Annotated in this window: 40 protein-coding genes and 1 other RNA gene (1 of these 41 cut by a window edge); 14 read left to right on the top strand and 27 right to left on the bottom strand. The window is 43.8% G+C overall.

The annotated features are described in order from the left end of the window. The 3 genes in view from GVO62_RS01410 to GVO62_RS01420 are tightly spaced (each overlapping or abutting the next) and all read right to left on the bottom strand, a layout consistent with a single transcriptional unit that may run on beyond the window. Positions 1-770, bottom strand: the 5' portion of a protein-coding gene (locus GVO62_RS01410) for a DUF3526 domain-containing protein (RefSeq protein WP_159117425.1). 547 nt of this gene lie to the left of the window's left edge; 770 of the gene's 1,317 nt are visible here — the first part of the coding sequence; the start codon lies at positions 768-770; its stop codon lies beyond the left edge, outside the window. Further along, positions 767-2,209 carry an ABC transporter permease gene (locus GVO62_RS01415; RefSeq protein WP_159117426.1) on the bottom strand — a complete coding sequence of 481 codons (1,443 nt, stop codon included), beginning with the start codon at positions 2,207-2,209 and terminating at the stop codon, positions 767-769. Before GVO62_RS01415 ends, GVO62_RS01410 begins: the two co-directional genes overlap by 4 nt. After that, positions 2,206-2,928 carry an ABC transporter ATP-binding protein gene (locus tag GVO62_RS01420; protein WP_159117427.1) on the bottom strand — a complete coding sequence of 241 codons (723 nt, stop codon included), beginning with the start codon at positions 2,926-2,928 and terminating at the stop codon, positions 2,206-2,208. Before GVO62_RS01420 ends, GVO62_RS01415 begins: the two co-directional genes overlap by 4 nt. A gap of 316 nt (positions 2,929-3,244) precedes the next feature. On the opposite strand from GVO62_RS01420, the gene GVO62_RS01425 reads away from it, so the two are divergent. Further along, complete coding sequence (locus GVO62_RS01425; RefSeq protein WP_159117428.1) at positions 3,245-3,847, top strand: thiamine biosynthesis protein ThiC; 603 nt, start codon at positions 3,245-3,247, stop codon at positions 3,845-3,847. Positions 3,848-4,114: 267 nt separating this feature from the next. Here the strand turns inward: GVO62_RS01425 and ssrA are convergent. Beyond that, positions 4,115-4,473, bottom strand: a transfer-messenger RNA (tmRNA) gene (gene ssrA, locus GVO62_RS01430). 381 nt (positions 4,474-4,854) lie between these two features. Here ssrA and GVO62_RS01435 point away from each other — a divergent pair. Further along, positions 4,855-6,078 (top strand): NADH:flavin oxidoreductase/NADH oxidase family protein, encoded by a 1,224-nt coding sequence (locus tag GVO62_RS01435; protein WP_159117429.1) that lies wholly within the window; start codon positions 4,855-4,857, stop codon positions 6,076-6,078. A 109-nt stretch (positions 6,079-6,187) separates the two neighbouring features. Here the strand turns inward: GVO62_RS01435 and smpB are convergent, their stop codons facing one another. Continuing rightward, positions 6,188-6,667, bottom strand: coding sequence for an SsrA-binding protein SmpB (smpB, locus tag GVO62_RS01440; protein ID WP_131092847.1), 480 nt, complete (start codon positions 6,665-6,667; stop codon positions 6,188-6,190). 145 nt (positions 6,668-6,812) lie between these two features. Between smpB and GVO62_RS01445 the strand changes: the two genes are divergently transcribed. Further along, on the top strand, positions 6,813-7,244 hold the full coding sequence (locus tag GVO62_RS01445; RefSeq protein ID WP_120959542.1) for a type II toxin-antitoxin system RatA family toxin: 432 nt from the start codon (positions 6,813-6,815) through the stop codon (positions 7,242-7,244). Then, positions 7,241-7,588 (top strand): RnfH family protein, encoded by a 348-nt coding sequence (locus GVO62_RS01450; protein WP_159117430.1) that lies wholly within the window; start codon positions 7,241-7,243, stop codon positions 7,586-7,588. Before GVO62_RS01445 ends, GVO62_RS01450 begins: the two co-directional genes overlap by 4 nt. A gap of 77 nt (positions 7,589-7,665) precedes the next feature. On the opposite strand, the gene GVO62_RS01455 is transcribed toward GVO62_RS01450, so the two are convergent. Both GVO62_RS01455 and GVO62_RS01460 read right to left on the bottom strand, forming a co-directional pair. Next, on the bottom strand, positions 7,666-8,142 hold the full coding sequence (locus GVO62_RS01455) for a MarR family winged helix-turn-helix transcriptional regulator (protein WP_105931133.1): 477 nt from the start codon (positions 8,140-8,142) through the stop codon (positions 7,666-7,668). A gap of 30 nt (positions 8,143-8,172) precedes the next feature. Next, the gene (locus GVO62_RS01460; protein WP_159117431.1) at positions 8,173-10,143 is read right to left on the bottom strand and encodes a BCCT family transporter; all 1,971 of its coding nucleotides are present in this window, start codon (positions 10,141-10,143) and stop codon (positions 8,173-8,175) included. Positions 10,144-10,462: 319 nt separating this feature from the next. On the opposite strand from GVO62_RS01460, the gene GVO62_RS01465 reads away from it, so the two are divergent. Then, positions 10,463-13,165 (top strand): TonB-dependent receptor, encoded by a 2,703-nt coding sequence (locus GVO62_RS01465; RefSeq protein ID WP_159117432.1) that lies wholly within the window; start codon positions 10,463-10,465, stop codon positions 13,163-13,165. A gap of 172 nt (positions 13,166-13,337) precedes the next feature. Then, on the top strand, positions 13,338-15,335 hold the full coding sequence (locus tag GVO62_RS01470; RefSeq protein ID WP_159117433.1) for a tetratricopeptide repeat-containing sulfotransferase family protein: 1,998 nt from the start codon (positions 13,338-13,340) through the stop codon (positions 15,333-15,335). 274 nt (positions 15,336-15,609) lie between these two features. Here GVO62_RS01470 and ppsR read toward each other — a convergent pair whose 3' ends face one another. After that, complete coding sequence (gene ppsR, locus GVO62_RS01475; RefSeq protein WP_105931135.1) at positions 15,610-16,422, bottom strand: posphoenolpyruvate synthetase regulatory kinase/phosphorylase PpsR; 813 nt, start codon at positions 16,420-16,422, stop codon at positions 15,610-15,612. A 272-nt stretch (positions 16,423-16,694) separates the two neighbouring features. On the opposite strand from ppsR, the gene ppsA reads away from it, so the two are divergent. Continuing rightward, positions 16,695-19,067 carry a phosphoenolpyruvate synthase gene (gene ppsA, locus GVO62_RS01480; protein ID WP_105931136.1) on the top strand — a complete coding sequence of 791 codons (2,373 nt, stop codon included), beginning with the start codon at positions 16,695-16,697 and terminating at the stop codon, positions 19,065-19,067. A 1,116-nt stretch (positions 19,068-20,183) separates the two neighbouring features. On the opposite strand, the gene GVO62_RS01485 is transcribed toward ppsA, so the two are convergent. The 3 genes from GVO62_RS01485 to GVO62_RS01495 form a co-directional block, all read right to left on the bottom strand. Then, positions 20,184-22,445, bottom strand: coding sequence for a molybdopterin cofactor-binding domain-containing protein (locus tag GVO62_RS01485; RefSeq protein ID WP_159117434.1), 2,262 nt, complete (start codon positions 22,443-22,445; stop codon positions 20,184-20,186). Next, positions 22,442-22,948, bottom strand: coding sequence for a (2Fe-2S)-binding protein (locus GVO62_RS01490; protein ID WP_159117435.1), 507 nt, complete (start codon positions 22,946-22,948; stop codon positions 22,442-22,444). Before GVO62_RS01490 ends, GVO62_RS01485 begins: the two co-directional genes overlap by 4 nt. Before the next feature lie 378 nt (positions 22,949-23,326). Beyond that, the gene (locus GVO62_RS01495) at positions 23,327-23,542 is read right to left on the bottom strand and encodes a PGPGW domain-containing protein (RefSeq protein WP_159117436.1); all 216 of its coding nucleotides are present in this window, start codon (positions 23,540-23,542) and stop codon (positions 23,327-23,329) included. Positions 23,543-23,873: 331 nt separating this feature from the next. Between GVO62_RS01495 and GVO62_RS01500 the strand changes: the two genes are divergently transcribed. Continuing rightward, positions 23,874-24,290, top strand: coding sequence for a DUF4826 family protein (locus GVO62_RS01500; RefSeq protein WP_159117437.1), 417 nt, complete (start codon positions 23,874-23,876; stop codon positions 24,288-24,290). A gap of 48 nt (positions 24,291-24,338) precedes the next feature. Here the strand turns inward: GVO62_RS01500 and GVO62_RS01505 are convergent, their stop codons facing one another. The 7 genes from GVO62_RS01505 to GVO62_RS01535 all read right to left on the bottom strand — a co-directional run bounded on the left by GVO62_RS01505 (position 24,339) and on the right by GVO62_RS01535 (position 31,244). Then, entirely contained in the window at positions 24,339-24,797 is a 459-nt protein-coding gene (locus GVO62_RS01505) for a GNAT family N-acetyltransferase (protein ID WP_159117438.1), read from the bottom strand. A 9-nt stretch (positions 24,798-24,806) separates the two neighbouring features. Next, entirely contained in the window at positions 24,807-25,973 is a 1,167-nt protein-coding gene (locus GVO62_RS01510; protein ID WP_159117439.1) for a cupin domain-containing protein, read from the bottom strand. Positions 25,974-26,253: 280 nt separating this feature from the next. Next, positions 26,254-27,057 carry an adenylate/guanylate cyclase domain-containing protein gene (locus GVO62_RS01515; RefSeq protein WP_159117440.1) on the bottom strand — a complete coding sequence of 268 codons (804 nt, stop codon included), beginning with the start codon at positions 27,055-27,057 and terminating at the stop codon, positions 26,254-26,256. A 103-nt stretch (positions 27,058-27,160) separates the two neighbouring features. Beyond that, the gene (gene purB / locus GVO62_RS01520) at positions 27,161-28,528 is read right to left on the bottom strand and encodes an adenylosuccinate lyase (protein ID WP_105931143.1); all 1,368 of its coding nucleotides are present in this window, start codon (positions 28,526-28,528) and stop codon (positions 27,161-27,163) included. Between the two features lie 13 nt (positions 28,529-28,541). Beyond that, a complete protein-coding gene (gene hflD / locus GVO62_RS01525) occupies positions 28,542-29,168 on the bottom strand; it encodes a high frequency lysogenization protein HflD (RefSeq protein ID WP_159117441.1) in 627 nt (208 codons plus the stop codon). Continuing rightward, a complete protein-coding gene (gene mnmA, locus GVO62_RS01530) occupies positions 29,168-30,277 on the bottom strand; it encodes a tRNA 2-thiouridine(34) synthase MnmA (protein WP_308469226.1) in 1,110 nt (369 codons plus the stop codon). The genes hflD and mnmA overlap by 1 nt, the downstream gene beginning before the upstream one ends. A gap of 424 nt (positions 30,278-30,701) precedes the next feature. Continuing rightward, entirely contained in the window at positions 30,702-31,244 is a 543-nt protein-coding gene (locus GVO62_RS01535; RefSeq protein ID WP_159117443.1) for an rRNA large subunit pseudouridine synthase E, read from the bottom strand. Between the two features lie 515 nt (positions 31,245-31,759). On the opposite strand from GVO62_RS01535, the gene GVO62_RS01540 reads away from it, so the two are divergent. Continuing rightward, positions 31,760-33,979: an NADP-dependent isocitrate dehydrogenase gene (locus tag GVO62_RS01540; RefSeq protein ID WP_105931147.1), complete on the top strand. Its 2,220-nt coding sequence runs from the start codon at positions 31,760-31,762 to the stop codon at positions 33,977-33,979. 570 nt (positions 33,980-34,549) lie between these two features. On the opposite strand, the gene cspD is transcribed toward GVO62_RS01540, so the two are convergent. Next, a complete protein-coding gene (cspD, locus tag GVO62_RS01545; RefSeq protein WP_105931148.1) occupies positions 34,550-34,768 on the bottom strand; it encodes a cold shock domain-containing protein CspD in 219 nt (72 codons plus the stop codon). 219 nt (positions 34,769-34,987) lie between these two features. Between cspD and clpS the strand changes: the two genes are divergently transcribed. Beyond that, positions 34,988-35,308 carry an ATP-dependent Clp protease adapter ClpS gene (clpS, locus tag GVO62_RS01550; RefSeq protein WP_014949331.1) on the top strand — a complete coding sequence of 107 codons (321 nt, stop codon included), beginning with the start codon at positions 34,988-34,990 and terminating at the stop codon, positions 35,306-35,308. A 23-nt stretch (positions 35,309-35,331) separates the two neighbouring features. Beyond that, positions 35,332-37,608, top strand: a complete 2,277-nt coding sequence (gene clpA, locus GVO62_RS01555; protein WP_159117444.1) for an ATP-dependent Clp protease ATP-binding subunit ClpA — start codon at positions 35,332-35,334, stop codon at positions 37,606-37,608. Between the two features lie 188 nt (positions 37,609-37,796). Here the strand turns inward: clpA and infA are convergent, their stop codons facing one another. From infA to trxB, 4 genes are all read right to left on the bottom strand, one after another. Further along, a complete protein-coding gene (infA, locus tag GVO62_RS01560; RefSeq protein WP_008844395.1) occupies positions 37,797-38,015 on the bottom strand; it encodes a translation initiation factor IF-1 in 219 nt (72 codons plus the stop codon). Positions 38,016-38,090: 75 nt separating this feature from the next. Further along, positions 38,091-38,813 (bottom strand): arginyltransferase, encoded by a 723-nt coding sequence (locus tag GVO62_RS01565; RefSeq protein WP_236547036.1) that lies wholly within the window; start codon positions 38,811-38,813, stop codon positions 38,091-38,093. Then, positions 38,810-39,556 (bottom strand): leucyl/phenylalanyl-tRNA--protein transferase, encoded by a 747-nt coding sequence (gene aat / locus GVO62_RS01570; RefSeq protein ID WP_159117446.1) that lies wholly within the window; start codon positions 39,554-39,556, stop codon positions 38,810-38,812. Before aat ends, GVO62_RS01565 begins: the two co-directional genes overlap by 4 nt. Positions 39,557-39,599: 43 nt before the next feature. Continuing rightward, complete coding sequence (gene trxB, locus GVO62_RS01575) at positions 39,600-40,565, bottom strand: thioredoxin-disulfide reductase (protein ID WP_159117447.1); 966 nt, start codon at positions 40,563-40,565, stop codon at positions 39,600-39,602. A 672-nt stretch (positions 40,566-41,237) separates the two neighbouring features. Here trxB and yfbV point away from each other — a divergent pair. After that, complete coding sequence (gene yfbV, locus GVO62_RS01580; protein ID WP_105931153.1) at positions 41,238-41,687, top strand: terminus macrodomain insulation protein YfbV; 450 nt, start codon at positions 41,238-41,240, stop codon at positions 41,685-41,687. Positions 41,688-41,746: 59 nt separating this feature from the next. On the opposite strand, the gene GVO62_RS01585 is transcribed toward yfbV, so the two are convergent. Beyond that, complete coding sequence (locus tag GVO62_RS01585) at positions 41,747-42,238, bottom strand: SprT family zinc-dependent metalloprotease (protein WP_308469227.1); 492 nt, start codon at positions 42,236-42,238, stop codon at positions 41,747-41,749. Positions 42,239-42,277: 39 nt separating this feature from the next. Beyond that, on the bottom strand, positions 42,278-44,143 hold the full coding sequence (sppA, locus tag GVO62_RS01590; RefSeq protein ID WP_159117448.1) for a signal peptide peptidase SppA: 1,866 nt from the start codon (positions 44,141-44,143) through the stop codon (positions 42,278-42,280). 435 nt (positions 44,144-44,578) lie between these two features. On the opposite strand from sppA, the gene GVO62_RS01595 reads away from it, so the two are divergent. Together GVO62_RS01595 and GVO62_RS01600 are read left to right on the top strand one after the other, a co-directional pair. After that, positions 44,579-45,190, top strand: coding sequence for an HvfX family Cu-binding RiPP maturation protein (locus GVO62_RS01595; RefSeq protein WP_159117449.1), 612 nt, complete (start codon positions 44,579-44,581; stop codon positions 45,188-45,190). Between the two features lie 177 nt (positions 45,191-45,367). Beyond that, positions 45,368-45,919, top strand: coding sequence for an NAD(P)H nitroreductase (locus GVO62_RS01600; RefSeq protein WP_159117450.1), 552 nt, complete (start codon positions 45,368-45,370; stop codon positions 45,917-45,919). 80 nt (positions 45,920-45,999) lie between these two features. On the opposite strand, the gene GVO62_RS01605 is transcribed toward GVO62_RS01600, so the two are convergent. Together GVO62_RS01605 and ansA are read right to left on the bottom strand one after the other, a co-directional pair. Then, positions 46,000-46,839: a DUF2797 domain-containing protein gene (locus GVO62_RS01605; RefSeq protein ID WP_159117451.1), complete on the bottom strand. Its 840-nt coding sequence runs from the start codon at positions 46,837-46,839 to the stop codon at positions 46,000-46,002. An 80-nt stretch (positions 46,840-46,919) separates the two neighbouring features. Then, positions 46,920-47,927, bottom strand: coding sequence for an asparaginase (ansA, locus tag GVO62_RS01610; protein WP_120959498.1), 1,008 nt, complete (start codon positions 47,925-47,927; stop codon positions 46,920-46,922). Positions 47,928-48,030: the final 103 nt, after the last annotated feature.

Genomic DNA, 48,030 nt, shown 5'->3' on the forward strand with positions numbered 1-48,030 from the left:
ACAACGGTGGTAACAAGCCAAACGCCCAGCATGATAGAGGCAAGGTGCGTTGCACTGAAATTTGCAAAACGTTTTGCAGCCCCAATCACAAGAACAATGGCACTCCAAATTGCAATGTTACCTATTACTATTGCGCAAACGGTTGATATTGATGAAATAGAAGCGCCGTTAAATAAACCGAAAACCACAAAGGGAACAAGCGTAACAAGAGCCAAAGGAACCAAGGTAACGATCACTCGCGCTGTCCATATAGCGTGGGCATTGCGCGCTGTTACATTGAGTAAATCAAAACGGCGAGCTTCACGTTCCTTAGCTTTTAAATCGTAGAGCAGCAGTATGATAAATAACGGCAGCAATACACTGGTTACAAAGGCAAAATCAAAACGTCCTAGAAACGCCAGTTCGGGGTTATCGGTATCGCTTTCGTAAATTTGGCCTTCTAGCGCCAGCATGCGTATACGATGCTTCCAAGGGAATACATCGCGTTCACCTACGGCTGCAAAAGCAAGTGGGGAGGGAGGTGCATAAGTAAGGTGAAATGCGTAATACGCGACCATGCCATAGCTAGACTGGTGCGTGATAACGGCTTCACGCTCTATTTGGTCTTTTTCTAATAAGCGTTCAATAGTGGCTTGTTGTTCCTGAATTTCTGCATAACCAGACCACAAAGACACCGCGCTTAAAAGAAATACGACTAATAACGTAAGTTTTATTTGGCGGTGACCAAAAACAAAATTAGCTTCACGTTTAAGATCGGTAAAACGCATCATGGGTTTAACCTCCTAACAGCCGCTCTTAAAAGTAAGGCGGTAATGCAGACCCAAACAAAGAGTTGTAGAAAATAAACAAGCGCATTTGAAATGCGTGTATTTGCTGCTTCGGGCTTAAAGTTAAATTCTGATAGTAATGCCCAGTTGTCTGCACCCACAACCGCTTTATCAGCCGCTTCTTCGCTTGCGTTACGGTTCATGTCGAGTTTGTAATCCAGTTTTTCAACATGCACTTTATTTAGCCCTTGCACGAACTCAAGGCGCAGAGCTTCTGCTTCTCGTAAAAAACGATGATGGGTTTCAAGGCTGGTACCCGCTAATATTGTAGAGATTGCGCGAACCGCAACGGTAGGCGATAGCCAACCAAACTGACGTGCAATATGTGCTTGTTCTAACTCTTCACCCATTCTGTTTTCGGCAAATTCATTCAGCACTTTTGCCTGTCTGCCTTCTGAATACTGAGCAACAACACCGCGGAAATTAACGGGAAGGTCGTCTACGGAATCTACATTGTATTTTGCTAACAAATCTTCTTTTAGCTTTTTAAATGCAGGGTCGTTAACGTCGTGACCATCGCCCAAACTTCTAAGCTTTTCTTCTACTTTGAAGTCAGCTTCAAGTTTGCCAATAGAAGGGGCAGCATTAGTGGCAACACTGCTTCCCAAGCGAGGAAGTAAAACACATGCGGCCATCCAAATAACAATAAGCATGGTGAAGCTAACACTGCTTTTTTCAAATAACGCTGAACACGCGGTTACAACGGTAGCCCATAGCAAGAAGTAAACGGCGTAACTTAAGCAAAATAGCAGCACCACAAGCGGGCTTTCGCTTGAAAAAGCCACATACAAGCAGGCCAAAAGCAAAGGAAGTAAGAACAAGCCGCTAGCTGTAATTAGCGCTAACAGTTTTCCTAACATTAGCTGCCAGCGCGTAGTACCTTGCGACAATAACAAAGTAAGTGTGCCGGCCTCGCGCTCTCGCGATACGCTGCCGTAACCAATAAGAATAATAAACAGCGGCGCAAGTACTAACGCAAGAAAGCTAGGGGTTAAGCTACTAAAACGCGTAAGACCAGCTGATTGCCTCTGCTCGGCAAACATGGCGCTATTTTGTCGATGCCCTTCTAAGAAAATAGCGTTACCCGTGTAGGTGTCTACACCAGGTTCAATCACGCTTAATGGAGTAGGGGCACGAAAAACGTAATGACCGTAATGCACCATGCGGTGAGGATGCTTATCAGGCTGCGCTTTAAAGCGTTCTTCTGCTTCAGTTTGAAGGTGCTCTCTAGCGTGCGCGGCTTCCTCAATGTGAAATGCATTCACAACCAATGCCGCAAGGGTCAGTATCGCCCCTAGCAAGAGTACCGTAGCAGCGACTTTCGTGCGCAGCCAATAGCGCCACTGATCTGCACAAATGGTTTTTGCTACACTAAATATCATGCTTTGCGCCCTGAAAATGCTGCGTGTACCGCTTCTGTGTCGATAGGCGTATCGCCAACACGCTCGAAGGAGCCGGTTAGCTTACCGTTGCTTAAAAGCACAATACGGTGAGCGACTTGGCAAGCACCATATACGTCGTGGGTTACCATAAAAATGGTAGCGCCATTGGCTGCTAGCTCAGAAACCAACGCATTAAACTCGTCAATAGCAGCAGGGTCTAGGCCTGAGGTGGGCTCATCTAAAAACAGTACCGGGGCATTACGCAACAAAGCAAGCGCAATGGCTGTTTTCTGACGCATACCTTTCGAGTAGTTTGATAACGCCTTATTCCATGAATCTTCTTGAAGCGCTACTTTGCGAAGTGCTGCAAACATGTCTTCGTCTGATTTTTCTACACCAGCTACCGAAAGAAAGTAACGGATATTTTCTAAGCCAGAAAGGTGACCATAAAGCGTTACAGATTCAGGTAAGTAAGCGACTGACTTTTGAACATCGTTAGGGTGAGTAGTGGCGTTGTGCCCCAACACAGTAGCGCTACCACTACTTGCCTTCATCAAACCTAAAAAGGTTTTAAGCGTAGTAGATTTACCGGCACCGTTTCCGCCTAAAAGCGCGAAAACTTCGCCCTTACCAACGTTGAAGTTTAGATTGTCTAGGAGCGTGCGGTTTTCAACGCGCACGGTAAGCGCGTCTGCGCATATTACTGAGTTTGTTTGCATTGTATAACGTGCTGTAACTGAAATTTGTGCGCAATGTTATAATATAACCAATTAAATGGGAATACGTTTTACTATCAAGTGCGAGTGGAATGACCAATCACGTAGTGAAACCTGTGGCTCAATAAAAAACTGATGAAGATATGAACGAGATGACTTGCCGCCTGGTATAAGACTGCCTTTCAGAGTACAAAGCTTCCTTCCTTTATAGATGGTTTTTAATTTTTAACGAATTTAGTGAAATTATTAATTAGCTATACCTGTCTTATAGCCACATCAATAAATGTTACTTACATATCTAAAAGAAAAGAGAGTCATAATGGAATTTACACATAAGCGCACCATTCAAATTACAGCGTTGCTATTATTACTACTAGCGATAACACAGGCTGTTTTTACAGCGCTTTACAGCAGCGGAATTAGCTTTTCAAGGCAGTATGCCTGGGGATTTGAAGCCGTAATCTTTACCGTGCTAGCTGCTTTTGCTAGTACCGCTATGGTGCAGGCAAAAAACACGCAGCTAGGCTGGTCGGCTATTACTTTAAGCGCGGTTCTGAATATAGTGCAGGTAAGCATTGGCCTAACGTTATTTTCAACCTTCGGCCAAGTTGCTGGTGCAGTAGAAGGTGCTAAGCCTTTAATTGGCGGCGTAGTGTCTTTGTCTTTCATGATTTACTACGCAGCAAAATTGTTATTAGGCTTAGCAGCCTTTGTTTTCGGCCTATCTTTTGTGGCAAAAGGTGGTAAAGCGATTGGTGGTCTTACAGCTATAGCAGGCGTAGTCGCTATGTTTGCCAATACCATATTAATAATATTTGGTCGCGATGGCTTTCTACCATCAGGTGTAGCTGGCGCTTCAGGGATGATTGCAACGTTATTATTGGCTTTCTGCTTAATCAGCCTAAATCGAAAAGCAGGCTAGGGCTTAGTATCTTTTAATTAAGGTACTTCATTAAATAAAACGTCGAAGCGTGTTAGTGGTCGGTAGGGGCGTGAGCAGCGATATGCTGTTTAGTGTATTTAACCTGCCGCTAACGACTTTTCTAATTGATTAAGGTTGTGTCGATAGTAGGGTTACAGAGGGCGTGTGAATTCCATAGCATGTTTTCACATCATGGCTATTGTCGAGGTGAAGTTACTGAGTTTGAGACATAAAAAAAGACGTCATGGGACGTCTTTTTTATTGAATTGGTGGAGCTGGCGGGATTTGAACCCGCGTCCAGAAAATGTCTACCTTTGGTACTACATGCTTAGTTTGTCATTTATTTAACTGCTTGGAACTCCGACAAACAGGATTTCCTTGCAGCTGGCCTGATACTATTTCGCGGTTCACCCTCAGACAAGGTTCCCTCGCTATCCTACTTGGATGACCTTCCGAATCCCCGCTAGCAGGAAAAGACTAGGGTGGAAGGGCCTATGCCGGTTATTAAGCGGCTAGTGCGTATGTTTCGTCGTTTGCGACTATTTAAATGCGGCTTTTTAAGAGGCAAACCGCTCCTCTGCATGCACCTCCGGCTTCCTAGATCCTGTCGAATCCTAATCAGCCCCGAGTGTGATTGTCAATAATAGCACATTTGCTGAGTGGTTAAATACATTCTTTTGAAAATTGCTATAAATTTTAAGGGTTTGGCCATAAAACAACCAAAAATAACATTTATCTTTTCAAAAGGTTACACGGCTTTGTTAAAACGAAGACGTTTCAATCAACGCAGTCTATTACTGAGCCTTAAAAGAGATGTGGCCTTTTAGTCATTTTTCAAGTGCTGGTAACGAAAACAAGTGGCAAGAGACGTAATAAGACAGTCATTTTGATTCTTATAGGTCTGATTACTTTAGTTTATTTTTAAGGTAAAAATAGACAAGTAAGGATGCAATTAGCATCAAGAACAATTAAAGTACCGCAGCATAATGAAAAGGCTTGTAGTGTAAATGTCTTCAGATTCTATATTGTATTCTCCGTATACTTTGCCCTGTGGCGTAACGGTAAGAAACCGACTTGTAAAAGCTGCCATGGAAGAAAACATGTCGAGCAAGGGAAATATTCCCGGCGAGTCACTTTATTCTCTCTATCGTTACTGGGCTCATGGCCACCTAGGCATGGTGATCACTGGAAATGTCATGGTGGATAAAAATGCGATGACAGGGCCAGGTGGCGTCGCATTAGAAAAAGACACAGAGCTTACTCCGTTTAAAAAGTGGGCAAAAATTATTAAGTCGAACGGGGCACTGGCAGTGATGCAAATAAACCATCCCGGAAGACAAGTCTTCAAGGCTATGCGCGGAAAAGCCATTGCCCCTTCTGCCGTCCCCCTCGATATGGGTAAACATTCGAAATTGTTTGCCCAGCCTCGTGAGATGACATGCCAAGATATTCACGATGTCTGCAAACGTTTTGTACAAACGGCAAAGCAAGCTGAGAAAGCAGGATTTGATGGTGTGGAGATACACGCTGCTCACGGTTACTTGCTAACGCAATTTTTATCGCCGCTAACCAATCAGCGTCAGGACGAGTGGGGCGGGTCTATTATCAATCGGGCTCGCTTACTAATAAATATAGTGAGTCAGGTGAGAGCGGTGTGCGCGAAAGACTTCATTGTTATGGTAAAGCTTAACTCCGCTGATTTTCAGAAGAACGGATTTTCATTCGATGATGCTTGTGAAGTAGTAAATAGGTTGGAAGCATTGGGCGTTGATGTGGTTGAGCTATCTGGTGGTAGTTATGAAGCTCCGGCCATGCAGGGGCAAACTCGCGACGATACCACGCTTGCCAGAGAAGCATATTTTCTAGAATTTGCTAACGCCTTAGAAAGCAAAACTGATATTCCGCTAATGACAACTGGCGGTATAAAACGCGCGGAAGTCGCGGAGAAGGTTGTGCAACAAGGCTGCGCGCTGGTGGGTTTAGCCAGTGCGCTAGCGGTAACGCCAGACCTTTCGAAAAAATGGCAGCAAGAATGGAGCTATTCGGGCATCATTCCGCATTGCACCTGGAAAGATAAATCCCTCGCCAGCTTAGCCAATATGGCGATGGTACGCCGGCAGTTAAGGCGATTAGGAAATAACCTTACTACGCTTAGAAACCCATCACCGCTGTGGAGCCTAATTCTCGACATGCTTCATCGCAAGAAAATGACGAAACGGGACGTAGGATAAGTGCCACTTAGTACAATTTATTAAAATGTTTATCGTAGATATTCAGTTTGGCACTTAATCACTGGAAAAATAACGAAAGTTTTCTAGTGGCAAAATGAAAAACACAGCGTTAAACGCTGTGTTTCATCATTCTTTCTTTTTGGCGCTGCCAGTCTTTGTCTTTAATGGTGTCACGTTTATCGTGCGCATGCTTACCTTTTGCCAAGTGAATTTCTAGCTTCACCCAACACTTTTTCCAATACATAGACGTAGCAACGATTGAATAACCTTGGCGGTCTCGTGCACCCATCAAACGGTCTATTTCACGTTTGTTTAGCAGCAACTTACGTGCCCGCTCTGGTGCTGCAACAACGTGTGTAGATGCTTGATTTAGCGGGCTAATTCGGCAACCTACCAAATACGCTTCGGCATTTTGGATAATAATGTACGCATCGGTAATGTTTACTTTACCGGCACGAATACTTTTAATTTCCCACCCTTGAAGCTCAAGTCCTGCTTCGAACTTGTCCTCTAGGAAATAATCGTGACGCGCTTTTTTGTTCTGCGCGATATTTCCTGTGGTATTTTTGTTGGCTTTATTCTTTTTCATGCTGGCTATTATACTGATTGTTCAAAGGAATGTCTTTAGTTGTCATTGTTATCTTATATTGGGGCGTTTGGTTCAAAACCGAATACAAGCGATGCAATTTTTCTGTGATACAATGCCGATAAGAGTTTTAATAATAGTGGAATCAATGCCAAGTATTCACAGAAGCGCGCTAGTAGCACACAGCGCAGAAGCCATGTTTAACTTAGTCAACGATGTAGCTTCCTATCCCGAGTTTTTGCCAGGTTGCGCAGACAGTAAAGTTCTCGACACATCTGCCAAAAATATGAAGGCGTCTTTGTTAGTCGCGAAAGCGGGGATTAAGCAGTGGTTTACAACCCATAACGTGTTAGAGCCTGGTAAGAGTATTCAAATGCAGTTGGTCGATGGACCATTCCGCTCACTTACGGGAGGGTGGACTTTCTCTGCGCTCTCAGAAGAAGCCTGTAAAATTGAACTTAATTTAGAGTTTGAATTCAGTAATAAACTAGCGGAAATGGCGTTTGGCAAGGTGTTTAATAGCTTAGCGAGCAGTATGGTGACAGCGTTTACCGAGCGGGCTAGGAGTGTTTACGCATGAGTAATAAACTCATCAACATCGAAGTCGCATACGCGCTACCAACGAAGCAAAGGATTGTTGATGTTGCAATTCACGAAAATGCAACCGTTGAAGAGGCAATTAATGCGTCGAATATTACTGAGCAGTTTCCAGAGATTGATTTAAAAGCGACCAAAGTGGGTATTTGGAGCAGAGTTGTTAAACTGCGAGATACGCTGATAGATGGCGACAGGATTGAAATTTATCGCCCACTCATTGCGGATCCAAAAGAAATCCGAAAACGTCGAGCTGAAAAAGCAAAAGAAGAAGGTCGCGCAGATAAAATTACGGGTGGAAAGGTGAACCCGCTTAAAGCCAAGTCGTGAATCTATGTACGTAATAGTGATCACTTAGTCATAAAAATGGCCTTCAAAAAGAAGGCCATTTTTGAATAAGAAGCATGCTAGTTTTTTTCCGAGATACTTCCCAACTCCAAGAACGGAGATGCATCGATATCTTCTGCGTCCATCATACTTGCTATTCGTTGGACGGTCGCCACCATCTGGCTTTGTTCCCACTCTTTTAGCTGCGAGAAACGCTCAACAAAGTGCTCTTGAAGAGGACGAGGGGCGTCAACAACAGCTACTTTACCCCTCTCTGTAAGATAAACGCCAACTTTACGTTTATCTTGCGTACTTCTGATGCGCGTAGCTAAATCTCGTGATTCCAATCTATCTAAAATATTAGTGATGGTTGCGGGGCTTAAATTAATATTTTCCGCTATTTCACGAACCATGATACCAGGCCGCTCTTCAATATTTTGCATGACTAGAAGCTGTGGGCCGGTAAGACCCACATGTTTGCTTAGCTGCTTGCTGCGTAGATCAACAGCGCGAATAACGCGCCGTAGTGCTACTAATAGTTCTTCTTCTTTTCGCATTATACTTCCAACGATTAAGCAACCTTATGGTTACTTAAGCAAGTGAATAAAATGTTGGTGCTTGTGATAGTGATCGATCACGTCATTGATGACCGAAATCTTAGACCAGCCCATAATATCATAGTTTTGGCCACCCTCAGACAAATGCACCTCGGCGCGATAGTACGTCGCCTTTTTATTTTCGTCTAGTTCAGATGTTTCACTTGGGCCAAATTCAGGTTGTTCTGTTGGCACTAGATAAACAGCATAAACAAACTCAGGGTCGTTCCCCATATCAACCGTTAATATGAGCGCCTCTTCGTTGTCTTCTATGTTTATTTCGAACTGCTGCGTTTTAAACTCGTCACCTACCTCGGTAAGTGCTGGCTTAACTACTTTATTAACATAACGACGCACCGCACTTTCGTCAGGAAAAGACACAATGTTTTCTAACCTATCTTTCCAGTTTTTATCTGAATCACTGTGCTGAGGCGTACCAGCCATTACTTGTAAACTCTCTCGTTTATACGCTTCAATTCTCAAGGCTTTAAGCAAGCCGAATATCGAGATAAGCAAAACAATTGCAAAGGGTAAAGCAGCGGCTATCGTCATTGTTTGCAATGCACCCAGTCCACCGGCGTAAAGCAGCACTGAACTCACTACACCTACTCCTACGGCCCAATAAACTCGCTGCCATAGCGGCGTATTATTCTCACCATGGGAGCAGAGCATATCTACAACCATTGCACCTGAGTCACATGATGTAACAAAGAATACAATAACCATAAGAACTGCGATAAAGCTCAGCAAAGATGAAAACGGGAACTGTTCTAAAAAGACAAACAGCGCTACAGATGTATCTTCGTTAACCATTTGGGCTAGAACGTCTTTACCTTGAACTAGTACTTGATCGATTGCGGCATTACCGAAAACTGTCATCCAAAAGAGCGTGAATGCCGACGGTATCAGAAGTACACCCAACACAAACTCTCGAATAGTTCGACCGTAAGAGATTCGCGCGATAAATAGCCCCACAAATGGTGCCCAGGCTAACCACCATCCCCAATAGAATATGGTCCAACCGCCAATCCAATCTGTTTTTTCGTACGCAAACAAATTGAAGGTATTACGAACTAAATCAGATAGGTAAGCACCTGTGTTTTGCATGAAGGCTTGAAGTAAAAATACCGTGGGGCCCAATACTAAAACAATCAGGAGCAATATTATTGCCAGTATCATATTGGTTTCTGATAGGCGGCGAATGCCTTTCTCTAAGCCCGTGGTAACTGAAATTACGGCAAGACCAACCACGCCCGCCATAATAGCGATTTGAACGCCAGTGTTCGACGGCAATCCAAATAAATAGTTAAAGCCAGCGTTTACCTGAGATGCACCAAAGCCCAATGAGGTCGATACACCAAATACCGTTGATGTTACCGCAAAGATATCAACAACGTGACCAGGCCAGCCGTAAATCCGATCGCCAATGAGAGGATAAAGCGCAGAGCGCAGAGTGAGTGGTAAGTTTTGGCGATAAGCGAAGTAACCCAAGATTAATGCTACTACGGCATATATTGCCCATGCGTGAACACCCCAGTGGAAAAAGGTCGTTTTCATCGCCTCACGCACCGCGTCAATACTTTCAGCTTGCGCAGTAGGAGGTGCTAAAAAGTGCATTAAGGGCTCTGCGACACCGAAAAACATCAAGCCAATACCCATGCCAGCAGCAAACAGCATGCTAAGCCATGTACCGAAACCAAACTCTGGTGTGGCATGGTCTGGGCCTAACTTAATTTCACCATAGCGAGACATGCCCAAAAAGACTACGAAAACCACGATGACTGCAACAGTAAACACGTAAAACCAACTCCCGTTGGTCACTATCACACTTTGCAATTTTTGGAAGAGAGCATCCGCCGTTTCCGGAGTGCCAGCAGCAAAAATCAGTAAACAGAGGATTAATGCTGACGATGTTAAAAACACCGGTTTGTTGAGAGGGGATTTCTTTTCGTTTTCGCTCACGCAGTAATTTCCTTTCACCTTTCATATTAATTATTAGTAATACGGTGAAATATACCGCATGGAGCACTTTTTATAAACATCAAATGAAATAATTAGCTTTGTATGTATTTGTTTTTCAGATGGCGTTTGCTTCATCTTTATCTAGCATGAAAATCTTTAAAAACTATACTTTATGCTAAGTTTTAAAGATTTTAGATTAAAAATTAATCGTTAGAGTAGTAATTATATTTCTATTGTGTATTTTAATATATGACCTTTTTGATAAGTGTTTTAACTAAACGCTGTTAAAAATAAAAACTAATGAAGGAAACACACACAAATGCGAAAAACTCAGCTTAGCTGTGCAATTGTCGCTGCACTGGCTACCACTCCTCTGGCCGCGCAAGAATCAAAAGCGCCTGCTAAACTCGAAACAATAGAAGTCACCGCTACTAAGCGAAGTGAATCTATACAAGACGTTCCGGTCGCAGTTACCGCGCTCAACGGTAAAGCACTAGAAAATCTTGGTATAGATAATTTCCAAGACTATGTTGAATTTTTACCAAATGTGGTATTCCAAGGAACCGGGCCGGGACAGAATGAAATCTACATTCGCGGTGCCGCAACAACCCAATCTAATATCATGTTGTCGTCTGTACAGGCCTTACAACCATCAGTTGCTTTCTACCTTGATGAAATGCCAGTTTCCATGGCAGGGCGTAATTTAGATGTCTACGCTACTGACGTTCAGCGGGTTGAGGTACTTCCTGGGCCACAGGGCACATTGTTTGGTGCAAGCTCTCAGGCGGGTACTATTCGTTTAATTACGAACAAACCCGACCATACGAGCTTTGCTACAGGCTTTGATACAAATATCGGCTTTACCAAAGGCGGTGAAATGAGTAACTCGGTTCAAGCATATTTTAATATGCCGCTTACCGACGACTTGGCTGTTCGAGTTGCTGCGTACAACGATAAGCAAGGTGGCTGGATAGACAATGTAATGAATGTGCCTGGCGAGGGCGGATACATTGGAAGCGCCGTGGTTATTGACCGTATTTCTGGTGGGCCGTTGGCTGATCCAGTGGCCATGGATGCTAACAGAATTACCAACCCCAACATTAGCTCTAATACCGAAGCCGCAGTCGTTTCTCCACAAAATGATGCATTGGTAGAAGAAGACTTTAATGATGCAATGTATACAGGTGCACGTTTTGGTCTGTCTTATCATTTTAATGATAACTGGGACTTGCTTGTACAGCACACCCAGCAAACGTTAGATACAGAGGGTGTATTTGCGTACGACCCCACACTTGAAGGTGAAAGCTCTGCTCTGCGTTTCCAACAAGAAGAGAACAAAGACGAATTCGGTTTAACTACGTGGACGCTTGAAGGACGCTTAGAAAAGCTGAATGTTGTATATACCGGTGGGTACTTAGACCGTGAAATTGATACGCTAGCAGACTACACAGGGTATACAAACGGCGGTTTATTTTCTGCGTATTACGTGTGTAACCACTACGATACGCCTGATAACACAGCTGATGAGCGCTGTTTAGACCCAACCAAATACTATAAAGAAGACACGTCTTCTACTCGTAATACCCATGAGATACGTTTCAACACCACCATGGATACGCCATGGCGAGTAACTGCCGGATTGTTTTATGACGAACAAGAGGTAGCAACAGTAGGTCAGTTCAAGATTGCCAACACTGAAATGAGTACATTTGGCTTTGATAACCTTCAACGTACCCTAGTAGGTAATGAAGGCATTAACAGCGATGGTGGCCCTTTCCCTTCTGAAGTAAGCTTTATCAACGATATTACGCATACCATTGAACAAATTGCTGTATTTGGTCAGCTAGAATACGATATTACCGACACGGTTACTGCAAGTATTGGTGCCCGTTGGTATGAAATTGATGATATCTACGTAGGCTCAACGTCAACTGTTGACGTAACGCGACGTATTCGTGCATTCGGTACGCAAGACCCCGATGAGCTTGCAGCCGTTGGTCTAGACCCTGAAGCTGTTGCCGCCGCTATTCAAAGTGGGCAGTTAGAGGTAGATTTGCTTGACGATAACGGCGTGTTAACCGTTGACGACACAATCTTTAAGTTCTCGCTAGACTGGAAGGTTAACAAAGACATCTTATTGTTTGCTAATTATTCAGAAGGATTCCGACCACCAGTTACTAACCGCGTTGGTGGTGGTCTGTCAAATAATCAGTCTGGCAAATTCGAAAACTTCCGTATTCCTGTATATTCCACAACGGATACGCTGGATAACTATGAATTGGGTCTTAAGGGTGACTTTTTTGATGGCCAATTCCGTGTAAACGCTACGGCCTATTATTCTGAAATTGAAGAGCTGCAAACGTCGCGCTTCGACCCTACAAATATCTCATTCTTGGTATTCACTGATAATGTGGGTGATGCTGAGATTAAAGGTATTGATGCTGACATGACGTGGCTTGCCACTGACGACCTAATCATTAATGCTGCATTTAGTGTATTAGATACTGAACTTACTCGCGTAAACTCGGAGCTTGAGGGTATTGCGGCGGGTGTAGGTTCAAAGCTGCCATACTCTGCGGATTTCTCTGGAAACATCAACGCGCGTTATTTCTTTGAACTAGAAGGTGATAAGCGTGGGTATGTCAATGGATCTGTAAGCTATACCGGCGACCGGTTGGCAGGCATGGTTATGGATGCCTACGTAATGGAGGATGCAACGTCCCTTATTTATGGTACAGGCTCAGGTCTTAAGATTGAACAAGAGGCTGGCGTGTTCGAAGGGGTAACGTATGCCGACTCAAATGGTGAAACGTTCCGCGGCGGCCGTTACGTGCAAGAGTCGTATATTTTAACCAATCTTGCTGTTGGTGTAACAAATGACGTTTGGAAAGCCGAGCTCTACATTGATAATGTATTTGATGAGCGTGCTATTTTAAATATTGATACCCAGCAATTTACGCCGAAGGTAGTAACAAATAGGCCTCGTACTATTGGTCTTCGTTTTTCATACGATTACTATTAAGGCTAAGTTAGTATAGCTAGATTGGTCATGTACGATTAGCGTATAACGTTATGAGGCAATGCGCTTTCCGTGTTTTTATCATTTGAAAGCTGCACGGCCTCAAGTTTAAAACGGCTAACTCTCTGAGTTCGCCGTTTTTTATTTTACGCTGAATTTAAAGCAGGCGTTTTTAATGACACTAGAAGAACAAAAAGAAATACAGCAGTTAAAGCAGTGGCTTATGCAATCACAGCATCAGGCCGTCATTTCTGGATGCAATGACATACTACTACGCGCTAAAGAACAGTTGGGGGTAAGCCAAAACACCCTTAAAGAGGTGCTTTATTTAAAAGCCGTGGCATACCGTCTATTGGCTGATGTAAACAGCGCTATCGAAACGTTGAATGAACTGATTGCTTACGTTCCCAATTATGCTCGCGCTTATCAAGAGCTGGGCTATTGCTATTTAGCCTCTGACAGCAAAAAGGCTGCCCACAGTTTTTATCAGGCTACACGATTTAACCCTGCTTTATTAACTGCCTGGCTCCAGCTTGAAAAAGTGTACAAGGCAGATAATCAACCACAAGCGCTCGCGCTTTGTCAGCAGCAAATTGCATTTCTCACATCGTTACCCAAGCCGTTACTAGGCGCTACAGATTTAATGCACGAAGGGCAATTGCACAAAGCCGAACAAGTGTGTCGACAATTTCTAGCCGGTCATGAGCATCATCCAGAAGCAATGATGTTGCTTGCTGAAATTGGTATTCAATTAAAAGTTTATAGCGACGCTGAATTTTTATTAGAAAGCTGTGTAACGCTATACCCAGAAAATGATAGAGCTGCCGCTGCCTACCAAAGCCTTCTATCTAAGCTTGGAAAGTTCCCTGATGCCGCAGCCGTTGCGAAACAGCGACTGAAATACGCATCTGATAACTTCACCGTGAAAGTAGGCTTGGCTCATGCACTCGTTGGTGTTGGCGAACTAGAGCAGGCAATTGACATCTATCAAGGGCTTCTTAGAGAGAACGAAGATAGGCCGGCAGTTTGGGTGGCACAAGGACATGCCCTAAAAGCTAAAGGTGATATTGGCGATGCGATAAAGGCTTATGAGAAAGCCATTTTATTTCAAAAGGACTTTGGCGATGCGTATTGGAGCCTAGCCAATACGAAGACCTATCGTTTTAGTGATGAATTACTAAGGCAAATGGTCTCGTTGGTAGATGCTGAAGCGACAAAATTGGATGATGAAATTCATATTTGCTTTGCTTTAGGAAAGGGGTTTGAAGACAGTGCGAACGCCACCCGCGCGTTTGAGTACTACGAGCGCGGCAATAAACTTAAAAAGCGTACGCTGCAGTTTGATATCGTTAAAACAGAGAAGGCATTACAGGCTCAGCAGCAGGCTTTTACCAAAGAATGCTTCAACAAAACACAAGGCTGCCAGGCGCCCGATCCTATTTTTATTGTTGGCCTACCTCGCGCAGGTTCAACACTCCTTGAGCAAATTTTAGCATCGCACTCTCAAGTCGAGGGCACTATGGAACTACACGATATATTAGGAATCGCGTCGTCACTCAGCCATCAGTCTACGCCTTACCCACTAAATGTATCAGCATTGAACGAAGGTAAGCTGGCAAAACTAGGTGAGCAATATCTTCAGCAGACCCAAGCTTATCGGCAAGGGGCGCCGTTCTTTATTGATAAAATGCCTAACAACTTCATTCATATTGGGCTTATTAAAAAGATCCTTCCCAACGCTAAAATTATCGACGCGAGAAGAGATCCAATGGACTGTTGTTTTAGCGGCTTTAAGCAACTGTTTGGTGATGGGCAAGAGTTTAGCTACTCTCTGACTGATATTGGTCGATATTACAAAGCCTATGAAAAGCTAATGGCCCACTGGAATACAGTGTTGCCAGGCGAAATTCTGACAGTACAACATGAGGATGTGCTAGATGATTTGGAAGGGCAAGTGCGTCGTCTATTGGACTTTTGTGGCTTAGAGTTTGAAGAGGCGTGCTTAACATTCCATAAAACGAAGCGCGTAATAAAAACGCCGAGCTCTGAGCAGGTTCGTCAGCCTATTTACAGAACGGGAATGGGGCAGTGGATACCTTTTGAATCTAATTTGAGTGAATTAAAGGATGTGCTTAACGTAAGTAGCACTAAGAGGCCGAGAAAGCTTTTCTAAAAGGTTTAGCCTGTGCCGAGCAAGCGAAGGATATTGCACAAGTTAACCGTATCAAGTTACGTATAGCGGAAAACGCAACGCTTGATAATGATGCTGAAAAAGCAAGACATTGGCTTAAGCGGGTATCTGTAGAAGAGCTTCCACCCTTACAACTTCCACGCTACAGAAAGTTGGTCAGAGAAAATGCACCGAATTAACTTTTGAGTCTTATTCAGTTAAATGCAGGCAATATAAATATAGTGCAACGCTTTTGTTATTACCTGCATCTAGCTCGCTAATACTTTCTACGCTTAAGACCCGTTTCAGCCAATATCTTCGCCGAAATCTCTTCAATCGAATACTTGGTGCTGTTTAAAAACGGAATTTTTTCCTTTCTGTATAAGTTTTCAACTTCTCGAAGTTCCATTCTACATTGTGGTAACGATGCATATTTACTGTTTGCCCGACGCTCTGAACGTATTTGATGAAGTCTATCGGCCGCAATGGTCAACCCAAAAAGTTTATGCTTAAACCGTCGTAACGCAGGGGGTAGTTTCAGCATGTCGCCCATATCTTCTTCGGTAAACGGATAGTTTGCTGCTTTTATTCCGTATTGAAGGGCCAAATAAAGGCTCGTTGGGGTCTTTCCAGAGCGAGAAACGCCAGTAAGGATGATGTCGGCTTCATCGTAATCCTTAAGGTTGGAGCCATCATCATTGGCCAGCGCGTAGTTTACCGCTTCTATTCTGATGTCGTAGGTGGTTTCATGAATACTGTGTGTGCGATGCTTTTCAGGTTTAGAAGGTACCCCTAACACTTTTTCAAGGGGAGCCACAAATTGGTCAAGGAAATTATAGTTAATACCCACAGACTTAGAGATGATCTTGCGTACATCTACATTCACAATTGTATAAAAAACGAGCGGTCTCTCGCCGGTGTCTTGAAAACTTTCAGAAATTTGCTGCAAAACTTTATGAGCTTGTTCTTCAGTTTCAACGAAAGGGATGGTGTTGTGATTAAAAGAAACAGGGAAGAGTGAAAGCAGGGCGTGGCCGAAGACCTCTGCTGTAATGGCGGTACCATCTGATATATAAAAAGCTGTGCGCACAACAATTCCTTAACATTGGTGTAATTTAATTACAAAATTAATAAAGGGTTTACATTCCGAATTCCCCCATTCTAAGATGATTTCGTCGAAAAGCTACACGGTTCTCGTGAATGGCGACAAATATCAACTTATTTGCCGTCAAACTGAATGAACATGAGTAAAGGTGGGATTCACCACCAATCGACAAGAATTTGATGTGTTTCAGGTAATAAAAAGCACAAACCTGAAACGTACCTCATACCCTACACATAAAAAAGCTGGAGGCTTGGGCTGTGCAAGAATACGTACTTTGGTATCAAGAACTGGGCATGCATGATGTGGGTCGCGTAGGCGGCAAAAATGCATCATTAGGCGAGATGATTTCAAACCTGGCTAACGCCGGAGTGCAGGTGCCGGGCGGCTTTGCAACTACGGCTGAAGCATTCAATGAGTTTCTAGAGCAAAGTGGCTTAGAAGCAAGGATCCATGAAGTACTAGACTCGCTTGATGTCGATGATGTGAACGCACTGTCTGAAGCGGGCAAGAACATTCGTCAATGGATCATCGACACGCCTTTTCAAGGAAAGCTAGAAGAAGAAATTAAAACTGCGTTTGTGACGCTTCAGGGCGATGCGGGCGAAGAAGCGTCATTTGCTGTACGTTCATCTGCGACTGCTGAAGATATGCCGGATGCGTCATTCGCTGGCCAACAGGAAACTTTCCTTAACGTTAAAGGTTATGAAGCTGTGCTTGTGGCGATAAAGCACGTGTTCGCATCACTTTTCAATGACCGCGCCATTTCTTACCGCGTACACCAAGGTTACGACCACAAAGGCGTAGCCCTATCTGCAGGTATTCAGCGCATGGTGCGAAGTGATATCGCGTCGTCAGGTGTTATGTTTACCATTGATACAGAGTCTGGTTTTGAAGACGTTGTATTTATTACCAGCTCATTTGGTTTAGGCGAAATGGTAGTGCAGGGTGCGGTTAATCCTGACGAATTTTACGTACACAAGCCAACCTTAGATAAAGGGTTACCGGCAATTGTTCGTCGTAACCTGGGTAGCAAGCTTACCAAAATGGTGTATTCAGACGATGAAGCACACGGTAAGCAAGTGTCTATCGTTGATATTGATGTTGCTGATAGCAAAACGTTCTCATTGACTGACGATGAAGTAATGGAGCTAGCGAAGCAGGCACAGATTATTGAAAACCACTATAAGCGTCCGATGGATATTGAGTGGGCTAAAGATGGCGCAGACGGCAAACTTTACATCGTTCAGGCGCGTCCAGAGACGGTACGCAGCCGTGAAGACTCGCAAAGCATAGAGCGTTTCCAGCTTAAGGGTCAAAGCAACATCGTGTGTGAAGGCCGTGCAATTGGTCACAAGATTGGCGCAGGCGTAGCCAAAGTACTCGATTCAATTGAAGAGATGGATAAAATCCAGGCGGGTGATGTATTGGTAACTGACATGACGGACCCTGATTGGGAACCTATCATGAAAAAAGCGTCTGCCATTGTTACCAACCGTGGTGGCCGAACTTGTCACGCGGCAATCATCGCACGTGAACTTGGCATACCAGCGGTTGTTGGTTGCGGTAACGCGACTGATAGCATTCAAAACGGCGACAAGATAACTGTGTCTTGTGCTGAAGGTGATACCGGCTTTATCTATGGTGATGAGCTTGAGTTCGATGTTGTGACATCACGCATTGATGCGATGCCGGACCTACCGCTTAAAGTAATGATGAACGTGGGTAATCCAGATCGCGCGTTTGATTTCGCTCGCTTACCCAATGCTGGTGTTGGTCTAGCTCGTCTTGAATTCATTATTAACCGAATGATTGGTGTGCACCCTAAAGCGCTACTTAATTTCGACAGTCAGCCGGAAGAGTTGAAAGAAGAGATTAACGACATGATAGCGGGCTACGAATCGCCTACGGAATACTATATTGAGAAATTGGTAGAAGGTATTTCAACTATTGGTGCGGCATTCTCGCCAGAGAAAGTAATTGTTCGTATGTCAGATTTCAAATCGAACGAATATTTCAACTTGGTTGGTGGTTACCAGTACGAGCCTGATGAAGAAAATCCAATGCTGGGTTTTCGTGGTGCAAGCCGTTATATCTCCGAAGACTTCCGCGATTGTTTTGCACTAGAGTGTGAGGCTATCAAGCGCGTTCGTAATAAAATGGGTTTAACTAACGTTGAGATTATGATCCCGTTTGTTCGCACTTTAGAGGAAGGTCGTAAGGTTATCGAGCTACTAGAAGAGCAGGGGCTTAAGAAAGGTGAAGATGGTCTTCGCGTTATTATGATGTGTGAACTACCATCGAACGCGCTACTTGCCGATCAGTTCCTAGACATCTTCGATGGCTTCTCAATTGGCTCTAACGACTTAACACAGCTAACGCTAGGATTAGACCGAGACAGTGGCTTAATTGCTCACTTGTTTGATGAACGTGATGAGGCAGTAAAAGCATTACTTTCAATGGCAATTCAAGCAGCAAAGAAACGTGGCAAGTACGTAGGTATTTGTGGTCAAGGACCGTCTGATCACGAAGATTTCGCAGCTTGGTTGGTAGATGAAGGTATCGACTCGGTATCACTCAACCCAGACACCGTTGTAGAGACATGGCTATATCTTGCTGAAAAGCACGGTTAATAGCGTAACGTTAAGGCTCTTAGCTTAATAAGCGTTTAGTTAGCGATTTTTCTAACATTAGAGCCAGCTATAACGATTTTTAGAAGAGACCTTCGGGTCTCTTTTTTATTGGTTATTACTGAATATATTGCCGATTTAGCATTGTTACATGCCAGTGGTACATTCCTTAAAAAAACAGTGGTTATTTCGCAAAAGTATGTGTTTTTGCCAATTGACGACATGACTTTGTGTAATAAAAAATGTAATATTACAAAGTGACTTTCACATCGAATCTTAGATTAATTATTAACTTGGTTGAACTCTTATGGCACATAATGACAGCACAGTTTCAGTAAATACTTCTGAAGAGAATGTTATGCAATCACGCTCTGCAGCAGAGCAGCTGGCGGAAGCGCAAAAAGAAATTAACGAACTAAAAATGCAGTTGATGTGGATGGAACGCAACTACGAATAAATACTGAGTTGATCTGCTCGGGCTCAACGAGTCCGAGTTTTATTGTTTATTAGAAGTTATAATATGAAAGTTTTCATGCTCACTTTCATTTTATGGTGCTTATCTACAAAGCATTCTGTTTCTTTCGAATTGTCTTTAATGTGCTAATGTAATTACGTAACGTTAGCAGTATTTTAAGCGCAGGAAAGGAAACAAAATGACTTACCGATTCAAGTTTTTTGCTCAACCTGTAATCAGTAATATAAGAACCCTCTGTGAAGCAGCGCTAGTAGAATTCACAATCGGTCTAATATGCGCAGTTTTTGCTTACGCAAGTTATGGTATTTTTATCCACCTTTTCGTTGCGTGCCTCATCATCTCCGTCGCATGTTTCTGCCTGAGTATCTACAACCTTTATTGCCTTTTCTCTCATCCTTAAAAGTCTTCAATTAACGCCTGAATCGTTTGATTAAAATTTGGGTTTACTATTACGGTTAAAACAAGGGAATTAACTCAGGCCAAAGTTACACTTGAAGCTGAGGATGTCACATAAGTACATTCATAAAAAAAGGGTAAACACATGTTGTGTTTACCCTTTTTTTGATGCATTACACGCACCGTTTTGCAATTAATTTTCAGTGCTGGTAATGACTCAGTTTTTTAGGCCATTAGTACTTTTACCATTAGGCTTTTAGTTGGTTTCCGATAGGTAACTGACGAATACGCTTACCACATGCTGCAAATATAGCGTTACAAAGTGCTGGCGCGTATACCGGTGTTGCTGGTTCGCCTACACCAGCAGGTGGTGCATCGCTTTCAACTATTTCTACTTCAACGTCTAACGGTGAGTCACTCATGCGCGGTACACGATAGTTGTGGAAGTTACTTTGCTGTACACGGCCTTTATCGAAGGTAATACCGTCACTGATAGCAGTAGTGATACCGTACACCGAGCCACCTTGGGTTTGGTTTTTGACCGTATCAGTGTTCACCACGGTACCAGCATCGATGGCAACCCAAGACTTAATAACGTTAAGATCGCCAGCCGCAGACACTTCTACTTCAACCACAGTGGCTACATAGGTCAAGAAGCTGCGGTGTGCGGCAATACCTAAGCCGCGCCCTTTAGGCATCTCTCGACCCCAGCCAGCCATGTCAGACACTTTTTCGATAACGTTACGTAGGCGGCCTGTGTCTAATGGATAGACAGACTTATCGCCCCAATAGTTGTTGTACTCGGCTTTTTGTTCAGTAACATCCAAAATTCTGTCGGGGCCGATGACTTCTAACAAGTACTCTTTCGAATCTTTGCCTGCTTTGTGCGCCGCTTCATTAATAAACGACTGAACCGCAAAGGCATGGAAAATGTTTGATACGGAACGCATCCATCCTATACGCGCTTTGGCGGGGGCTTCACCGCGTTCTAGCTTCATGTTTGGCGTAAGAATAGGGTTGTCTGTAAAGCCCAAATCTAGTTCAAAGCTAAACGGCGCATTAGCACCTTCTTGAAAGGTTGAGGCAATCGGTGAAAACGCCGTTCTGTGAAGATAAGCATCAATTTTGCCGTTTTCATCGAGGGCTGCTTCAACGTGCTGAGCAGAGACTGCATGATAGAAACCGTGCTGGATATCATCTTCACGGGTCCATTGAACGCGAATTGGTTTACCTGTTTTCATCGAAAGGTATGCCGCTTCAGCAGAGAAATCAGGTTTAGACTTACGTCCGAATGCACCGCCTAACATGGTAACGTGAACGTTGATTTTCTCTTTGTCCATGCCAACCATGGCGCCTACCGTTTCCATATCAGCCTGTGGGTTTTGCGTTGCGGCCCACACGTCTACTCGGTCTTTGTAGTACATGGCTGTAGCGCACGGTGGCTCCATCGGCGCTTGAGCAAGGTGCGGCACATAATAGTCAGCAACAAGCTTGTCGCTGGCTTCTTCTAAAACACTTAGCGCATCACCTTTTTCTCTTACAAGGGCCTGGGGGGCATTTACCGTGTTAAGCAACTGCGCTTTAAAGCTTTCTGAATTATAGTCGCCGTTTGCTCCGTCATCCCAGGTTACTTCCAGCGCTTTGCGGCCCTGCCACGCAGCCCATGTGTTGTTAGCAATGATGGCTATTCCACCTTTAGGTTGGAACTGAGGCGCACCTTTAGGCGCAGGCATTTCAATAACGTCAACGACACCTTTTACTGCTTTTGCTTTTTCTGCGTTAAAGCTTTTCACCTTACCGCCTACTACAGGTGGGCGTTCAATGATTGCAACAAGCGCTTTAGGTTCACGGACATCAGCTGCAAACGTGGCTTTACCGGTAACGATATCTTGAAGGTCGATATGCGCCATACCTGTGTTGATGTAACGCCACTCTTTTCTATCTTTAAGCTTCAACTTATCTGCTTCTGGCGGCGTAATGGTAAGCGCATCGTCGATTAAGTCTTTATAAGCCAGGGTTTTACCTGATGTGTGTGTGACAACATGCTGCGCGGCAACGCAGGTATTTGGCTCAACACCCCAGCGTTTTGCTGCAGCGTGTTGCATCATATAGCGTACGCTTGCGCCCATTTCACGTAAACGCTGCATATTAAAGCGAATACTGCGCGAGCCATCCGTGTTTTGGTCGCCGTATTTAGGGTCGCCTTTACCCTGTATAACAATTACTTTTTCCCAGGACGCTTCCATTTCGTCTGCGACTATTTGTGCTATTGCGGTGCGGATCTGCTGGCCCATCTCACTGCGGTGACAGGTCACTTCAACCATACCGTCAGGACGAAGTGCAATAAATAAGTTTGCACGTTTTGCATTTTCAGCTGGTTTCGCCAAAACACCAGCCATCGCACGTGGCGCGCTGCCTATGAAATAAGTGCCAAGAACCAAAGCGCCTGCCGCTGCTGTGGATTTCAAAAAGCTACGGCGATTCATATCAAAATAGGTATTCTCGCTCATGCTTCTTCTCCCGCTTGGCTTGGGTCAAAGAAGCCTACGCCTGCATTGCCTGTCATTGATTTCGATGCTGATTTTATAGCCTTGTGAATACGGGGGTAGGTGCCGCAACGGCAGATGTTGCCAGACATATTCTGGACAATTTCTTCATCGCTAGGTGTTGGATTGGTAGATAATAGGCTGACTGCCTGCATAATTTGGCCGCATTGGCAAAATCCACACTGGGGCACTTTATGCTCTACCCATGCCTTTTGAACCGGATGGTCGCCGCTTTCACTTAGCCCTTCGATAGTCGTAATCTCTTTGCCTTGAACTGTAGATACTGGCATTACGCAAGACCGCTGCGCTACGCCATCAATGTGTACAGTACACGCCCCGCACTGTGCCATACCACAGCCAAACTTAGGTCCTGTAAGATTTAATTCGTCACGAAGGTACCACAACACTGGTGTTGACGGGTCACCAGCAAATTCGTGTTTGTTACCATTAACGGTAAACGTGATCATGATCTTTTCTCCATAGGTAAGCGAGAGATATGACCTGACCAGATTAACTAAATATGGTCTACCCAAACAGTGCAGCGTCTCTATACGCTTTACACAGTGTCATATCTATACGGTTACATTGCCTGATGATACGAGCTATCTAAGATGCAGAGCATGCTGAGATATATGCCACTACTATTATTGTTAAAGGCTTCGTAATTGATAATTTAGTTTACGTTAACACGCATTGTATTTTTACGCATTTACATAAGTTTAGTTGCTAACGTGGTGCGACAAAATAGAAAAAAATCTTGGTGATTTTAAACCTTTAGCTTACCCCAGAACGTGATAAGCATGGCGATGAATGGAAAAGCGTGTACGCTTTGGCAGACGCAAATGTTATCGAAGCTTTCTCAAAAGAAGGAAGCGATCTATTTTGCGAGCACTTAATGTCATGGTGCGCTGGCTATACTTAAGCCAACCGCGCGCTCTAGGCCAGTCATAGCTCAATAGAACAAGTCCGGCAATAATGAAGAGAATTGAGCCAGGGAGCAATGTTAAAACAATTCCACCAGCAAATAGTATTGCGCCAAGAGTAAGTCTTAGTATACGCATGTGTCTAAACTCGTCTTATAAGGCTAATTATTATTGTAGTGTCGCTCAACCTACTTTGTTTGCCAATAATAAAAATGTAAATGTTTGTACTGGATTTGTTTAGAGATAAAGGAACCTCGTGATTTTTACAATATTGGTGAATAAGTAATCGTTTGATTGCTAATGGGCAGACAATGATGCCTTTGCTGTGGAAAGCGCAGTAGAAATGCAGTACAAAGTAAGAGAGTTGTAAGGGGTAAGATTCACATATTAATGACCTTACAGTACACAATTATGCGTGCATTACTAAAAAGTTCGCACAACTAAAATAACGACAAGAAAGAGAGTGAGCATGGCTGAGCAACAAGAAAGACAACCTATCAGCGAAGAAGAGCGGGCTAATTGGGTAAGAGAGCAGTTTCAGAAAGCAAATAAGTTTCTAGCTGAAAATGGCGTATTGTTCGACACCGTGATTACTGAAGAAAGCCGTTACTTAATGCCTTATTTAGCCGTCTGGAAAATTAGAGCGATGGATAGCAAGCTTTATTGGGTAATCAGTGGAGATCTACCCACAGATTTTACTTCGGTGGAAAATGCTACAGACGCTAAAGAAGTCTTGCGTCACTTCGCTATGCATTGGCAACTTAAGGCTGAAAACTTAATGAACGCTGAAGGGGCGGACGACAATCAAAAGGCATTCGGGGAACTGCTAGTTAACCGTGCTGAAAGCTTATTTGCCATGCAAAACACTCCAGATTTTTGGGTTTAAACTGAGCATTAGGAAGGTAGTGAGTTTTAAGCACGCCTGTTCGAGGTACTAATGTAACTGCGTTACGTCCGGCAGGGGAAAACGCTCAGCTGGACATTTAAGCCTTTGCCGCGGTACTCCTGCGTCCATAAACACTTGTCCGTCGGGAATAAAACCAATAGAACGGTGGTATGAAACGCTTTCTAAGTTGCAAACCACTTTAATAATTGGACAGTTATTCTGTCGAGCCATGTTAATTAACGCTTCAAAAAGTAAGCGGTATACCATAAGTGTTCGATGGCTACGTTTGACGGCTATTCGGCCGAGTTCGCCTTTTTTGGTCAGACGCCCTGTCGCTATTGGAACGTTTTTATCGTCTACTATAAGCACGTGGCAAGCAGAGCTGTCGTGCTCGTCAAACTCGCTTGCCTCGGGTACTCGCCACTCTAAAACGAATACATGTTCCCTCAATGCTTTTAGTCGATTTTTATCCTTTTCCCAATCGACGTTTTGAATAGTAAACGCCATACGTAGCTATTATCCCTCATACCATTCCCAGTAACCGTTATTTACAAGTGTAGTCAAGGTTTCTAAAAATGTAAAAGAGGGGGCATCTTGACAGCACGTTTCATTTAAAACGCTACCTGATGCCAACGCTTCAAACCACTCTTGGTCACTTTTCGCGAACTCGAACTGACTTCCGTTAACGTAGAGTGCTCGGGGAAGTCCGCGTTTGCCGTCGCAAATTAGCGCGCGTACGCCTGGTGCGGGCGCAAAGCTAATACCTGAAGCAAATTCATTTGCAACTTGCTCTAGCGATACCTCGTTTTCTAGCGGATATTCAGGTATACCTTGTTCGCTCATAGCTTCTAAAAGCGCCAACGTGAAATCTTCGCCGTTGATTGCTTCTATGAGTTGTTGTTTTAGCGCTGCAATATCTCCTGGATTTACCGTTGCACGACTTCCTTGAAGAGTGCGTCCCGCATCAGTGAAACGATAATTGTGGGCACCTTTATCTAGCATCATGGCTAGGCTTTCAGCTAACTGTAGATTGTCAGGTGCGCGATAGCCAACTGAGTAAGTTAAACTATCTTCCACAGTTTCACCATCGTGAGGCCAGCCCGGTGGGACATAAACCACATCGCCAGGCTCAACCATGACATCAATCACAGGGGCAAACCCATCAATTTGCCTTAACTTTGGATGGGGATACACTTCTTTGTATTCTGCTGGTTTACCCACTCGCCAGCGTCTACTCCCTTTCCCTTGAACGAGAAAGACATCGTACTGGTCAATATGAGCACCGACGCCCGCGCCTTTTGTGGCAAAGCTCACCATCAAATCGTCTAATCGCCAATTGGGAATAAAAGCGAAGGGGTCCAATATTGGTGTAACGTCGGGTACATACTTGTCTACTCCCTGAACGAGCAGAGTCCATTTACCCTGACATGCGTTATCAAAATCATTAATGGGGCCTTGCTCCACGTGCCAATTACCTTGCACGTTGCTAATGATACGGGCATCAACTTCAGATTCTTGCGCTAAACCTGCTAAATCGTTTTCATCGATGGGGTCAGCGAAGTCTGGGAAAAAATGCTTTATAACTACCGGCTTTTGTTGCCAATAGTCCCTCAAGAAAGTTTCTGCATCAAAGCCTTTACCGGTTTGTGCATCGATAAAGTAGGTGTTGTCGTTAGTACGCATAGTATCTCTTTTTGTAAGGCCATGTAATGATATAGACCTGCTGGTTTTGGTTTACGTAAGGCATAATAGACATGCAGAAAAACGTAAGTATGAAGGTAGTAGGTCGCTGAATTTCAAGTGCTGCATTATCGATTATTGAAAACGCGATTGCTACCTTATCCCAGTCAAACCCTAGGCATTTCGCGTGGGAAGTCAAAAATAAACGTGTATATCCAGAGCATACGTTAGTGAGGAATAGCTATTGGCGCGTGATATTTCGTCCGCTGTTTTTTCCAGGTCATTAGCAAATAAACGCAATTGAGAGCGCTGACTTGGTCTGAAGCTGAGTTTTATAAAACATGATATGTTGCCGGTCTTTACCTTGAACGCTCATATCCCTTGCCAGTAATTCCTCATCGCTATTCCCATTGAGATGACTTTGCAACGTTTCGTTAGCGCTATCATCGATTTTCGTAGCCCCTGAATACAAAGCTCGCTTAGCAAATATATTGTAGGTTTTTTTGCATACTGCTATTGTGCTTGGCGCGGTGAACTGCTCGAGCATTGCCGCTTTGTTTACCGTATTACCCCAAATATCAAACCCCGCGAACGAGCGAGCAGAATCTCTTGCGACCACATCGCCCGTTGCAATACCCACCCGAAGGTGGCAAGACGACGAAACCAGCACTGGGTTGCTATTAACGAGGTTGCGCGCTTTTAACGCAAACTCAATGGTATTGCTTACGCAACGGGAGAGTGAAGTTGTAGAACTGGTATCATCGGCACAAAAGCTCACAGCGATGTATTGGTCGCCATTGGTTTTTAAAGGAGTGAGTTGTAAAGAGGTGGCAATATCGTCAAATTGGCTGAACAAACTCTCCACGATACTAGAACAGGTGATGTCACCATATTTCACTGTGAGTTGTTGAAACTTAGAAAGATCGCAAAAGATAACTACGGCGTTTTTTACAGTAGGCTTTACGCTTACACCTTTGTCTTGCTTTACCAGTGATTTTATTGGAGTTTGTGAGTATGAAGCTGGAGTAGGGCGGCGATGCGCATCAATGGCAAGGCAATATGATCCCATTGTTTTGTGTAAATCCATTTACATGCTCCAGAACAGTATTTAAAAAGTGGCTTATTAAGACGACAATAAAAAAACGCGGTCGTAATGACCGCGTTTTTAATGTAGTACAAAGTAATGAAGCTTATAACTGATCTACTAGCCTGATTGCATCACCGATATACGTTGCTGGCGACAATGCTTTAAGCTCAGCTTTTGCAGCATCAGGCATGTCTAAGTTGTCGATAAACTCGGCAATAACCTCTGCATTGACTTTTTTACCTCGGGTTAGCTCTTTAAGCTTCTCGTATGGCTTTTCAATACCGTAGCGACGCATAACGGTTTGAATTGGCTCTGCGAGCAGTTCCCAGTTGTTGTCTAGCTCGTTAAGCAGGCTTTTTTCGTTTACTTCTAATTTGCTAATGCCTTTCAATGTTGCTTGATAAGCAATAACCGCGTAGCCCACGCCTACACCTAGGTTGCGAAGTACCGTAGAATCAGTGAGATCGCGCTGCCAACGAGAAATAGGAAGTTTTGCAGCCAAATGGTCGAAAATAGCGTTAGCCAGACCTAAGTTGCCTTCCGAGTTTTCGAAGTCGATTGGGTTTACTTTATGCGGCATAGTAGATGAACCAATCTCGCCAGCTACTGTTTTCTGCTTAAAGTGACCTAGCGCAATATAACCCCATACATCACGGTCGAAATCGATAAGAATGGTGTTGAAGCGCGCAATGGCGTCAAACATTTCAGCAATGTAGTCGTGAGGCTCAATTTGCGTTGTGAACGGATTCCAGGTTAAGCCGAGTGAGGTAACAAACTGTTCTGAAACCTTGTGCCAATCCACGTCTTTGTAGGCAGATAAATGCGCGTTGTAGTTACCCACAGCACCATTTATTTTACCAAGCAGTTCTACGCCGGCAATTTGGCTACGCTGACGCTTTAAGCGTACCGCCACGTTAGCCATTTCTTTACCCATGGTAGTGGGGGATGCAGGCTGACCATGTGTTCTTGCCATCATAGGCACGTTTTGATAACGCTTAGCGAGCTCTATTAGCGCTTCGATTAACTTGTCACAGTAAGGTAGGATAACCGTCTCACGAGCTTCGCGAAGCATTAAGCCATGTGAAAGGTTGTTGATGTCTTCAGACGTACATGCAAAGTGAATGAACTCATTTACAGCTGATAGTTCACTGTTGTCAGATACTTTCTCTTTCAAGAAGTATTCAACGGCTTTTACATCGTGGTTAGTCGTGCGCTCAATCTCTTTAATACGCATAGCGTCTTCAACACTAAACTCTGCTACTATTTTATCAAGCAGTGCATTTGACTTGTCTGTGAAAGCAGGAACTTCTTCAATTTGTGGGTTGGCAGAAAGCATCTGTAACCAACGTACTTCTACTTCTACACGGTATTTTAACAAGCCGAACTCACTGAAAATACTGCGTAATTCTACGCTTTTGCCAGCATATCGACCGTCGACAGGGGAAATTGCAGTTAACTGACTCAGTTCCACCTTAAGCTCCTCACTAGTTTATTAATCGTAGTGCCTTCACAGCACTGTTAAGAATATGTTTGCGTTTCAATAATATATTTCTGCGTTTGCCACCCATTTGACGCCACATTACCGCAGCCCTCACGCCCGCAAGTAGAAGGGCACGAACTTTGTGTTGAGTCGCTGGTTGGCTTAAATAATCGGGGTTGCCTGCAACCTGAATACGAGGAGCGAGAGGGCTGATGATATCGCTATATATACTCGCCAATGAGGCTACAATTTGCGGATTTTGAAAATCGACGTGAGCCAGCTGGCGCTGAACATGGGAAATGCGTTCCCCCAATTCTTGCATGGCTTTCGGTTTTTTTGCGAGCTTTCTCTCTAGGCCAAGGATGCTAGCAATGTAACGTGTAATTTCTGTATCTTTTGTTGCTTGCTTATCTGATAGCTGCGCCGCGAGCGTGGTGTAACCTACCTTTAGGTTGTTCAGTTGCCCAAATACTTGCTGTGGCGTCTCTGGATCGGTAACCAGTACACTCGATAAGCTGGACTCTATGGCCTCATTGTCTGCTGAGCCCCGTCGAGCAAGCTGCTGAACGAGCGCCGCAGCTTGGCATACCCCTGCAAGGGCGAGATTATTTTCTATGTCGGTATCTAACATTATCGAATATAACTCTCAATAATACCGCCGCCTAGGCATACTTCATCACTGTAAAACACCGCAGATTGTCCTGGTGTTACCGCTTTTTGTGGTTCATCGAATAACACTTCTATGGTGTCATTATCCGTTGGCGTAATGGTACAAGGTATATCAGCCTGACGGTAACGGGTTTTAACTACAGCGCGCACTGGCTCAGTCATTGTTTTTCTATCTACCCAATGTAGTTGCTTAGCTACCAAGCCTTTTGAGTAAAGGCGAGGGTGGTCGGCACCTTGACCCACAATTAACACGTTGCGAGCAACGTCTTTATCTACCACATACCACGGGTCGTCACCGTATTTGGCCAATCCGCCAATGTGTAAGCCTTTACGCTGACCTAACGTATGATACATCAAACCTTCATGCTGGCCGATTTCTTCGCCTTCTGCAGTTTCTATAAAGCCTGGTTGAGCTGGAAGATAACGGGCTAGGAAGTCTTTAAATTTGCGCTCACCTATAAAACAGATCCCCGTAGAATCTTTTTTATCATGTGTAATTAGACCTTGCTCTTCAGCGATTTTGCGAACCAATGGCTTTTCAATGTCGCCCACAGGAAAGAGCGTTTTGGCAACGTGCTCTTCACCTAGTGTGTAAAGGAAGTAGCTTTGGTCTTTATTGTTGTCCAAACCTCGAAGCATTTGCCATTTACCATCCACTTCACGTCGGCGTACATAGTGCCCGGTAGCGATATAGTCTGCGCCAAGATCTTCTGCTGCGAACTCGAGAAATGCTTTAAACTTAATTTCTTTGTTGCACATAATATCTGGGTTAGGCGTACGGCCTGCTTTGTATTCCTCTAAGAAATACTCAAACACGTTATCCCAGTATTCAGCAGCAAAGTTGATAGTGTGCAATTCGATGCCAAGTTTGTCAGCAACCGCTTGCGCATCTTTTAAATCTTCTGCTGCGGCACAGTATTCATCATTATCATCTTCTTCCCAGTTTTTCATGAAAAGGCCTTCAACCTGATAACCTTGCTGTTGAAGTAGGTAGGCTGAAACAGACGAATCGACACCGCCGGACATACCGACGATTACTTTTTTGCTGGCGTTAGATTCAATATCACTCACTGCAGTTTGCACACTCATTTATTTAATAAAAAAGAAGCCGGTATAGTTGGAAATCCTTTTGGTGTATTGGCGTAAATAATACTCACTCATATAGACACATAGCGTGTACCAGGTTGAGTAAGTACCAAAGATCAATCACACATAGATTTCGATTTAAGACATTACTTGGTCGGCCCGATTTCGAGGACGCGGATTTTATCAGATTACGATAGCTAATTCACATTTAATCCTTATCTGAATAAGTAATTAAATATGTATGTGTAGATTCGCGTCCTTCAGTAGAATTGAAAGTAAGGCTTTGAAAAGCAAATTCAAGTAAGAACCACCGTGTTGCGGTACCGTTATGCGCAATTTTATTAACGCTTGGGGGCGCTAGTTCAGCGCCTCACTAAGCTTTTTATGGCATTGATTATTGGCTTTATCGTTAAAAGCTTACGTACTTACCGTTCTCAATACCATCAATAGTCCAGCTGCCTACGCGGTATCTTATAAGGCGAAGGGTAGGGTAGCCAACGTGCGCCGTCATACGACGTACTTGTCGATTTCTTCCTTCGGTTATGGTTATAGAGACCCAACTCGTAGGGATAGACTGCCTGAAACGTACGGGTGGATTCCGTTCCCAAACATCAGGTTCGTCCATGGGCTTAACTTTGGCTGGTAACGTCATTCCATCTTTCAATTCGACGCCATCGCGCAGCGATTGCATGGCCTTTTCGTCCATAACCCCTTCAACTTGTACCCAGTAGGTTTTGCTTGTTTTAGCTTCAGGGTTGGCAAGTTTGTGCTGCAGTTTACCATCGTTGGTTAATACAAGTAGGCCTTCAGAATCTCTGTCTAATCGTCCAGCAGCGTAAACATTGGGAATATCGATATAGTCTTTGAGGGTTTCTCTTCCATCCGCGTCGGTAAACTGTGAAAGTACTTGGAAAGGCTTATTGAAGAGCACGACTGTAGAGGTTGATGACATGAAAAGTCCGCTTGAATGGTTTATAAAATTTTCAGTGTAAGTCTACGATAAACGAAGCGCTTACGCTTAAGAAAATAGTGTTCATTTTGCAATATAGGTCGCCAACTTTGTTGATAAATTCATTGATCTTATGTGTTAAGACAATGGTATGACTTGTAAGTCTAACTTTCGACCCTATACTAATGGTCGCTCCCAGTTTTATAAGAGAGCGCATCTGCATAATTATTAGACAGTTTTAGCAGTGATAAGCGGGCTTGCTTATACATTGGAACTCGCCGTAGTGCGCGACTAGTCAGTCAAGTTCAGGGCGCTGAGTTCCTTATTGCTAACATAGGGAATTGAATAATATGTGGGGAAGAAAACAGCAAGTGGCCTAGTGCTCTTAAAGAGTATAAGGCGGAAAACATCAAATACGTTTCGCAATGACTGTGGGCGCGACAATTTAATTTGTTGCGGGTCGTTGCGATCTAATGGACTAAAACGGCAGTACCCTGTCGAAAAAATTGAGGTATATAATGACCAAGTCTAAGATCATTTACACGAAGACTGATGAAGCGCCAATGCTGGCGACTTATTCATTGCTTCCAATCATCCAGAAGTTTGCTGCAGCGGCTGATATCGACGTAGAGCTAAGCGATATTTCACTTGCTGCCCGTGTTTTGGCAAATTTCCCAGAGTATCTTTCTGAAGAACAAAGAGTGCCAGATGCGCTAGCTGAACTGGGTGAGATGACTCAAGACCCGAACGCTAACATCATTAAGCTTCCAAATATCAGTGCCTCAATTCCACAGCTTCGTGCAACGATCAAAGAATTAAATGCGAAAGGCTTTAACGTTCCAGCGTTTCCTGATTCACCTAAAACAGCTGAAGACGAAGAAATTCGCGAGCGTTACGGAAAAGTTCTAGGTAGTGCGGTAAACCCTGTACTTCGTGAAGGTAACTCAGACCGTCGTGCGCCAACCGCAGTTAAAAATTACGCACGTAAACACCCGCATTCAATGGGTGAGTGGTCTCAAGCATCACGGTCACATGTAGCGCACATGCGCGGCGGCGATTTCTACTCAGGTGAAAAGTCAGTAACGGTAGAAAAAGACGGTTACGTTAGCATTGAATTTACAGGCAAAGATGGCAGCAAGAAAACCCTTAAGCCGCGTGTAGATCTGCTTGCTGGCGAAGTAATCGACGGTATGTTCATGAGCAAAAAAGCGCTTTGCGAGTTTTTTGAAGAACAAATTGAAGATGCGAAGAACACCGGTATTCTTTTCTCACTACACGTAAAAGCGACCATGATGAAGGTGTCTCACCCAATCGTGTTCGGTCACTGTGTAAAGGTTTTCTACAAAGATCTATTCAACAAATGGGGTGACCTGTTTGAAGAGCTAGGTGTTAACCCTAACAATGGTCTTGGTAGCGTTTACGACAAAATTGCAAGCCTACCTGAGAGTCAGCGTTCTGAAATTCAAAAAGACATCAACGCATGTTATGCCGACCGTCCGCCAATTGCGATGGTTAACTCTGATAAAGGCATCTCTAACCTTCACGTACCAAGTGACGTAATTGTTGATGCTTCAATGCCTGCAATGATCCGTAATTCTGGTCAAATGTGGGGACCAGATGGAAAGGCACACGATACTAAAGCGGTTATTCCTGAAAGTACTTACGCCACCATTTACCAAGAAGTTATTAACTTCTGTAAAACGCATGGTGCATTCGACCCAACGACTATGGGTACGGTACCTAATGTTGGTCTAATGGCGCAAAAAGCAGAAGAGTACGGTTCACACGATAAAACGTTTGAGCTAGAAGCAGACGGCACCGTATCAATTGTTGACCAAGACGGTAACGTTCTTATTTCTCACGATGTTGAAGAAGGCGATATCTGGCGCATGTGTCAGGTGAAAGATGCACCTATTCAAGATTGGGTTAAGCTTGCGGTAACGCGTTCACGTCAATCTGGTATGCCTGCGGTATTCTGGCTAGATGACGAACGTGCTCACGATGCGCAACTTATTAAGAAAGTTGAAAAATATCTGCAAGATCACGATACAAATGGTCTAGATATTCAAATCATGTCTCCTGTACGCGCTATCCGATACAGCATGGAACGTGCAATTCGCGGTCTTGATACTATTTCAGTAACCGGTAACGTTCTTCGCGACTATCTAACTGATTTGTTCCCAATCCTAGAACTTGGTACAAGCGCTAAGATGCTATCAATCGTTCCATTGATGGCTGGCGGCGGTCTTTATGAGACGGGTGCTGGTGGTAGTGCACCTAAACACGTTCAACAGTTTGTTGAAGAAGGTCACTTGCGTTGGGACTCTCTAGGTGAGTTCCTTGCTCTTGCGGTATCGCTAGAAGATGTTGCCATCAAACATAGCAATACCAAGGCAAAAGTCATAGCTACAGCGCTTGATAAAGCAACGGAAAAACTGCTTAACAACGGCAAGTCTCCGCTTCGTAAAGCAGGTCAGCTAGACAACCGTGGTAGCCATGTTTATCTAGGTCTTTATTGGGCTGAAGAAGTAGCAAACCAAACTGAAGATGCAGACCTAGCGGCGCAGTTTAAGCCAGTGTATGAAGAGTTATCTGCGAAAATTGATGACATTCTTGCTGAAATTGATGCAACACAAGGCAGTGCGCAAGACATAGGTGGTTACTACTATCCAGATGAAGACAAGATGTTTGCAACAATGTCTCCAAGTAAGACACTTAAAGCAATTCTTGACGCGTAGTCGTATCAAAAAATGCGTTAGTGCCAAGCTACTAATGCGATGCGAGCCTGTTGGATAATGGGTCGCCAATATTGAAGAGCCCGCCCACCAGTTGAGCGGGCTTTTTTGTAGTTGTTTACCAGTTAGGTCTATTGTGTATTTCAAACCTATGAAAACACTAGGAAGACTTAAACGCTCAGTAATCTTCAACCTGAAAATGACGTGTTTCAATTTTTATTGGAAAGCAAATAAAAGAAGTGAGTTGATGAGTATCAACACAAGTGCTTCAAACCCAAAAGCTTAGAAGGGTTTAAACATAAACTGCTATTAATACGGAATACTGAATTGCTCAGAGGAAAGGGGAAGGCTGGGAGCCGTTAAGGCGAGTTTAATACCAAATCACAGGAATTTGATAAGCTTTCACACTACACATACGGTTAGCACTTTTTTACTTAAGAATATTTAAGCAAACGTATAGTGCTAGCAGAATTTAAGACGCCAGATTCCACACGCAACAGCGTGCTTTTAAAAAGTAAGTATTAATAAAAAGAAAAAGCCTAACTTTTAAGTCAGGCTCAATGAATTCTTTTATTAACGCTCTGGTTCTTCTTTGAAGCCTATATTTTCAGCGTGGAGCCCTTTGGGGCCTTGCTGTACCTCATAAGTCACTTCCTGACCTGCTTTAAGTGAACGATAGCCTTCCATTTGAATTGTGGAGTAGTGCGCGAAAATATCTTCGCCGCCATCCTCAGGCACAATAAATCCAAAACCCTTTGCGTTGTTAAACCATTTAACTTTGCCAACCGCCATACTTCGACTTCCTCTTAATCCTTGAACTCACGAGTATATGCCCCCATTATAGATCCGGAGACACAGTGAATTAAGTATTGAATACAGTAATACTGTTCAGTACTTAAATTCACTTTACAAAATGTAGATTTTTTAACCATATTATGTCAAGGGCTAATGTGAATAAATTTATCCAAAAGTTTGTACACACATATGCCAGTTAACCACTATTATTAAGTTATGAGTAAAGACAACGCTATTAGTATCGAAAAGGAAAAACAAAAAGACGCGCAGCGACAGAAGCCGCAGCCGCCTCCCATGTATAAAGTGTTGTTGAACAATGACGACTATACACCCATGGATTTTGTCATTGAGGTACTCATGCAGTTTTTCAATATGGACGCTGAGAAAGCCAACCAACTTATGCTGACCGTTCATTATCAGGGAAAAGCCGTGTGTGGCATTTTTACTGCTGAAATAGCAGAGACAAAAGTGATGCAGGTTAATCAGTACGCACGCAAACATCAGCACCCGTTGATGTGCACGATGGAGCAGGCATAAGGTTTTTTTAGAGGGCGAGCAATATGTTAAATAAAGAATTAGAACAAACGTTAAATGACGCGTTTGTATTTGCCAGAGAGCACCGTCATGAGTTTATGACGGTAGAGCACTTGTTGTTGGCATTGCTTGATAACTCAGCTGCTCGCGACGCGCTCAAGGCATGTGGTGCCGATATAGAGGCGATTAAGAGCGAATTGCTTTCGTTTGTAAAAGACACCACGCCTCTCATTCTTGACGACCAACTAAACGAACGTGAGACACAGCCTACATTGGGTTTCCAACGTGTGCTGCAGCGAGCGGTTTTCCACGTTCAGTCATCAGGTAAAGATGAGGTGACAGGTGCAAACGTCCTTGTCGCTATCTTCAGTGAACAAGAATCACAGGCAGTGTATATCCTTAAAAAGTCTGATGTAACGCGATTAGACGTTGTTAATTTCATCAGCCATGGCGTGAGCAAAGCCGAGGATGACGCTTCTGTTAATCCTGAAGCTTCAGAAGAAGGAGAAGTTGGCGAGGAGAGTGGCTCAGCGTTAAGCAAATACGCCACTGACCTTAATCGCCATGCTAAAGACGGTAAAATTGACCCCCTTATTGGTCGAGACGCTGAAGTTGAGCGAACGATCCAGATTTTGTGCCGTCGTCGCAAGAACAATCCATTACTGGTCGGTGAGGCCGGTGTGGGTAAAACTGCTATCGCCGAAGGCTTAGCGTATCGCATTGTTAATAACGACGTACCTGAAGTTATTGCTGAAAGCACGGTTTATTCTCTGGATTTGGGCGGCCTCTTGGCAGGTACTAAATACCGCGGCGATTTTGAAAAGCGTTTGAAGGCAATACTCAAAGAGCTAGGTAAAGATGAGCACGCGATTTTGTTTATCGATGAAATCCACACCATTATTGGTGCCGGTGCGGCGTCGGGTGGAGTAATGGATGCATCAAACCTTCTCAAGCCTAAGCTATCTAGCGGTGAACTACGCTGTATTGGCTCTACAACATATCAGGAGTATCAGGGAATATTCGAGAAAGACCGCGCTTTAGCTCGTCGTTTCCAAAAGGTCGACGTTACTGAGCCAAGCGTCAGCGATACAACGAAAATTCTGCTGGGACTTAAAAGCCGTTACGAAGAGCACCACAACGTGCGCTTTACACAAAAAGCGATTCAAGCAGCGGCAGAGCTATCGGCGAAATACATTAATGAGCGTCACTTGCCTGATAAAGCGATTGACGTGATGGACGAGGCAGGCGCAAGTCAGCGTTTGCTAGCACCTTCGAAGCGTAAGAAAACGATTGGCGTGGGTGACATTGAGCAGATCATCGCGAAAATGGCGCGTATCCCAGAGAAGTCTGTATCGGCCTCTGACAAAGAAGTTCTCAAGAACCTTGGGCGAAACCTTAAGATGGTTGTTTTTGGCCAGGATAAGGCTATTGAGACGCTTAACGATGCAATTTTGCTGTCGCGCTCGGGTCTTGGTGCAGAAACTAAGCCAATAGGTAGCTTTTTGTTTGCAGGCCCAACGGGTGTAGGTAAAACCGAAGTTACACAGCAGCTTGCAAAAATAATGGGTGTGGAACTGGTGCGATTCGATATGTCTGAGTACATGGAACGTCATGCCGTGAGTCGACTCATTGGGGCGCCCCCTGGTTACGTTGGCTTCGATCAAGGTGGTTTATTAACAGATGCCGTTATTAAAAATCCTTACTCGGTAGTGCTGTTAGATGAAATTGAGAAAGCGCATAGCGATATCTACAATATTCTTCTCCAGGTTATGGATCATGGCACCTTGACGGATAACAACGGCAGAAAAGTCGACTTCAGAAATGTTGTGTTAGTGATGACAACAAATGCCGGCGTTCAGGAAACGGTGCGTAAGTCTATCGGCTTTAAGCAACAAGACCATAGCCATGATGCGATGTCTGAGATAAACAAGGTCTTTACACCTGAATTCAGAAACCGTTTAGACGGCATTATTTGGTTCAATCACCTTGACCCAGAAATTATTCTGCAAGTGGTAGACAAATTTATTATTGAGCTGCAGGCTCAGCTAGATGCCAAAGGTGTTTCGCTTGAGGTTTCCAGCGACGCGCGCGCTTATATGGCCGAGAAAGGGTACGACAAGGCAATGGGAGCAAGACCAATGTCACGTCTGATCAAAGATGAGCTTAAGAAAGAGTTGGCTAACGAGTTGCTGTTTGGCGAGTTATCTAAAGGCGGAAACGTTAAGGTTGACTGTGTAGATGATAAACTGACTTTCCAATACACAGGGGTTGATGCCACATCGGCAGAGGCTGAGCCTAGTTAACAAAACTAAAACGGTTGCGCCTGAGACAGTAAATTATTTACCTAGTTGAAGGCGCTTCGTTCAATTCGATTAGTCAAGGTCGTTAAAGCTGCTTTTCACGATAGAGACTAAGTCAGCACCTACGGATAAAAACGAAAAAGCCCGATTTTAATCGGGCTTTTTTAATGCGTTACCGCTTAGATGGCTCATTATCTTGCGCGATAAATGATACGACCTTTAGTCAAATCATATGGAGTCATCTCAACGGTGACCTTATCGCCAGTAAGAATACGGATATAGTTCTTACGCATTTTACCAGAGATGTGCGCAGTCACTACGTGACCGTTTTCCAGTTCAACGCGGAACATAGTGTTAGGTAGTGTGTCTAACACAGTACCTTCCATTTCAATACAATCTTCTTTTGCCATGTAAAGCAGTTACCTCAGTAATTCAAAATTTTTGCCGCGCAGACCTTACCCAATCTTGGGTTCGCTGTAAAGCAATTAAGTGGGTATTTTACTACTTTTACTAAATATATGCCATTGGTTGTCACTAAATTGCTCGAATGGCAAAAACTTGTGTTTATACGACATCTTATTACAGCCTTCCACATAATAGCCTAAGTAGAGGTAACGATAGTCTAACTGCTTCGCCTGCATGATTTGCATTAAGATCATCCAGGTGCCTAATGATGCTGAAGCGTAGTCTGGGTCGAAAAACGTATAAAGGGCAGATAGAGAACTCATTGGAACGTTTGCATCTACTATATCAGTCACAGCAACAGCAATTAGCTTATCGCCATCATATGCCTCAAGGTAGTGGGTTTTCATCCAGTCAGATTGTACAAAATTGTCGAACTGTGTCCGAGAGGGGGGATACATGCTGCCGTCAGAGTGACGTTCATTGATGTAGCGCTCGTAAAGTGGAAAATAGGTTTCCTTGATGCTTTTTGAAAACTGAACCTTGAAACCTTCGTTTGCTTTTAGTATCCGTTTTTGACTCTTAGATGCAATGAAATTATCTACGGGAATTCGGATAGACTTACACGCAGTGCAAGCTGGGCAATGCGGACGATAAATTTGTTCGCCGCTACGCCGAAAGCCTGCCTGGATGAGTTGTGAGTAGCGCAGGGTGTGCAATTCACTATCTTCCGCGTAAACAAGAAGCTGCTCTTGTTCGTCGGGTAAATAGCTGCAAGAAAAAGACTGGGTTATACCAAACTTCACGGTGTAATCACTCTTGGTTTCCATCGAACTAGATAGTCTTCTAGAAGACGCCCTTCGTCCGTTAGAGTTTGGTTGTTATTTTCTAATTTTTCAATAAATTCTGGCCTTGAAACAACCTTTGCACCTAGTGAAGCTAAGTGATCAGTAGGTAGCTGGCAATCAATGAATGCCATGTTCTGAGACTTCATATGCTCAACTAACGCTAACATCGCAAGCTTAGACGTATTGCTTTCAAGATGAAACATAGATTCGCCGCAGTATACGTTGCCAATACCGACACCATATAGCCCACCGACTAATTCATCCTCGTTCCACACTTCCACAGAATGAGCCAACCCGATACCGTTTAACTGTCGATAGGCGGCTATCATGTCGTCAGTTATCCACGTATCAATGGAAACACTGCCTGAAGTTGGATTTTTCCGTGGCGTGCTTGAACATGCCTTTATCACTCGGTCAAACGCATAGTTAAGGGTAACTTTATACTTTTGTTTACGAGCGAGCTTTTTGAGGCTCTTTGAAGCAACAAAATCGTCGAGCTCTATTATCGCTCTTGGATCAGGTGACCACCACAATAGTGGCTCTTCATCGCTAAACCAAGGAAATATGCCCTGAGAGTAGGCAGAATATAAGCGCGCCGGACTGAGGTCACCACCAAAAGCTAGCAGACCATTTGGATCCTCTAGTGCAGTATCTACAGCAGGGAAGGGCGCGCCTTCTTCAATATAATGCAACGCTATCATAAATAAAAAGCCCTACCGAAAAGTAGGGCTGACAGGTCTGTTATCAACCTTGTTCAGGCATAGTACCATCTAGGTACTTTTCAGCGTCTAGGGCCGCCATACAGCCTGTACCCGCAGAAGTGATCGCCTGACGATAGATGTGGTCACTCACATCGCCAGCGGCAAACACGCCTTCAACACTTGTTTGCGTGGCATTGCCGTTCGTGCCGCTATTTACAACGATGTAGCCATCTTTCATCTCAAGCTGGCCGTCGAATATATCCGTATTCGGCTTGTGACCAATGGCAACGAATAAGCCCATTACGTCAAGCTCTTCTGTTGCTTCGCTGTCAGTATCCTTGATGCGAATTTTAGTCACACCCATTTCGTCACCAAGCACTTCGTCTAATGTGCGATTAAGGTGTAATACAACGTTACCGTTTTCCGCTTTATCACGAAGGCGCTGCTCAAGAATTTTTTCACTTCTAAAGCTGTCTCTTCTGTGAACAACATGCACTTCTGACGCAATATTTGAAAGGTAAAGCGCTTCTTCAACTGCGGTATTACCACCACCGATAACCGCGACTTTCTGGTTGCGATAGAAGAAACCATCACAGGTTGCGCAGGCAGAAACACCTTTACCCATGAATGCTTGCTCAGATTCAAGACCCAGATACTTAGCAGATGCACCCGTTGCGATAATCAACGCGTCACATGTGTATGTACCGCTGTCGCCATATAGAGTAAATGGGCGCTTGGAAAGGTCTGTTTTATTGATGTGGTCGAAAATGATTTCAGTATCAAATTTTTCTGCATGCTTTTGCATACGAACCATTAAATCAGGACCAGTGAGACCTTCAGGATCCCCTGGCCAGTTCTCTACTTCTGTTGTGGTAGTAAGCTGTCCGCCTTGTTGAATACCAGTCAGTAATACAGGTTCGAGATTCGCGCGTGCAGCATAAACTGCCGCTGAGTATCCTGCAGGTCCAGAACCTAAAATAAGTAGACGGACGTGTCTGCTTTCTGCCATTTTCCTCTCCAAATAATTCACCCGTTTGGGTTACTTATATAATTTCTCTTAGAAGGCTAGGTAGGGGCAAAAATATTTAAATCAAGCACAACACCTAGTTACTTTTACAATGGTTATCTGCCAGCGACATAGAAACGGTATTTACGCCCTGAATCGTTTTTGTAAAACGATGGGCACTCTGGTTCGATATCACTCAGGCTTTAGGCGTATATGATGCCTCCAAGCGAAGAAAATGTCACTTAAAGATAACCATAGCTTACATCATTTACTTCTACACTTTACCCGCCGATTTATATGTAAACCCTAGCTTTAATCGTATTGAAATAGAAATGCCACGTTAGTTAAATCTATTTTAATTGAGCGGATATACCAATTGAACTAGCCCAAATAGTGAAAAATGGCTTTTGCACAGTGAGTTTATTAGGTCTGAAAATCTCAAAGTGCACTGGGAACACCAAAGACCTTGCTTCGACTATTTTGTAACATTAAACGAATTCAGCTTGTTTTAGTCGAAATGATTATTACAATTTAACTACACGTGATTCATAATATTTGCGTACACTGTTAAAAAAGTATGAGCGCTGTTGAACAGGCTCTCAGCTAGATACGTATTAAAAATATATGAACCGCGTTCCTAAATTTTAAAGTGAACGGGTTGAAGAGAGGTAGACCATGTCTCAATCAGTAATGACAATGTTGAAAAACGGTCAGCAGTACATGAAGACATGGCCTGTGAGAAAAGAACTCTATGCATTCTTCCCTGAGTGCCGCGTTGTTGCCGCTACCAAGTTTGCAATAAAAACGATGCCTCCTGTAGCAATGGTATCTTGCGCACTATTGTTTCAAAACCTAGGTTCAGATTATTTGCCTCAAACCATCGCGATAGGTGCATTTTTTCTTAGTTTGCCGATGCAAGGTCTACTGTGGTTGGGGCATCGTTCAGATCAATATTTACCGCCGCAGCTTAAAAGTTGGTATCAAGAAATTCACACCAAAATGCGCTCACAGGGCGTGAACATTGCGAATGCTAAATCAAAACCCAAATACAAAGAACTAGCACAGCTTCTCAAAACGGCATTTAACGATCTCGATAACGTATTTACTAAGCATTGGTTTAATTAAAGACATTTATTGTTGCTAAACAGCTTGAGCTTATGATTTTAGTTTATAAGTCCTGGTTGTCAGGCCATTTGTAAAAGGGCACTACACTTCTTACACTTGTATTGCGCACCTCTTAAGATTTTATTGTGCCGGCGGGTACTTAATGCATAGGTGTCGCAGTCACAGTGGTATTCAAAAGTGCGGGCAACGCCTTTTATATCAAACTGGTGTGTCGCGTCAGGTTTGCAGCCAAACACATCAATCATCATGGACTGCCACTCTTTTCCATGGGGCTGTACTCTTCCAAAAAGTGTCCAAACCAAAAGATGGCTCACCTCATGTGGCACCACATCATCTAAAAAGGCGTTTGTATTTTCTCTGTATAAAATAGGATGGAAGTTAAGGCGATTTTGCTGCAAGAAGGCCGTTCCTGCATTTTTTCCTGAGCGTCGAAACGTGACGGTAGGGTAGGAAAAGGTACGCGAGAAGTAATCTTCTGCTTGTTTAAAGCAATAAAAAACAGCGTCGGTAATGATGCGACGCTGTTCTTGGGTTAAATCATTTGCTGCGATGTTACTATCTCTTAGCGTTTATCTAAATTTTTCAATCTACTATTTAATATCGCAGGGCAAACACAGCACATAGGTGCCCTTGGGGTCATTAAGCTTACTCACTACGCTTATTTCTCTAAGCACACGCTTAAACTCATTAACAAGTGCAGAATCTGCATGAGCGAACTGCCACTTACCAACGACGGTCATTGCTTGGCCAAAAAATTCTTTCCAGAAAATTTCTTGAGCAGTTAACGTGCGTTTGACATAGAAAGTATCGTATTTTTCAAGCTCAGCCATCTCAGCGGCTGCGACGACAGCATCATCAACGGTACCAAGCTGGTCAACCAAACCCAATTCGATAGCATCAGAACCAATCCACACGCGACCCTGTGCAACGCTATCTACTTCCTCTACGGTCATGCCTCTTGCTTGAGAAACAAGCGACAAGAAGTTGCCGTACGTATTTTCTACGTTGTGCTGAAGAATTTGACCGAACTCAGGGGCTAACGGACGAACTGCAGAAAATCCGGCAAGTTCGGTTGAACCAACGCCATCACTGTGAATGCCCAAATAATCCAGTGAGTTCTCGTAGGTCATAAACATACCGAACACACCAATAGAGCCGGTGATAGTGCTTGGGCTAGCAATAATTTTATCTGTACTCGCCGCTATCCAGTAACCACCTGAAGCTGCATAGGTGCTCATCGATGCGATTACGGGCTTACCTGATTGTTGAAGCTGCAATACTTCCTGACGGATTACCTCAGACGCAAAAGCACTCCCTCCTGGTGAATCTATCTGTAGCACTACGGCTTTCACTTTGTCGTTTAAACGCGCTTTTCTCAAAAGTCGAGCCGTACTGTCACCACCAATGGTTCCCGCTTTTTGATTGCCATCTAAAATAGTACCTTTTGCCACGACAATAGCTACTTTATCTATATCAGATTCAATCACAGGCATAGGCGGGTTGATGACCTTCAGATAGCTGTTAAATGACGTTAAATTAACGCCAAGCTCGTTGTCATCTTCACCCACCAGTTCAACAAGTTCAAGGCGCACTTCTTCACGTGTTTTCAGCGCGTCTACCCAGTTATTCTGAAGCGCATACTGAGCGAAATCACCACCTGCGGCTTCAAACTTAGACAGTAAACCTTCTAGTGTTTCATCGAAGTTAGTTTCGTCGATGCCACGAGCTGCAGCTACATCAGATTTGTACTGTGACCAGTAGCCATCAAGCCACTTCTTCTCGGCAGCTTTAGCTTCATCCGACATGTTATTGCGCATTACAGGTTCAACGGCAGACTTGTAGGTTCCCACTCGGAAGATGTGCGTGGTTACTTTTAGCTTCTCGAGCATGTCTTTAAAGTACATGCCATAGCGGCCATAACCCTCAAACATTAAACCGCCCATTGGGTTTAGGTAGATATTATCGGCGTGAGCAGCTAGATAGTATTGGTCTTGTGAAAAGTAGTCGCCGATGGCATATACAGGCTTTTCAGATTCTTTAAATGCGTCGATAGCATTAGCCACTGCGCGAAGTTTATCTAGACCTCCACCGGTTAAGCCTTGAAGGTCAAGCACTAACGCCTTTATACGACGGTCTTTCTGGGCATTTTCCAGTACCTTTACCACATCGCGAACGAGCACTTCAGGATTTTCCGGTTCACTGCCCAACGATTCCTGTAAAAACTGCTCGAAGGGATCGATACTTTCTTTCTCGATAACCAGTTTACCGTTCAGCGTCAGGAATAATGCACTGTCTTTGTTGACGGTGAGCTTTTCGTCGTCTTGCCCGGATATTGCGATAATCAATCCGACAAAAATAACGATGAAAATCAAATTAAAGAAAAGTTTGCGGGTAAAGTTAAGCACCGTCCACAAGCCAATAAACAAGGATTTGGTCCAATTTCCTTTGGCTGCCATGTTGTCACTACCTTTTTTGATTAACTAACTAGAGCAAGACAATTTAGGCTTAGCTTACTCAATGTACTGCGTTCTATTATGTTACCTAAAACGAATAAGATCGCTAACTTAATTGTAATTTTTTGTGAGCGAGACATTAATCTGAATAGACAAATGGCATTTACCGCCCTTTTACAGCCTGTGAACTCAACTGGGCTCACTATGTGGATTAGTATTAAACGCCGTTTTCGAGCCATTTAGCAATGAGTTTGGCGATTCGCTTATGGTCATTTTCACTCATACACATCAGCAACGCGCCGTTTCGGTCCTTGTAGCCAGTCTTTTGATGTCCTTTTCTCATGATCTTAGAAAATGGTGACGAGCTACTTCTACGTGATGAAATTTTTTTCATGAATTCTCGTTCTTTTATAAAAATCACAATAACCAGAGAATACCATGTTTCAGCTTTATCATCAGAGTGTAGCGCGGCTGTATTTAGTCGACGGTTTACCCTTACTTTTAATACGCTTATATTTAGCACCAGTCATGATTCAAGCAGGATGGAACAAGGCTTCGAGTTTTGAAAATATTGTCGATTGGTTTGGCAATGAAGATTATGGTTTGGGTTTACCCGCACCTTTAGTAATGGCATTTTTGGCCACTGCTGCCGAATTGGTAGGCGGAATATTTCTTCTGTTTGGGGCACTTACTCGCCTTGTGAGTATACCTTTGCTAATAACCATGCTCGTAGCCATGTTTAGTGTGCATGCAAAAAACGGTTGGCTAGCCATTGCTGATGCATCATCTTGGCTAGCTGATGGCACAATTTTCTATAACCAAAGCGTTATGGAAGCTCCACAAAAGCTAAACGCAGCAAAGTCGCTTCTACAAGAATATGGTCACTACGACTGGCTGACTTCAAGTGGAAACCTTGTCATTTTAAACAATGGAGTAGAGTTTGCCGCGACCTACTTTGTCATGCTATTTGTGTTGTTGGTATACGGGGGCGGGCGCTTTGTCAGCGTGGATTACCTTATAAGCAAATGGCGCTCTTCTCAAAAGTCGTAGAAGTAAACACATTATTTTTTTGAAGGCATAGCTAAAAGACCGGAATATTCTGGTCTTTTTTGTTTGCGGACCGTAGGATCTTCAAATTACTCTAAGCAAGTTTTAAAGTTAATAATGGGTAGCGGCAACACGATTATTGTGTTGACGACCGTGTTATTCATAAAAGAAGGGACGTAAATGGACGCATTAACACTATTACTGAATCGAAGCTCTCAGCCACGTTTAGAATCTCCGGCGCCCAGCGGTGATGCACTAGAAAATATTATGCAGGCAGCTTTGCGTGCTCCTGATCATGCGTGTTTAACACCTTGGCGATTCATTGTTTGTACTGGAAAGGGGCTAGATAAGCTTGGTGCTTTGTACGAGCAATCTGCCATAGAAAACGATAAAACGCAGAAAGAGATAGAGAGGGCTGTTCAACTTCCTCATCGTGCTCCTATGGTTATCGTTGCTATCGCTAAACATATTGAACATGAAAAGGTTCCAAAGGTTGAACAGATAGCGTCAGCAAGCTGTGGCGTTATGGCAATGCAAATGGCAGCCGTTGCACAAGGCTTTAACGGTATGTGGCGCACGGGCAGTTACGCACAATGCGAAACAGTAAGAAATGGGCTTGGCTTAAGTGAAGAAGACGAATTAGTTGGTTTCTTGTACCTCGGCACGCCTACATTTGAACCGGCCCCTAAACCGCAGAGAAACTCAAGCGACTACTTCGAGTTTTGGCAGTAACATAATTCATCATAGTTCCGTCGTCTTTTTGCATGGCTTGCTACTAGATAAAATGTAGCAGGCCATAAGGTATGGGTATTTTAAAATGCTAGCTGAACGTTGTAACCGGCAAATTTTCGAATATTAATAACGTGGTCTTCATCTAACATCCAATATTGCCCTTTCACGCCTTGTAAAATACCTGAAAACGCAGGTGTCTTATCCAAATTAAGCGATTTAATTTTGACTGGGTAGTCTTTAACAGGGTAGTGAATATCGTGAATGGTGCTGTTCACTTCTGATACGGCTTGAAGCCCTTTTTCCTGTTTCAATGCGTCTAAATCGTTTTCGATTTTTTCCATTAGTTCAGTTTTTACCTGTTCTAGGTCAACCTCATCAGGTTTGCCCTTAAGCATGGTACGCCAATTCGTTTTATCAGCGATATGGTCTTTACACAAAGTTTCAACTAATCCACTGGTAAGCCTATCAGGCACACGTAGCATAACAGTGGCTTGGGTTGCGCCTTGATCCATCCAGCGCGTTGAAACACCATCAGTAACCTGACGAGTGATGCCCACCTTTACTGTGCCAGTGTTTGCTAAGTAAACAAAGTGCTCACTAAAACAATGTGCTTCTCCCCACTCAGGCTCTCTGCACGTGCCTTCGTGAAAATGGCATTTTTCAGGTTTGATGATACAACTGTCGCATTGGGCAAGTGAAATCAAGCAAGGATAGCAATAACCCTGATTGAAGCTCTTCTTGGTTTTTCTGTTACAGTGCACACAATTTATGTCGCCGGAATAGGTCACGGTTATCTCTTTGCCGATAAGCGCGTTTATATCTATCAGCTCTTCGCCAATTGGCAGTGTGTAATGTACGGTATTATTTTCATCGGCAGAGGTGCGCATCTTTTTTAGCGCACCTGAGTATATAGTTGTCACGGTTATAACCTTTTCTCAAATTAACGTTATCAAAATCAAAACGTTGAAGATTTAATGGCGTATTGTGAATAAGCGAATAATTAGTCGCTTAATTCACCGCGCAAGTTCTGAGTAAGTAATCGACACACCTCGTCGAAAGCCAGGTCTTTGCTTAGTAAATAATGAAGTTTTGCAAGCGCTGCCTCTGGCGTCATATCACTTCCAGAGAGTACTCCGACTTCTTGGAGGCCATGCCCTGTTGCATAACCGCCCATGTTGACCCGACCACGCATACACTGCGTGCAGTTCAATACCGGAATTTCCCTTGATTTAGCATATTTAAGCTGGGCAATAAGTTCAGGGTTTTGTGGTGCGTTGCCCACACCGTAACTTAAAAGTATAAGGGCGTTGACCGGTTGTTGAAGCGTATTCTTTATTACCTCAGGCGCTATGCCCGGATAAAGGTTCACCATACCAATGGGCTGAGCTTTAACGTTTGAAACCGTAAGGCCGTTATCTGGTGCGCTTGCCATCGTACCCGCTTTAAGGCGAATGTTAATTCCCGCTTCCAAGAGAGGAGGGAAGTTTGGTGAATCGAAGGCACTAAATCCGTCAGCGTCGACCTTTCGACTGCGGTTTCCGCGCAGTAGCCTGTTGTTAAAGAAAAGCCCCACTTCAGCAATGGGAAAGTTCGCGGCAACATACAACGAATTAAGTAGATTGACTTGTCCGTCAGAACGAAGTTCAGCCAAAGGAATCTGAGATCCTGTCACAATGACTGGCTTTGACAAATCTTCTAGCATAAAACTTAGCGCTGAGGCGGTGTACGCCATGGTATCAGTACCATGTAAAATGATGAAGCCATCGTACTTATCGTAGTTTGCGGAGATATCATCTGCAATGCGTTGCCAATCAGAGGGGTCCATATCTGATGAGTCGATAAGGTTATCGTACTCATGCAATGTGAAAAGAGGCATCTCAGTTCGATGAAACTCTGGCATCTTTTTCAATGTATCTGACAAGAAGCCGGCAGCAGGCACATAGCCTTGTTTAGAAGGCTTCATACCAATTGTTCCACCGGTATAGGCAATATAGATATGTTTGCGCATTACGTGACCTTTAACACCTGTTTGAAAAAACTTTCAAAGGGAGATAGCGAATTTGACGGGCATTCTATCAATACCCACGGCGTTGTCACCCCGTAATAGCAGT

The organism is Alteromonas sp. KUL150, from assembly GCF_009811475.1.
In the GTDB taxonomy this organism is placed as follows: domain Bacteria; phylum Pseudomonadota; class Gammaproteobacteria; order Enterobacterales; family Alteromonadaceae; genus Alteromonas; species Alteromonas gracilis.

Bases quoted from the DNA above. Each gene is read 5' to 3' on its own strand.
- GVO62_RS01415 (WP_159117426.1), bottom strand. From the start codon at position 2,209: ATGATATTTAGTGTAGCAAAAACCATTTGTGCAGATCAGTGGCGCTAT.
- GVO62_RS01420 (WP_159117427.1), bottom strand. From the start codon at position 2,928: ATGCAAACAAACTCAGTAATATGCGCAGACGCGCTTACCGTGCGCGTT.
- GVO62_RS01425 (WP_159117428.1), top strand. From the start codon at position 3,245: ATGGAATTTACACATAAGCGCACCATTCAAATTACAGCGTTGCTATTA.
- GVO62_RS01435 (WP_159117429.1), top strand. From the start codon at position 4,855: ATGTCTTCAGATTCTATATTGTATTCTCCGTATACTTTGCCCTGTGGC.
- smpB (WP_131092847.1), bottom strand. From the start codon at position 6,667: ATGAAAAAGAATAAAGCCAACAAAAATACCACAGGAAATATCGCGCAG.
- GVO62_RS01445 (WP_120959542.1), top strand. From the start codon at position 6,813: ATGCCAAGTATTCACAGAAGCGCGCTAGTAGCACACAGCGCAGAAGCC.
- GVO62_RS01450 (WP_159117430.1), top strand. From the start codon at position 7,241: ATGAGTAATAAACTCATCAACATCGAAGTCGCATACGCGCTACCAACG.
- GVO62_RS01455 (WP_105931133.1), bottom strand. From the start codon at position 8,142: ATGCGAAAAGAAGAAGAACTATTAGTAGCACTACGGCGCGTTATTCGC.
- GVO62_RS01465 (WP_159117432.1), top strand. From the start codon at position 10,463: ATGCGAAAAACTCAGCTTAGCTGTGCAATTGTCGCTGCACTGGCTACC.
- GVO62_RS01470 (WP_159117433.1), top strand. From the start codon at position 13,338: ATGACACTAGAAGAACAAAAAGAAATACAGCAGTTAAAGCAGTGGCTT.
- GVO62_RS01485 (WP_159117434.1), bottom strand. From the start codon at position 22,445: ATGAGCGAGAATACCTATTTTGATATGAATCGCCGTAGCTTTTTGAAA.
- GVO62_RS01490 (WP_159117435.1), bottom strand. From the start codon at position 22,948: ATGATCACGTTTACCGTTAATGGTAACAAACACGAATTTGCTGGTGAC.
- GVO62_RS01495 (WP_159117436.1), bottom strand. From the start codon at position 23,542: ATGCGTATACTAAGACTTACTCTTGGCGCAATACTATTTGCTGGTGGA.
- GVO62_RS01500 (WP_159117437.1), top strand. From the start codon at position 23,874: ATGGCTGAGCAACAAGAAAGACAACCTATCAGCGAAGAAGAGCGGGCT.
- GVO62_RS01505 (WP_159117438.1), bottom strand. From the start codon at position 24,797: ATGGCGTTTACTATTCAAAACGTCGATTGGGAAAAGGATAAAAATCGA.
- GVO62_RS01510 (WP_159117439.1), bottom strand. From the start codon at position 25,973: ATGCGTACTAACGACAACACCTACTTTATCGATGCACAAACCGGTAAA.
- GVO62_RS01515 (WP_159117440.1), bottom strand. From the start codon at position 27,057: ATGGATTTACACAAAACAATGGGATCATATTGCCTTGCCATTGATGCG.
- hflD (WP_159117441.1), bottom strand. From the start codon at position 29,168: ATGTTAGATACCGACATAGAAAATAATCTCGCCCTTGCAGGGGTATGC.
- GVO62_RS01535 (WP_159117443.1), bottom strand. From the start codon at position 31,244: ATGTCATCAACCTCTACAGTCGTGCTCTTCAATAAGCCTTTCCAAGTA.
- GVO62_RS01540 (WP_105931147.1), top strand. From the start codon at position 31,760: ATGACCAAGTCTAAGATCATTTACACGAAGACTGATGAAGCGCCAATG.
- cspD (WP_105931148.1), bottom strand. From the start codon at position 34,768: ATGGCGGTTGGCAAAGTTAAATGGTTTAACAACGCAAAGGGTTTTGGA.
- clpS (WP_014949331.1), top strand. From the start codon at position 34,988: ATGAGTAAAGACAACGCTATTAGTATCGAAAAGGAAAAACAAAAAGAC.
- clpA (WP_159117444.1), top strand. From the start codon at position 35,332: ATGTTAAATAAAGAATTAGAACAAACGTTAAATGACGCGTTTGTATTT.
- infA (WP_008844395.1), bottom strand. From the start codon at position 38,015: ATGGCAAAAGAAGATTGTATTGAAATGGAAGGTACTGTGTTAGACACA.
- aat (WP_159117446.1), bottom strand. From the start codon at position 39,556: ATGATAGCGTTGCATTATATTGAAGAAGGCGCGCCCTTCCCTGCTGTA.
- trxB (WP_159117447.1), bottom strand. From the start codon at position 40,565: ATGGCAGAAAGCAGACACGTCCGTCTACTTATTTTAGGTTCTGGACCT.
- yfbV (WP_105931153.1), top strand. From the start codon at position 41,238: ATGTCTCAATCAGTAATGACAATGTTGAAAAACGGTCAGCAGTACATG.
- sppA (WP_159117448.1), bottom strand. From the start codon at position 44,143: ATGGCAGCCAAAGGAAATTGGACCAAATCCTTGTTTATTGGCTTGTGG.
- GVO62_RS01595 (WP_159117449.1), top strand. From the start codon at position 44,579: ATGTTTCAGCTTTATCATCAGAGTGTAGCGCGGCTGTATTTAGTCGAC.
- GVO62_RS01600 (WP_159117450.1), top strand. From the start codon at position 45,368: ATGGACGCATTAACACTATTACTGAATCGAAGCTCTCAGCCACGTTTA.
- ansA (WP_120959498.1), bottom strand. From the start codon at position 47,927: ATGCGCAAACATATCTATATTGCCTATACCGGTGGAACAATTGGTATG.